Annotated in this window: 46 protein-coding genes, 3 tRNA genes and 4 pseudogenes (2 of these 53 only partly in view); 32 read left to right on the forward strand and 21 right to left on the reverse strand. The window is 66.5% G+C overall.

The annotated features are described in order from the left end of the window. Nucleotides 1–273, reverse strand: partial view of a DEAD/DEAH box helicase gene (locus ACRQ5J_RS12380; protein WP_432377229.1) — the 5' portion only. Its footprint begins 4119 nt before the window's first position; the window shows 273 of its 4392 coding nt (coding positions 1–273); the start codon lies at nt 271–273; its stop codon lies beyond the left edge, outside the window. Between the two features lie 1114 nt (nt 274–1387). Between ACRQ5J_RS12380 and ACRQ5J_RS12385 the strand changes: the two are divergent. The 10 genes and pseudogenes from ACRQ5J_RS12385 to ACRQ5J_RS12430 all read left to right on the forward strand — a co-directional run. Further along, nucleotides 1388–3664 (forward strand): annotated as a pseudogene (locus tag ACRQ5J_RS12385) (ATP-binding protein); the annotation flags it as partial. Further along, nucleotides 3606–4127 carry a response regulator gene (locus tag ACRQ5J_RS12390; protein WP_432383640.1) on the forward strand — a complete coding sequence of 174 codons (522 nt, stop codon included), beginning with the start codon at nt 3606–3608 and terminating at the stop codon, nt 4125–4127. The pseudogene ACRQ5J_RS12385 and the gene ACRQ5J_RS12390, both read left to right, overlap by 59 nt. A gap of 89 nt (nt 4128–4216) precedes the next feature. After that, nucleotides 4217–6970: a bifunctional diguanylate cyclase/phosphodiesterase gene (locus ACRQ5J_RS12395; protein ID WP_432377230.1), complete on the forward strand. Its 2754-nt coding sequence runs from the start codon at nt 4217–4219 to the stop codon at nt 6968–6970. Continuing rightward, the gene (locus tag ACRQ5J_RS12400; protein ID WP_432377231.1) at nt 6967–7887 is read left to right on the forward strand and encodes a bestrophin family protein; all 921 of its coding nucleotides are present in this window, start codon (nt 6967–6969) and stop codon (nt 7885–7887) included. Before ACRQ5J_RS12395 ends, ACRQ5J_RS12400 begins: the two co-directional genes overlap by 4 nt. A gap of 236 nt (nt 7888–8123) precedes the next feature. Continuing rightward, nucleotides 8124–8534: a hypothetical protein gene (locus ACRQ5J_RS12405; protein ID WP_432377233.1), complete on the forward strand. Its 411-nt coding sequence runs from the start codon at nt 8124–8126 to the stop codon at nt 8532–8534. Then, complete coding sequence (locus ACRQ5J_RS12410) at nt 8489–9583, forward strand: sensor histidine kinase (protein WP_432377234.1); 1095 nt, start codon at nt 8489–8491, stop codon at nt 9581–9583. The genes ACRQ5J_RS12405 and ACRQ5J_RS12410 overlap by 46 nt, the downstream gene beginning before the upstream one ends. Next, complete coding sequence (locus ACRQ5J_RS12415) at nt 9570–10199, forward strand: response regulator transcription factor (protein WP_432377235.1); 630 nt, start codon at nt 9570–9572, stop codon at nt 10197–10199. Before ACRQ5J_RS12410 ends, ACRQ5J_RS12415 begins: the two co-directional genes overlap by 14 nt. A 103-nt stretch (nt 10200–10302) precedes the next feature. Then, on the forward strand, nt 10303–10704 hold the full coding sequence (locus tag ACRQ5J_RS12420; RefSeq protein WP_432377236.1) for a response regulator transcription factor: 402 nt from the start codon (nt 10303–10305) through the stop codon (nt 10702–10704). 3 nt (nt 10705–10707) lie between these two features. Further along, nucleotides 10708–12636: a putative bifunctional diguanylate cyclase/phosphodiesterase gene (locus ACRQ5J_RS12425; protein ID WP_432377237.1), complete on the forward strand. Its 1929-nt coding sequence runs from the start codon at nt 10708–10710 to the stop codon at nt 12634–12636. A gap of 16 nt (nt 12637–12652) precedes the next feature. Beyond that, entirely contained in the window at nt 12653–14152 is a 1500-nt protein-coding gene (locus ACRQ5J_RS12430; RefSeq protein ID WP_432377238.1) for a methyl-accepting chemotaxis protein, read from the forward strand. Nucleotides 14153–14179: 27 nt separating this feature from the next. On the opposite strand, the gene fur is transcribed toward ACRQ5J_RS12430, so the two are convergent. Continuing rightward, nucleotides 14180–14632, reverse strand: coding sequence for a ferric iron uptake transcriptional regulator (gene fur, locus ACRQ5J_RS12435; protein ID WP_432377239.1), 453 nt, complete (start codon nt 14630–14632; stop codon nt 14180–14182). Nucleotides 14633–14773: 141 nt separating this feature from the next. On the opposite strand from fur, the gene ACRQ5J_RS12440 reads away from it, so the two are divergent. From ACRQ5J_RS12440 to ACRQ5J_RS12455, 4 genes are all read left to right on the forward strand, one after another. Continuing rightward, nucleotides 14774–17581: a PAS domain-containing protein gene (locus tag ACRQ5J_RS12440; protein ID WP_432377240.1), complete on the forward strand. Its 2808-nt coding sequence runs from the start codon at nt 14774–14776 to the stop codon at nt 17579–17581. A 220-nt stretch (nt 17582–17801) separates the two neighbouring features. Further along, nucleotides 17802–19046, forward strand: coding sequence for a hypothetical protein (locus tag ACRQ5J_RS12445; RefSeq protein WP_432377241.1), 1245 nt, complete (start codon nt 17802–17804; stop codon nt 19044–19046). A gap of 10 nt (nt 19047–19056) precedes the next feature. Further along, on the forward strand, nt 19057–19485 hold the full coding sequence (locus ACRQ5J_RS12450) for a phosphate ABC transporter substrate-binding protein (RefSeq protein WP_432377242.1): 429 nt from the start codon (nt 19057–19059) through the stop codon (nt 19483–19485). After that, on the forward strand, nt 19482–22103 hold the full coding sequence (locus ACRQ5J_RS12455; RefSeq protein WP_432377244.1) for a bifunctional diguanylate cyclase/phosphodiesterase: 2622 nt from the start codon (nt 19482–19484) through the stop codon (nt 22101–22103). Before ACRQ5J_RS12450 ends, ACRQ5J_RS12455 begins: the two co-directional genes overlap by 4 nt. On the opposite strand, the gene ACRQ5J_RS12460 is transcribed toward ACRQ5J_RS12455, so the two are convergent. Further along, entirely contained in the window at nt 22100–24211 is a 2112-nt protein-coding gene (locus ACRQ5J_RS12460; RefSeq protein WP_432377246.1) for a TonB-dependent siderophore receptor, read from the reverse strand. The genes ACRQ5J_RS12455 and ACRQ5J_RS12460 overlap by 4 nt on opposite strands. A 51-nt stretch (nt 24212–24262) precedes the next feature. Then, the gene (locus ACRQ5J_RS12465; RefSeq protein WP_432383641.1) at nt 24263–24886 is read right to left on the reverse strand and encodes a helix-turn-helix transcriptional regulator; all 624 of its coding nucleotides are present in this window, start codon (nt 24884–24886) and stop codon (nt 24263–24265) included. 26 nt (nt 24887–24912) lie between these two features. Between ACRQ5J_RS12465 and ACRQ5J_RS12470 the strand changes: the two genes are divergently transcribed. Beyond that, nucleotides 24913–25113, forward strand: a complete 201-nt coding sequence (locus ACRQ5J_RS12470; protein ID WP_432383724.1) for a hypothetical protein — start codon at nt 24913–24915, stop codon at nt 25111–25113. On the opposite strand, the pseudogene ACRQ5J_RS12475 reads toward ACRQ5J_RS12470, so the two are convergent. Together ACRQ5J_RS12475 and ACRQ5J_RS12480 are read right to left on the reverse strand one after the other, a co-directional pair. Then, nucleotides 25086–26098 (reverse strand): annotated as a pseudogene (locus ACRQ5J_RS12475) (MFS transporter); the annotation flags it as partial. The gene ACRQ5J_RS12470 and the pseudogene ACRQ5J_RS12475 sit on opposite strands and share 28 nt — an antisense overlap. Before the next feature lie 75 nt (nt 26099–26173). After that, nucleotides 26174–26362, reverse strand: coding sequence for a YqaE/Pmp3 family membrane protein (locus ACRQ5J_RS12480; RefSeq protein ID WP_432377247.1), 189 nt, complete (start codon nt 26360–26362; stop codon nt 26174–26176). Nucleotides 26363–26494: 132 nt separating this feature from the next. Between ACRQ5J_RS12480 and ACRQ5J_RS12485 the strand changes: the two genes are divergently transcribed. Continuing rightward, nucleotides 26495–26965, forward strand: coding sequence for a hypothetical protein (locus ACRQ5J_RS12485; protein ID WP_432377248.1), 471 nt, complete (start codon nt 26495–26497; stop codon nt 26963–26965). On the opposite strand, the gene ACRQ5J_RS12490 is transcribed toward ACRQ5J_RS12485, so the two are convergent. From ACRQ5J_RS12490 to ACRQ5J_RS12500, 3 genes and pseudogenes are all read right to left on the reverse strand, one after another. Continuing rightward, nucleotides 26907–27938, reverse strand: a complete 1032-nt coding sequence (locus tag ACRQ5J_RS12490; RefSeq protein WP_432377249.1) for a transporter — start codon at nt 27936–27938, stop codon at nt 26907–26909. The two genes, ACRQ5J_RS12485 and ACRQ5J_RS12490, sit on opposite strands and share 59 nt — an antisense overlap. 6 nt (nt 27939–27944) lie before the next feature. Further along, nucleotides 27945–28784: an HDOD domain-containing protein gene (locus tag ACRQ5J_RS12495; protein ID WP_432377250.1), complete on the reverse strand. Its 840-nt coding sequence runs from the start codon at nt 28782–28784 to the stop codon at nt 27945–27947. A gap of 196 nt (nt 28785–28980) precedes the next feature. Continuing rightward, nucleotides 28981–30239 (reverse strand): annotated as a pseudogene (locus tag ACRQ5J_RS12500) (D-amino acid dehydrogenase); the annotation flags it as partial. 97 nt (nt 30240–30336) lie between these two features. On the opposite strand from ACRQ5J_RS12500, the gene ACRQ5J_RS12505 reads away from it, so the two are divergent. The 3 genes from ACRQ5J_RS12505 to ACRQ5J_RS12515 are packed head-to-tail and all read left to right on the forward strand — an operon-like array spanning nt 30337 to nt 32769. Beyond that, a complete protein-coding gene (locus ACRQ5J_RS12505; protein ID WP_432377251.1) occupies nt 30337–30834 on the forward strand; it encodes an Lrp/AsnC ligand binding domain-containing protein in 498 nt (165 codons plus the stop codon). Between the two features lie 54 nt (nt 30835–30888). Next, a complete protein-coding gene (locus tag ACRQ5J_RS12510) occupies nt 30889–31173 on the forward strand; it encodes a hypothetical protein (RefSeq protein ID WP_432377252.1) in 285 nt (94 codons plus the stop codon). 51 nt (nt 31174–31224) lie between these two features. Further along, the gene (locus tag ACRQ5J_RS12515) at nt 31225–32769 is read left to right on the forward strand and encodes a hypothetical protein (protein WP_432377253.1); all 1545 of its coding nucleotides are present in this window, start codon (nt 31225–31227) and stop codon (nt 32767–32769) included. Nucleotides 32770–32772: 3 nt separating this feature from the next. On the opposite strand, the gene ACRQ5J_RS12520 is transcribed toward ACRQ5J_RS12515, so the two are convergent. From ACRQ5J_RS12520 to ACRQ5J_RS12535, 4 genes are read right to left on the reverse strand one after another with little or no spacing between them, the layout of a single operon-like run. Beyond that, nucleotides 32773–33921, reverse strand: a complete 1149-nt coding sequence (locus tag ACRQ5J_RS12520; protein WP_432377254.1) for an efflux RND transporter periplasmic adaptor subunit — start codon at nt 33919–33921, stop codon at nt 32773–32775. A 9-nt stretch (nt 33922–33930) separates the two neighbouring features. Further along, a complete protein-coding gene (locus ACRQ5J_RS12525) occupies nt 33931–35364 on the reverse strand; it encodes an efflux transporter outer membrane subunit (protein ID WP_432377255.1) in 1434 nt (477 codons plus the stop codon). Between the two features lie 10 nt (nt 35365–35374). Continuing rightward, on the reverse strand, nt 35375–36907 hold the full coding sequence (locus ACRQ5J_RS12530) for a DHA2 family efflux MFS transporter permease subunit (protein WP_432377256.1): 1533 nt from the start codon (nt 36905–36907) through the stop codon (nt 35375–35377). Next, nucleotides 36904–37338, reverse strand: coding sequence for a MarR family winged helix-turn-helix transcriptional regulator (locus ACRQ5J_RS12535; RefSeq protein WP_432377257.1), 435 nt, complete (start codon nt 37336–37338; stop codon nt 36904–36906). The genes ACRQ5J_RS12530 and ACRQ5J_RS12535 overlap by 4 nt, the downstream gene beginning before the upstream one ends. 142 nt (nt 37339–37480) lie before the next feature. Here ACRQ5J_RS12535 and ACRQ5J_RS12540 point away from each other — a divergent pair, with 142 nt between their 5' ends. Together ACRQ5J_RS12540 and ACRQ5J_RS12545 are read left to right on the forward strand one after the other, a co-directional pair. Beyond that, the gene (locus ACRQ5J_RS12540) at nt 37481–37990 is read left to right on the forward strand and encodes a hypothetical protein (protein WP_432377258.1); all 510 of its coding nucleotides are present in this window, start codon (nt 37481–37483) and stop codon (nt 37988–37990) included. Nucleotides 37991–38022: 32 nt separating this feature from the next. Beyond that, a complete protein-coding gene (locus ACRQ5J_RS12545; protein ID WP_432377259.1) occupies nt 38023–39324 on the forward strand; it encodes an NAD(P)/FAD-dependent oxidoreductase in 1302 nt (433 codons plus the stop codon). Here ACRQ5J_RS12545 and ACRQ5J_RS12550 read toward each other — a convergent pair. Together ACRQ5J_RS12550 and ACRQ5J_RS12555 are read right to left on the reverse strand one after the other, a co-directional pair. Then, nucleotides 39311–40039 (reverse strand): sensor histidine kinase, encoded by a 729-nt coding sequence (locus tag ACRQ5J_RS12550; protein WP_432377260.1) that lies wholly within the window; start codon nt 40037–40039, stop codon nt 39311–39313. The two genes, ACRQ5J_RS12545 and ACRQ5J_RS12550, sit on opposite strands and share 14 nt — an antisense overlap. Before the next feature lie 87 nt (nt 40040–40126). Then, on the reverse strand, nt 40127–41746 hold the full coding sequence (locus ACRQ5J_RS12555; protein ID WP_432377262.1) for a response regulator: 1620 nt from the start codon (nt 41744–41746) through the stop codon (nt 40127–40129). A 176-nt stretch (nt 41747–41922) separates the two neighbouring features. Here ACRQ5J_RS12555 and ACRQ5J_RS12560 point away from each other — a divergent pair, with 176 nt between their 5' ends. Further along, complete coding sequence (locus tag ACRQ5J_RS12560) at nt 41923–42342, forward strand: hypothetical protein (RefSeq protein ID WP_432377263.1); 420 nt, start codon at nt 41923–41925, stop codon at nt 42340–42342. A gap of 46 nt (nt 42343–42388) precedes the next feature. Here the strand turns inward: ACRQ5J_RS12560 and ACRQ5J_RS12565 are convergent, their stop codons facing one another. The 4 genes and pseudogenes from ACRQ5J_RS12565 to ACRQ5J_RS12580 form a co-directional block, all read right to left on the reverse strand. Then, the gene (locus tag ACRQ5J_RS12565; RefSeq protein WP_432377265.1) at nt 42389–43366 is read right to left on the reverse strand and encodes a diguanylate cyclase domain-containing protein; all 978 of its coding nucleotides are present in this window, start codon (nt 43364–43366) and stop codon (nt 42389–42391) included. A gap of 240 nt (nt 43367–43606) precedes the next feature. Further along, the gene (locus ACRQ5J_RS12570) at nt 43607–45253 is read right to left on the reverse strand and encodes an ATP-binding protein (RefSeq protein WP_432377266.1); all 1647 of its coding nucleotides are present in this window, start codon (nt 45251–45253) and stop codon (nt 43607–43609) included. Nucleotides 45254–45401: 148 nt separating this feature from the next. After that, a pseudogene (locus tag ACRQ5J_RS12575) lies at nt 45402–45803 on the reverse strand (PAS domain-containing protein); the annotation flags it as partial. Nucleotides 45804–45869: 66 nt separating this feature from the next. Continuing rightward, nucleotides 45870–46691: a response regulator gene (locus ACRQ5J_RS12580; RefSeq protein ID WP_432377268.1), complete on the reverse strand. Its 822-nt coding sequence runs from the start codon at nt 46689–46691 to the stop codon at nt 45870–45872. Between the two features lie 212 nt (nt 46692–46903). Here ACRQ5J_RS12580 and ACRQ5J_RS12585 point away from each other — a divergent pair, with 212 nt between their 5' ends. The 6 genes from ACRQ5J_RS12585 to ACRQ5J_RS12610 all read left to right on the forward strand — a co-directional run bounded on the left by ACRQ5J_RS12585 (nt 46904) and on the right by ACRQ5J_RS12610 (nt 48661). Next, entirely contained in the window at nt 46904–47131 is a 228-nt protein-coding gene (locus ACRQ5J_RS12585; RefSeq protein WP_432377269.1) for a hypothetical protein, read from the forward strand. Nucleotides 47132–47324: 193 nt separating this feature from the next. Next, nucleotides 47325–47401, forward strand: a tRNA-Arg gene (locus ACRQ5J_RS12590). A gap of 68 nt (nt 47402–47469) precedes the next feature. Beyond that, nucleotides 47470–47546: transfer RNA gene (locus ACRQ5J_RS12595), tRNA-Arg, on the forward strand. Nucleotides 47547–47616: 70 nt separating this feature from the next. Beyond that, a tRNA-Arg gene (locus ACRQ5J_RS12600) sits at nt 47617–47693 on the forward strand. 119 nt (nt 47694–47812) lie between these two features. Then, a complete protein-coding gene (locus ACRQ5J_RS12605; protein WP_432377270.1) occupies nt 47813–48073 on the forward strand; it encodes a hypothetical protein in 261 nt (86 codons plus the stop codon). Nucleotides 48074–48196: 123 nt separating this feature from the next. Continuing rightward, a complete protein-coding gene (locus ACRQ5J_RS12610) occupies nt 48197–48661 on the forward strand; it encodes an FKBP-type peptidyl-prolyl cis-trans isomerase (protein WP_432377271.1) in 465 nt (154 codons plus the stop codon). A 1-nt stretch (nt 48662) separates the two neighbouring features. Here ACRQ5J_RS12610 and ACRQ5J_RS12615 read toward each other — a convergent pair whose 3' ends face one another. Further along, nucleotides 48663–49634: a D-2-hydroxyacid dehydrogenase gene (locus tag ACRQ5J_RS12615; RefSeq protein WP_432377272.1), complete on the reverse strand. Its 972-nt coding sequence runs from the start codon at nt 49632–49634 to the stop codon at nt 48663–48665. Next, a complete protein-coding gene (locus ACRQ5J_RS12620; RefSeq protein ID WP_432377274.1) occupies nt 49603–50580 on the reverse strand; it encodes a LysR substrate-binding domain-containing protein in 978 nt (325 codons plus the stop codon). Before ACRQ5J_RS12620 ends, ACRQ5J_RS12615 begins: the two co-directional genes overlap by 32 nt. A 123-nt stretch (nt 50581–50703) precedes the next feature. Between ACRQ5J_RS12620 and ACRQ5J_RS12625 the strand changes: the two genes are divergently transcribed. From ACRQ5J_RS12625 to ACRQ5J_RS12640, 4 genes are all read left to right on the forward strand, one after another. Further along, nucleotides 50704–50913 carry a hypothetical protein gene (locus ACRQ5J_RS12625; RefSeq protein ID WP_432377275.1) on the forward strand — a complete coding sequence of 70 codons (210 nt, stop codon included), beginning with the start codon at nt 50704–50706 and terminating at the stop codon, nt 50911–50913. Beyond that, nucleotides 50910–51776: an alpha/beta hydrolase gene (locus tag ACRQ5J_RS12630; protein ID WP_432377276.1), complete on the forward strand. Its 867-nt coding sequence runs from the start codon at nt 50910–50912 to the stop codon at nt 51774–51776. The genes ACRQ5J_RS12625 and ACRQ5J_RS12630 overlap by 4 nt, the downstream gene beginning before the upstream one ends. Before the next feature lie 152 nt (nt 51777–51928). Beyond that, complete coding sequence (locus tag ACRQ5J_RS12635) at nt 51929–53158, forward strand: efflux RND transporter periplasmic adaptor subunit (protein ID WP_432377277.1); 1230 nt, start codon at nt 51929–51931, stop codon at nt 53156–53158. Between the two features lie 6 nt (nt 53159–53164). Then, a protein-coding gene (locus ACRQ5J_RS12640) for an efflux RND transporter permease subunit (RefSeq protein WP_432377278.1) crosses the window boundary here: on the forward strand, nt 53165–56283 show its 5' portion. It continues 70 nt past the right edge of the window; only the first 3119 of its 3189 coding nucleotides appear in the window; its start codon is at nt 53165–53167; the stop codon falls past the right edge of the window.

Raw genomic sequence — 56283 nt, forward strand, 5'->3', positions numbered from 1 at the left:
GCGGATGTCGTTGGACAGCGCCTTCAGCGGCGACACGTACAGCACCCGCGTGGCGTCGGGCAGGGGCGCCACGCGGCTCTCGCGCACCAGGGCGTCGATGGCGGCGAGGAAGGCGGTCAGCGTCTTGCCGGAGCCAGTGGGGGCGGCCACCAGCGTCGCCTGGCCGGACTGGATCAGCGGCCAGGCCTGGCGCTGCGCCGCCGTCGCGCCGGGAAAGGCAGCGTCGAACCACGCCGAAACGGCGGGATGGAAATGGTACGGGGCGTCGGTCATGGGGCTTATGTTGGGGCGCGCGCAAGGATGTCAACCTACCGCTCAACCAAGCGCCGGTTCGGCGCATGGGCGTGGTAAGCTTAGAAACATTGTAAATCATGAATCGCCTGTAGCCATGCCCACGCCAGCGCCCGAAGATCTTCCGCTGTTTCTGAGCGCCCCCGGAGAGCTGGGCGCGCGCATCTGGGCGCATGACTGGGAGAACACGCCGCTCGGCCCCATCTCGGCCTGGCCGCACAGCCTGAAGACCGTGATCAACCTGATGCTCAATTCCCCGCAGCCGATGTGGATGGGATGGGGCGAACAGGTGACGTTTTTATACAACGACGCGTATATCGATGTCCTCAGCATGGCCAAGCACCCGTGGGCGCTGGGCCGGCCCACGGTCGAGGTATGGTCGGAGATATGGGACTATTGCGGCCCGCTGGTCGGGCGCGTGTTCGCCGGCGGCGAGTCCACCATGGCCGACGACGTGCGCCTGTTCATGCGGCGCGGCGATTTTCTCGAAGAGACGTTCTACGCCTTTTCCTATAGCCCGGTGCGCGATGAAAGCGGCGCCGTGGCGGGGCTGTTCTGCGCCAACCTCGATGTCACCGGCCGCCACCTGAACGCGCGCCGCCTGCACACGCTGTCGGACCTGAGCACCCGCACCTTGCAGGAGAAGACGGTGCACGGCGCCTGCGCCATCGCGCTGGCCACCATCGCCGACAATCCGGACGATGTGCCGTTCGCCCAGCTCTACCTGGCCGGCGACGGCGGCGGCGAGGCGGCGCGGCTGCTGCACGCCACCCATGCCGACATCGCCGATGCGCGCGCGCTGTTCGCCGTCGATGAGGTGATCGCCAGCGGCGTTGCGCGGCTGGTCGCGCTGGACCCGCAAGCGCCGCCGGCCGGCCTGCCACTCGGGCTGGCGCAGCAGCCGGTGCGTGAGGCGCTGGTGCTGCCGCTGCTCGGCGGCGGGCCCGGCGCCGCGACAGGCGCGCTGGTGTTGGGCGTGAGCGCCGCGCGCCGGCTGGACGCCGACTACCGCAGCTTCCTGGAACTGATCGCCACCCAGGCCGGCAACGCCATCCGCCAGGCGCGCGCGGCCGAGGACGAGCGCCTGCGCGCCGACATGCTGGCCGAAGTCGACCAGGCCAAGACGCAGTTCTTCAGCAATGTGAGCCACGAATTCCGCACGCCGTTGACCTTGCTGCTGGGGCCAGCCAACGACGCGCTGGAAGACATGGCGGCGCCGCTGCCGCCGGCGCAGCGCGACCGCGTGCTGCTGATGCAGCGCAACGCGCTGCGGCTGCAAAAGCTGGTCAACACGCTGCTGGAGTTTTCGCGCGTGCAGGCGGGCCGCGCGCATGCCCGCTTTGCGGCGGTCGACCTGGCCGCGCTGACCGGCGACCTGGCCAGCAGCTTCCGCTCCGCCATCGAGGGCGCCGGCATGCGCCTCCAGGTGGAGTGCGCACCGCTGCCGATGCAGGTGTATGTCGATCCGGCGATGTGGGAAAAAATCGTGCTGAACCTGTTGTCCAACGCCTTCAAGTTCACCTTCGAGGGCGAAATCACGGTACGCCAGCGCATCGTCGGCGATCAACTGCGGCTGGTGGTGGCCGACACCGGCGCCGGCATCCCGCAGGACCAGTTGCCGCATCTGTTCGAGCGCTTCCACCGGGTCGAGGGCGCGCGCTCGCGCACGCACGAAGGCTCCGGCATCGGCCTGGCGCTGGTGCATGATCTGGTGCACATGCATGGCGGCCAGATCAGCGTCGACAGCGAACTGGGAAGCGGCACCGTGTTCACGGTCGCGATTCCGCTGGGCTGCGCGCACCTGCCGGCGTCCAAGATCGACGCGGCGCCGGCCGGCCCGTCGCCGCTGTCGCCGGCGGCCGAGGCGTATGTCACCGAAGCGGAGGGCTGGACGCAGCAGCAGGCGGCGCGCGAGCAAGCGGACGGCGCCCATGGCCGGCTGCTGGTGGTGGACGACAACGCCGACATGCGCGACTACCTGCAACGGCTGTTGCAGGGACAGTGGCAGGTAGAGGTGTGCAATAACGGCGTGGAGGCGCTGGCCGCCATCGAGCGCCATCCGCCGGACCTGGTGCTGTCGGACGTGATGATGCCGGAACTGGACGGCTTCGGCCTGCTGGCGGCGCTGCGCGCCCATCCCGCCACGCGCGACATTCCGTTCATGCTGCTGTCCGCGCGCGCCGGCGAGGAGGCGCGCCTCGAAGGCTTGCAGGCCGGCGCCGACGATTATCTGGTCAAGCCGTTTTCCGCGCGCGAGCTGGCCGCGCGCGTCGAGGTGCTGCGCCTGCGGCAGCGGATGCGCGTAGTAGAGGGGCAGGCGGCGCGGCGCATGCAAGCAGTGTTCAGCCAGGCGCCGGTCGGCATTTGCATTCTCGACGGCCCTGAGCATGTATTCGAACAGGCCAACGATTACTACCAGCGGCTGGTCGGCCCGCGTCCGCTGCTTGGGCTGACGGTGCGCGAGGCTTTTCCCGAGCTGGAGTCGCAAGGAATTTACGAGCTGCTGGACGGCGTGCTGGCGTCGGGCCAGCCCTATGTCGGCCGCTCGGTGCCATTGCGCATGCGGCGCGCGCCGGACCAGGCGCCGAGCGAATGCTGGTTCGACTTCGTCTACCAGCCCTTGCTCGACGATGCCGGCCGGCCGCGCGGCGTGGCGGTGGTGGCTTTCGAAGTGACGGAACTGGCCAGCGCCAAGAAGGCGGCGGAGGCGGCCAGCCGCGCCAAGGACGAGTTCCTCGCCATGCTGGGCCATGAGCTGCGCAATCCGCTGGCGCCTATCGTCACCGCGTTGCAGCTGATGCGCATGCGCGGCGGCGATTTCGCCGTCAAGGAGCGCGCGGTGATCGAGCGCCAGACGCACCACCTGGTGGCGCTGGTGGATGACCTGCTGGACGTGTCGCGCGTGGCGGAAGGGAAGATTCAATTGAGCCGGCAGGTGGTGGAGATGGCGGACGTGATTGCGCGCGCCATCGAAACGGCCAGCCCGCTGATCGAGCAAAAGCGCCACGCCCTGGCGGTCGACGTGCCGCCATCCGGGCTGCGGGTGCTGGCCGATCCGGGACGTTGCGCGCAGGTGGTGGCCAACCTGCTGACCAATGCCGCCAAGTACACGGAGCCGGGCGGGCGCCTGGCCCTGAGCGCGCGGCGGGACGGCGACCAGGTGCTGGTCGCGGTGCGCGACAACGGCATCGGCATCGCGCCGGACATGATGGACGCCGTGTTCGAGCGCTTCACGCAGGCGCGCCAGGCCCTGAGCCGTTCGCAGGGCGGGCTGGGACTGGGGCTGGCGATCGCACGCAGCATGATGGCGCTGCATGGCGGCAGCGTCGAGGCCGACAGCGCCGGCATCGGCTGCGGCAGCACCTTCACGGTGCGCATGCCGCTGTGGCAGGGGCAGGAAGAGCCGCCGCCGGCGGACGCGCCGGCGGCGGCCGTCGAGCCCCGGCCGGGCGGCCTGTCGATACTGGTGGTGGACGATAACGAGGACGCGGCGCGCGCGCTGGGGAGAAGGATTGACGCTGCTGGGGCATACCGTCAAGGTGGTGTTCAGCGCGCCGGCGGCGCTGGCGGTGGCGCCGATGTTCCAGCCGCAGGTCGGCCTGCTGGACATCGGCCTGCCCGGCATGGACGGCTACGAACTGGCGCAGCGCCTGCGCGAACAGCCCGGCGCCGCCGAACTGCGGCTGGTGGCCGTCACCGGCTACGGCCAGGACGCGGACCGCAAGCAGGCGCGCGCCGCCGGCTTTGAGCAGCACCTGACCAAGCCGGTCGATCTGGCGCGGCTGGAGAAGCTGCTGCAGCACCAGCGCACACCCGGCTTGCGCCGTGCAACTTAAACCTTGGTATGGGTTTGCATACGAAGGTGCAATTTCACTAAACCCTTCCCGATTTTATATTGACGCATGCCGTCAATCAGGGAGGGGTTATGTTGGTCCGACATTACAAGAAGCTGCCCGGTTTTCGCACCAAGGCGGCCGAGTGGCTGATGCTGGGATTTGTGCTGGTGCTCAGTGGCCTGCTGATCGCCTATTTCGTGTGGAACGAGCGCTCGCTGCTGCTGACGTCCAACATCGAGCGCATGCGCTTGCAGACGCTGATCATCGATGAGAACCTGAGCCACCAGCTGGAAGGCGTGCGCAGTGCGCTGGACAGCGTGCGCGAGACGCTGCGCGCCGGCGGCAGCTGCACCGCCGAGTGCCGCCGCACGCTGCTGCAATCGCTGAAGCGCGCCATGCCCGGCGTGCGCGCGCTGCTGGTCCTCGACCGCAAGGGCGCCATCGTCATGTCGGACGACGATCTGCGCGACAGCCGCCTCGACGACCACGACTACACCAGCCGCGTTGAACGCATGCGCGACCCGGACACGCTTTACCTGTCGCAGCCTTACGAAAACACGCCGGGCGTGTTCAATATCAAGCTGTCGATGGCAATCATCGGCGCCGATGGCGTCAACAACGGCGCCGTCAGCGCCATCCTCAATCCGGAATACTTCGACGCCGTGATGCGCTCCGCGCTGTATGCGCCGGACATGAACAGCGCCATCACCGAGAACAGCGGCCGCCGCATCCTGTTCGTGCCGGCCGATCCCGCCGCCATGCGCAACAGCGGCGCGGCGCCGGACCCGTTCTTCACCCGGCACCAGAACAGCCGGCGCGGGGAGACGGTGCTGGACGGAATCGCGCCGGGCGGCGAACAGCGGCTGGTGGTACAGCGCACCATGCAGCTGCGCGGGCTGGGACTGGACAAGACGCTGGTGGTGAGCCTGGGCCGCAACCAGGCGCTGATCGCCGCCGGCTGGCACAGCATGGCCTGGACCTGCGCCGCCGGCTGGCTGGCCTTCGGCCTCGCCTCCGGTGCGGCGCTGCTGCTGGTGCAGCGCCGGCGCCGGGTGCTGGAAGACCTGGCGGCCGCGCGCACGGAGGAGCAGGCCGCCGCGGCGGAAAAAATCGAACTGGCGCTGAACGGCGCCAATCTGGGCTTGTGGGAATGGCATATGCCCGATGATGTCTGCACCGTCGACGGCCGCGCCGCCGCCATGCTGGGCTACACGGAGGAAGAGCTGAACGCCGGCGCCATCGACTGGCGTAGCCTGATCCGGCCCGATGATGTCGCCGGCATCGAGGCCGCGCTGGCCGCACACCTGGCGGACGGCGCGCGTTCCTTCGAGGCGGAATTCCGCCTGCGCCACCGCGCCGGCCACTGGATCTGGGTGCAGAGCAGGGGCAGGGTGGTGGAGCGCGCTGCCGATGGCACGCCGCTGCGCATGCTCGGCACGCGCATGGACATCAGCGCGCGCAAGCTGGCGGAGGCGGAGATCGCGCACCTGGCCTTTTACGATGGCCTGACCAACCTGCCGAACCGCCGGCTGCTGCTGGACCGCCTGCACCACGCCATCGCCAAGGCCGCGCGCGGCGGTGCGCATGGCGCGGTGCTGTTTGTCGACCTCGACAACTTCAAGTCGCTGAACGACACCATGGGGCATGACATGGGCGACCGCCTGCTGGAGATGGTGGCTTTCCGCCTGACCGAAGTGACGCGCGAAACCGATACCGTGGCGCGCCTCGGCGGCGACGAATTCGTCATCCTGCTGGAGGACCTGGGCGGCGACCAGCAGCAGGCGATGGGCAACGCCGCCGCCGTCGCCGGCAAGGTGCTGGAATCGCTGAGCCGCAGCTACACGCTGGACGCGCATGCGCTGCGCAGTACGCCGAGCATCGGCGTGGTGCTGTTCGGCGCCGAGCATCACACCATCAACGACTTGCTGCGCCAGGCGGACATGGCGATGTACGAAGCCAAGGCCGCCGGCCGCGCCACGTTCCGCTTCTTCGATCCGCACATGCAGGTGGCGCTGGACGCCTCGGCCACGCTGGAAGCGGACCTGCGCTTTGCCTTGCAGCGCGAGGAACTGCGCCTGTACTACCAGCCGGTGGTCGATGGCGCCGGCCGCGTCACCGGCGTCGAGGCGCTGCTGCGCTGGCAGCATCCGCTGCGCGGCTTGATCGGGCCGGGCGAATTTATCCCGCAGGCCGAAAAGTCCGGCCTGATCGTCGATCTGGGCGAATGGGTGCTGGCGGCGGCCTGCCGGCAGTTGGTGTGCTGGAGCGCCTCGCCGGACAGCGCGCACCTGACCATGGCGGTCAACGTCAGCGCGCGCCAGTTCCGCCACACCGCTTTTGTCGAACAGGTGCTGGCGGTGCTGGACCGGACGGGCGCCGACCCGCGCCAGCTCAAGCTGGAACTCACCGAGAGCATGCTGCTGACCGACATGGATGACGTTATCGCAAAGATGACAACCTTGAAAGCCCACGGCGTCGGCTTTGCGCTGGACGATTTCGGCACCGGCTATTCTTCGCTCAGCTACCTGAAGCTGCTGCCGATCGACCAGCTGAAAATCGACCGCTCCTTCGTGCATGACATGCTGCACACGCGCCATGCGTCCAGCATTGTGCGCTCCATCATCACGCTGGCTTACAGCATGGATCTTTCCGTGGTGGCGGAGGGCGTGGAGACGCGCGAGCAGTGGTCGGCGCTGGAGGCCTTTGGCTGCAACGCATTCCAGGGCTATCTGTTCGGGCGCGCCGTGCCGCTGCCGGAACTGTCGGTGTTCGCCGCCGCCGATACCAGCTGTACTGCTTCTTCCGCGCGGCCCGACGCCATGCTCGGCATGGTGGCGCCATGATCATTCGCCCGCCGGAAAACTGGTTGCGGATGCTGTTCGTCTGGGACGGATCGGTACTGAAAACCATTGTGCCGCAATTGCTGCTTATCCTGGCGATCAGCGTGCTGGCGGTGGTCACGCATGGCCGCATTCTGGGCGCCAGGATGGCGCTCGATGCGGTGCCGTTCCCGTTGGTCGGCGTCAGCCTGGCGATCTTTCTGGCGTTCCGCAACAATGCTTCGTATGCCCGCTATGTCGAGGCGCGGCAGATATGGGGTCGCATCCTGATTGCCGCGCGGGCGCTGACCTCGCAGGTCATCAACTACCTGCCGGAAGATGGCGACGGCTTTGAGCGCAAGCTGTTCGTCCAGCGGCTGATCGCCTTTGTCTACGCGCTGAAGCACCAGTTGCGCCAGACCGATCCCTCCGCCGACCTGGCGCGCTATCTGCCGCCAGCAGAACAGAAGGAGCTGAGCGGCATGCAGTTTATTCCGGTGGCGCTGCTGGACCGGATTCGCCTGATGCTGGCGCGCGCCGGCCGCAAGCGCGGCGACGGCGAGCCTTTGCTGTGGATACTGGATGCCCAGGTCAGCGAGCTGGCGGCGGCCGTCGGCGGCTGCGAACGGATTTCGAGCACGCCGATCCCGTTCGCCTACGGCGTGCTGCTGCATCGTACCGTGTACCTGTACTGTTTTATGCTGCCATTCGGCCTGGTGGGCGACCTTGGCATGGCGACGCCGCTGGTCTGCGTGTTTGTCGCCTATACCTTGTTCGCGCTGGAGGCGATCGCGCAGGAGATCGCCGAGCCATTCGGCACCGATCCTAACTGCCTTGCGCTCAACGCCATGACGCGCAATATCGAACGCTCGTTGCGCGAACAATGCGGCGAGGCGCTGCCGGAGCAGATCCGGCCGTGCGACCGCTATCACGTCTCCTAAGGCAGCGTCGCCCACAGCCGTCACCCACAGCGCCGGTTTGCGGCGCACGAAGCAGCGCGATTGCGGCCGGCTGTCCAGCAGCAGGAGGGCGCGGCTGACGGTGGAGAAGTACGCGGCGCGGCGGACATACCTCGGTTTAGGGATACCGGCCCGACTCATACTGGAGTATAAGGTGCAGGCAACCTTATTCCCACTATAATCGCTAGGGGTTGCCAATATAACCAAAAAGGATAGGCATGTTCCGCGTAAGACGCACTCCCTGGATGTCCGCACTGCTGATTGCATTGATGTTCCTGATCTACGCGATCGACACCCTGTCGCCGCTGGACATGGCGATCGCCGTAATGTATGTGATCGTGGTGCTGCTGTCTGGCGGCATATGGGCGCGGCGCGGGGTGCTGCTGGTGACCGGCGCCTGCCTGCTGCTGACCTTCCTGTCCTACGCCCAGACGCACAGCGACGCGTTTTCCGAAGCGGCCTCCGGGCGGCTGCTGGTTGGCCTGCTGGCCATTGGCGTCACCTGCGCGCTGGTGCTGCGCGGCCAGCGCGCCACCAACGAATTGCTGGCGCGGGAAAATGCGCTGCGCCGCAGCGAAGCCTTTTGGCCGGCACGCAGCGCATCAGCAAAACCGGCAGCTTCAGCATGAAGGCGCCGGGCGGGGAAATGTACTGGTCAGATGAGGCGGCGCGCATCTACGGCTACGCGCTGGACGTGACGCCGACCATCGAGCGGCTGCTGGCGCACACCGCGCCGGAAGACCGGCACCTGGTGCAGGATGCGGTCGACCGCACCTTGCGCTGCGAGGGCGAGATCGACCTGCGCCACCGCCTGCGCATGCCCGACGGCGAAATCAAATACGTGCACGTGCTGTCCCGCCCCAGCCACACGCGCGACGGCGAATGCGAATACCTCGGCGCGCTCACCGACGTCACGGCGGCGGTGCTGGCCGAGCAGGCCCTGCACCGCTCGCAGGTGCAACTGGCGCACGCCACCCGCGTCACGATGCTGGGCGAGCTGGCGGCGTCGATCGCCCACGAGGTCAACCAGCCGCTGGCGGCTATTTCGACCAACGGCGAGGCGTGCCTGCGCTGGCTGAATCGCCCGCAGCCGGAGCTGGACGAGGCGCGCGACACCGTCACCCGCATGCTCGAAGCGAGCGCCCGCGCCACCGGCGTAATCAAGCGCATACGCGCGCTGGCGCGCCGCAGCGACCCGCAATACGTGGAACTGGACCTGAAGGCGGTGCTGGAGGAAAGCGTCGACATGGTGCGGCGCGAACTGAATAACCATCACGTGGCGCTGATGCTGGGCGTGGCGCCGGACCTGCCGATGGTGACCGGCGACCGCGTGCAGCTGCAACAGGTGTTCATCAACCTGCTGATGAACGCCGTGCAGGCGATGCATGCCTGTCCTGCCGGCCAGGCGGTGCTGACGGTGCAGGTGCAGCGCAACGAGGACGGCGCGGCGCAGGTCAGCGTCAGCGATTCCGGCCCCGGCATCGCGGCCGACGCCGTGCCACGGCTGTTCGAAGCCTTTTACAGCACCAAGGAAGACGGCATGGGCATGGGCCTGCCGATCTGCCGTTCGATCATCGAGAGCCACTGCGGCCGCATCTGGGCCGGGCAGCCTGCCCCCGACAGCCCGGCCGCCGGCGCCACCATCCTCTTTACCTTGCCCGCTCATGAACCAGATTGATTATTCCGACGCCCTGGTCTACATCGTCGACGACGAGGCGCCGCTGCGCGACGCCATTTCAAGCCTGCTGCGCTCGGTCGGCATGCGGGTGGCCGGCTTTCCGTCGGTGGCTGCCTTCCTGGCCGAGCCGCGCCACGAGTGCACCAGCTGCCTGCTGCTGGACGTGCGCCTGCAAGGGGTGAGCGGGCTCGATTTCCAGGCCGAGCTGAATCGCGACGGCGTCGCGCTGCCGATCATCTTCATGACCGGCCATGGCGATATTCCGATGTCGGTGCGGGCGATGAAGGCCGGCGCGGTTGATTTTCTGGCAAAGCCGTTCCGCGACCAGGACCTGCTGGACGCCATCCACACGGCGCTGGCGGCCGACGGCGAGCGGCGCCAGCGCGACCAGGCCACCAACGGCGTCAAGGAGCGCTACGCCACGCTGACGCCGCGCGAGCGCGAAATCATGGCGCTGGCGGCGCGTGGCCTGATGAACAAGCAGATCGCCGGCGAGGTGGGCACCAGCGAAATCACGGTCAAGATCCATCGCGGCAACGCCATGCGCAAGATGCAGGCCAGGACCTTCGCCGACCTGGTGCGCATGGCCGAAACGCTCGGCCTGACGCAGTCCTGACGCCACCTATACCCTTGTATAATTTTCCCAAGTAGCGCCGGACTGTATCTTTCTCCCATGCGCAGAACGGCCGCGAGGCGCCGTTCGTACAAGGGAGTTAGAAGTGTCATATCCGGATCCACAATTTTGCAATCTCGCCATCGTCGACGACGACGAAGCCGTGCGGGTGGGCTTGCGTAGCCTGCTGCGCTCCTACGGCTACGCCGCCAACGCCTACGACTCGGCCCTGGCCCTGCTGGCTTCCGGCTCGCTGGGCGACTACCACTGCATCATCACCGACCTGCAAATGCCGGGCATGAGCGGCGTCGAACTGCTGGAGCAGCTGCGCCGCGACGGCAACCAGCTGCCGCTGATCCTGATGACGGCGTTCCCGGAGCCGGCGCTGCGCAAGCGCGCCCTGAGCAGCGGCGCCTCCTGCTTCCTCAGCAAACCCTTTGAAGCGAACGAATTGCTGCGCTGCCTGAGCCAGGCCAGCGGCAGCTTCCCGACCAACGACAAGGAGTAGTCCATGCCACAGGCCACCAGCAGTTCGCGTCGTATCATTTACATGTTGCTGCTGCTGGTGATCGCCGCCAGCGTCACGCTGTCGGTCTTCATGGAGCGCACCGCGCGCAATATCCGCTACAACGAAACGCCGCTGCTGAACACCGCCATCCCGCAGATGCGCTATCTGGGCGATTTCGAGAGCGCCTTGCTGCGCTACCAGCTGGCGCTGGACAAACGGTTTACGGAATCGATTACGCCTGCCCGCTTCTCCTTCCTGGAGAACATGGGACGCGGCGAACTCGATGCCTCCCTGGCGCAACTGCGTCCCAGCCTGGGCGATGGCCCGGAGCTGGGTGCACTGCGCGACGGCTACCAGCGCATCGTCGCGCTGACGCCGCAATTCGAACGCCATGTCGACAGCGATCCGGCCGCCGCGCGCGCGGTGCTGATCGAGATGAACGAGCAGGTCAAGCTGCTGCGCGCGCACATCGACCGCCTGCAGCAGGGCGTCGAGGACGCGATCTACGACAACGGCGGCATGGCGCACCGCGCCATCGACTGGATCACCGGACTGGTACACATTTTCGACGTGCTGGCCCTGGTCACCTGCCTGTTCATGTTGTATCACGTGCGGGCCCGCGTGCGGGTGGAGGATGAGCTGAGCCACCAGGCGCGCCACGATCCGCTCACCGGGCTGGCGCACCGCCGCAGCTTCGAGGCGCGGCTGGCGACGCTGCCTGCCGCGCCGCATGTGGTGGTGCTGGGCACCATCGACCGTTTTTCGCGCATCATCGGCGGTTTCGGCCACGCCTTTGGCGACCGCGTGATGATCGGCCTGGCGGCGCGCATCCGCGCCGCGGCCGAGCGCAGCGGCGGCGAAGTATTCCGCCTGGACGGCGCCAACTTCGCCATCCTGTTCCGCATGCAGTGCAGCGATCCGGCCTTCGGCCAGGCGCTGGCCGGCCTGCGCGACGAGGTGCGCAATCCCTACGATTGCGAGGGCCACGAGATCTACACCACCCTGAGCCTGGGCGCGGTCAACTATCCGCAGCACGGCGCCGACCCGCACGTCCTGCTGCGCAACGCCGACGCGGCGCTGCAGGCGGCGCGCAAGGCCGGCGGCGACCGGCTGGAAATCTACTCGCAGCAGCTCAACGCGGCGGCCGGCGAGCGCCTGGACATGGAGGCGCTGCTGCGCCACGCCATCGAGCGCGAGGAACTGGAACTGCATTATCAGCCGCAGCAATCGCTGCACGACGGCGCGCTGATCGGCTTCGAGGCGCTGGTGCGCTGGCGCCGCCTCGGCCAGCTGATTTCGCCGGCCGAATTCATTCCGCTGGCCGAGGAGTCTGGCCTGATCGTGCCGATCGGCGGCTGGGTGCTGGAAGAAGCCTGCCGCCAGATCAGCGTGTGGCAGGCCGAAACCGGGCAGCGGGTGATGGTGGCGGTGAATATTTCGCCGCGCCAGTTCGCCGCGCCGGGCTTCCTCGCGCACCTGGAGGATTTGCTGGCCACCACCCATGTCGATCCTTCCTGCCTGGAGCTGGAAATCACCGAAAGCGTGATGGTGGAGGATGCGGAAGCGGCCATCGCGCTGTTGCAGCGCCTGCGCGCGCTGGGCGTCAAGCTGGCCATCGACGATTTCGGCACCGGCTATTCCAGCCTGGCCTACCTGTCGCGCTTCCCGATCCACAAGCTGAAGATCGACCAGTCGTTCGTCCGCAATATGCATGCGGTGAGCGAGCAGGGCGCCATTGTGCAGGCCACCATCGGCCTCGGACACAGCCTGGGGCTGACGGTGATCGCCGAGGGCGTCGAGTCCGAGACCCAGCGCGCCATGTTGAGCAGCTGGCGCTGCGACGAAATCCAGGGTTACTACTACAGCCGTCCTTTGCCGGCGGCGTCCGCGTTGAACTTCCTCGAAGGGAGCCTGCAACTGCAGGCCGCATAGAATTTAGGAGATGATGATGAAATGGTTTGTCGATTTGAAGATCGCGCGCAAGCTCAATGCGCTGGTGGCCGCCATGCTGGCGATGATGCTGGCGCTGGGCGCGTTCTCGGTGTTCCAGCTCTATGAGCTGAACCGGGTCACCAACGAGATCGACCGCCACTGGGCGCCGGCCATGCGCCGCGCGCTGGAGATCAGGTATGCGCTGGCGCATGGCGGCGCGCTGGAAGTGCGGCAGTCGCTGGACGCCTACGCGGCAATGCAGCCTGGCGGCGAGGAGCAGCAAATCCTGGCGCGCTTGCAGCCGATGGCGGCGGACGGCGCCGATGTGCGCACGGCCGCCCCGCAAGCGATGGCGCTGGTGGAGCGGCTGGTGGCCATCAGCGAGAGCGGCAGCGCGCAGGCGGCGCAGTCGGCGGACAGCACCTATCTGCATGCGCGGCACATGATTTTCGGTTTCATGGCTGGCGCCCTGGTACTGGGACTGCTGCTGGCGGCGCGGGTGGCGCGCATGATTTCCCTGCCGCTGGCGCGCGCCGTGGCGGTGGCGCGCCGCGTGGCCGATGGCGACCTGCGCGCGGACGCGGACGGCGGCAGCGGCGATGAAACCGGCGATCTGCTGCGCGCCATGAACCAGATGAGCGCCAACCTGCGGCGCATGGTGACGCAGGTGCGCGGCGGCACCGATACCATCGCCAGCGCTTCGGCGCAGATTTCCGCCGGCACCGGCGACCTGGCGCAGCGCACCGAGGGCCAGGCGGCCACGCTGGAGGAAACCGCCGCCACGGTGGAGGAGCTGGCCACCACGGTGGCCAACAATGCCGACAAGGCGCAGCAGGCCTACAAGCTGATGGACCAGACGGCGGCGGTGGCGCGCGAGGCTGAAGTGGCGGTATCGGCGGTGACGGCGACCATGGAGCGCATCAGCGCCTCGTCGCGCCGCATCGGCGATATCGTCGGCCTGATGGACGGCATCGCGTTCCAGACCAATTTGCTGGCGCTGAACGCGGCGGTCGAGGCGGCGCGCGCCGGTGAACATGGACGCGGCTTCGCGGTGGTGGCGAGCGAGGTGCGCGCGCTGGCGCAGCGCAGCACCGAGTCGGCGCGCGAGATCAAGGCCTTGATCGCACAGTCGCTGATGGAGGTGGACGGCGGCGGGCAGGCGGTCAGGGATGCCGGCGCCACCATCGACGATGTGGTCAGCGGCGTGCAGCGCGGCGCGGCGCTGATGGGGGAAATCAGCCATGTGACGCGTGAGCAGAGTATCGGCCTGCAACTGGTGAATGGCACGCTGGCGTCGATGGACGGCGTGACGCAGCAAAACGCCACGCTGGTGGAGGAGTCGCTGGGCGCCGTGATGGCGTTGCAGGATCAGGCGGCGCAACTGGCGCGCAGCGTCAGCGTGTTCCAGCTGGCCGATGCCGCAGCGGTGATGGCCGCCGCGCGGTCGACGCGACCGGAGCCGGTGGCGCGGCGCGCGGCCGGGCGCGCGCTGATGGTGCTGGGCGGCGCGGCCTGAAGCCGGCGGGCAGGGAAGCTTGAACGCTTAAGTGCGGCGCAGCTTTTTGGCGCCGGTGGATTTGATGCCGGCGGCGCAGTCGCCGCAGAAGCCGTACAGCGACAGCGAATGCTCATGCAGCACGAAGCCGCGTTCGGCCGCCACGGCCTCCTGGCGCTGCTCGATTTCGGTGTCGAGGAACTCTTCCATCTTGCCGCAGTTGGTGCAGATCAGGTGATCGTGGTGGCTGCCTTCGTTCAGCTCAAACACCGACGCCACCGACTCGAAATGGCGGCGGATCAGGATGCCGGCATCGGCGAACTGCATCAGCACGCGGTAGACGGTGGCCAGGCCCATGTCGATGTTCTCGTCGTGCAGCAGGCGATAGACGTCGTCTGCGCTCAGGTGTTTGCTTTTCGATTCCTGGAACAGTTGCAGGATGCGTAATCGGGGCAGGGTGGCTTTCAGGCCGAGTTTGCGCAGCTCTTGAGGGATGTCCATGTGTCTCTAGAATGATAATGATTCCTATTCTCACCATGGTAATCGAAATTTATTTCCATAGCAATGCACGATTGCGCTTGGGCGCGAATTTATGTGCTGGACAAAGCTATAATCCAGCAACCCGATTTATCTTCTTCGTCCGTGAACCATTCATTCCTGCAAGGCGGCGGCCAACTCGCCCACATCATCGCTGCCCATGACTGGAGCAAAACGCCGCTGGGACCCATCGACCGCTGGCCACCATCGCGGAAGACCACCATCGCGCTGATGCTGCGCTCGCCGGTGCCGATCGTCACGCTGTGGGGCGAGCAGGGCGTGATGATCTATAACGACGGCTACTCGCTGTTTGCCGCCAGCCGCCATCCGATGTCGCTCGGCGCCAATGTGCGCGAGGCCTGGCCGGAGGTGGCGGACTTCAACGACCATGTGATCAAGGTCGGCCTGGCCGGCGGCACGCTGGCCTACCAGGACCAGGAACTGACGCTGCACCGCTCCGGCAAGCCGGAACAGGTGTGGATGAATCTCGACTACTCGCCCATCGTCGATGAGGCGGGCCAGCCGGTGGGCGTGATGGTGATCGTGGTCGAGACCACGGCCAAGGTGGCGGCCGAACGCCGCCTGCGCGAGGAGCGCGAACAGGCCCGCGCCGCCGAGAGCAGTTTCCGCACGCTGGCGCAGTCGATGCCGAGCCAGGTGTGGACTTCGCATGCCGACGGCGTCGTCGACTGGTTCAACGACCAGGTGTACCGCTACACCGGCAGCGAAGTGCCGCTGGACCGCGAGCGCTGGCGGCAGATGGTGCACAGCGAGGACCGCGACGCCGCCACCGAGCAATGGTACGCCGCCATCGCCGCCGGCAAGACCTTCGAAGCCGAGTTCCGCATCCGCCGCGCCGACGGCGCCTGGCGCTGGCACCTGGTGCGCGCCTTGCCCATCGTCGATGAACATGGCGCGGTGCAGCGCTGGGTCGGCACCAACACCGACATCCAGGACCAGAAATCCACCGCCGCCATGCTGCGCCAGCAAGTGGCCGAACGCACGGCGGAACGCGACCGCATGTGGCGCTACGCCACCGACGTGATGCTGGTGGCCGAGCTGGAAGGCTGGATCACCGCCATCAATCCGGCCTTTACGCGCGTGCTGGGCTGGGAGCCGGCCGAGGTGGTGGGCACCTCGCTCTACACCCTGATCCACCCGGACGACCTGAAGGCGTCGGCGGCGGAGATGGACGCGCTGGCCGGCGGCGCGGTCACCTTCCGTTTCGAGAACCGCACGCTGCGCAAGGGCGGCGGCTACGCCATCATGTCGTGGACGGCCGCGCCGGACGCGCGCTACGTGCACGCGGTGGGGCGCGACATCACCGCCGAACGCGCGGCGGCCGAGGAAATGCGCCGCACCGCGCTGGCCTTGCAGCAGTCGCAGAAGATGGAGGCGATCGGCAAGCTGACGGGCGGCGTGGCGCACGACTTCAACAATCTGCTGCAAGTCATTTCCGGCAACCTGCAGCTGCTGGCGGGCGACGTGGCCGGCAACGCGCGCGCCGAACGGCGCCTCGACAGCGCGCTGGCCGGCGTCACCAAAGGCGCCAAGCTGGCCAGCTACCTGCTGGCCTTCGGCCGCCGCCAGGCGCTCGATCCGCGCGTGGTCAGGATCGGCCGCTTCATCGCCGGCATGGAGGACATGCTGCGCCGCAGCCTGGGCGAAGAAATCGAGGTCGAGATGGTGATCTCGGGCGGCCTGTGGAACACGCTGGTCGATATCACGCAGGTGGAAAACGCGGTGCTCAACCTGTGCATCAACGCGCGCGACGCCATGGACGGCGTCGGCAGGCTGACCATCGAGGTCGGCAACGCCCATCTGGACGACGACTACGCCGCCGCCCACCACGAGGTGCACGCCGGCCAGTACGTGGTGATCGCCGTCAGCGACACCGGCAGCGGCATGACGCCGGAAGTGCTGGAGCAAGCGTTCGATCCCTTCTTCTCGACCAAGCCGGAAGGCAAGGGCAGCGGCCTCGGACTGTCGATGGTGTACGGCTTTGCGCGCCAGTCGGGCGGCCACGTGAAAATCTACAGTGAAGTCGGCAGCGGCACCTCGGTCAAGCTATACCTGCCGCGCTCCATGGAGGCGGAAGACACGGCGCTGCCGCCGGAGGCGCGCGCCATCGTCGGCGGCTCCGAGACGATCCTGGTGGCGGAGGACGACGACGGCGTGCGCGCCACGGTGGTCGAGCTGCTGGGCGAGCTGGGTTATCAGGTGCTCAAGGCCAGCGACGCCGCCAGTGCGCTGAGCATCATCGACAGCGGCATCCACATCGACCTGCTGTTCACCGACGTGGTGATGCCCGGTCCCCTGCGCAGCCCGGACCTGGCGCGCAAGGCGCGCGAGCGCCAGCCCGGCATGGCGGTGCTGTTCACCTCCGGCTATACCGAGAACGCCATCGTGCACGGCGGCCGCCTCGACGCCGGCGTCGATTTGCTTGGCAAGCCGTACACGCGCGAGGCGCTGGCGCGCAAGGTGCGCCATGTGCTGGCCAACCGCCAGCATGCGGCGCAGCTGCGGGCCGCGCCACCGCCGCAGGCATCGCCTGCGGCGGTCTCGCAGGAGGGCGGCGCCACCCGCATCCTGCTGGTGGAGGACGAGCCGGAACTGCGCGACACCACCGCCGAGCTGCTGCAACTGCTGGGCCACACGGTCGCGCAAGCCGGCGACGCCGCCGCTGCGCTGACGCTGCTGGACGCCCAGCCGTTCGACGTTCTGCTGACCGATATCTCGCTGCCCGACCTGTCCGGCGAGGTGCTGGCGGCGCGGGCGCGCGCCGCGCAGCCGGCCATCCGCGTGATCTATGCCAGTGGCCAGCATCCGCGCGCGCCGCTGGAAGGCGCGCAATTGCTGCTGAAACCTTATAGCCTTGATAAGTTAATGCAAGCGCTGCAACTGCAACCATGACGCTCTTGCACCAGAATTCGCCATAAGTGTGATTTTTGGTGAGAATCTTTTGGTATATTTCCCAAAAGTATCGACAGTTTCTTTAATGCAGTATAAAGTTCATGGGCACCCAATCCTCGTGCCCCGACTTCATCCCCCCAGCCCAAAAATCCGCTGCCCTTGCGCAGCCGGCGGCCGTCCGTGCGCGCCGTGGCCTTTGGGGGCATTAACAGGAATTCTCATGACCGTAGTCCTTACGCCGGAGCGCGCCCTAGCGGCGAGCGTGATGATGCTGAGCTGCTGTGCCGCTCTGGCAGGCGAGGAGGCGGCCGCGCCGCGCTGGACGCTGGGCGGCTTCGGCACGCTGGCGCTGGCGCACAGCAATAACGAGCAGGCGGACTTCAGCGCCAACATGCTCAGTCCCGGCGCCGTCGGCTACAGCGGCGCGTGGAGCGCCAAAGTCGATAGCCGCGCCGGCGCGCAACTGGACCTGAACCTGGAGCGCGACTGGGCGGCGGTGCTGCAAGTGGTGTTCAAGCGCACGCCGCGCGGCTACGCGCCGACGGTGGAATGGGCCAACATCCAGTACCGCGTGACGCCGGACCTGAGCGTGCGCGCGGGCCGCACCACCATGCCGCTGTTCCTCAGCGGCGACTACGGCCAGGTCGGCTATGCCTTGCCCTGGGTGCGGCCGCCGGTGGAGGTGTACGGCGCCATTCCGCCATCGAGCAGCGATGGCGTCGACGCCAGCTACCGCTGGCAGATGGGCGATATCAACAACGTCACGCAACTGCTCTACGGCCGCACCGATATTCCGGCGTCGTCGCGCGCGCGGGTGCGGGCGCATGGCCTGGCGGGCGTGTCCAACACCAGCACCAGCGGCGCGCTGACGGTGCGCGCCAGCCTGCTGCATTCGCACCTCAGCGTCGATGTCGCCAATCCCTTGTTCGACGGCTTGCGCCAGTTCGGCGAGCAGGGCGCGGCGCTGGTGCGGCGCTACGAGGTGGCGCACAAGCACGTGCGCGTGATGACGGCCAGCCTGAGTTACGATCCCGGCAACTGGTTCATGATGGCCGAAATCGGCCGCATGCAGGCCGACTCCTACCTCGGCGATAAAACCGCCGGCTACCTGAGCGCCGGCTACCGTTACCGCGCGCTGACGCCATACCTGCTGTATTCCCGCTCGCGCCCGAACGGGGCCACCACCATGGCCGGGCTGGATCTGGACGCTGTGCCCGCGCAGCGGGCGCCGGCCGGCGCGGCGCTGAACGCCGGACTGAATCGCCTGCTGGCGGCGATTCCGCGCCAGCATACCGTCGGCGCCGGGCTGCGCTGGGACTTGCGTCCCGACTATGCGCTCAAGCTGCAATACGACCGCATCACGCCGGAGCCGGGATCGACCGGCACCTTCATCAACGTGCAGCCGGGTTTCCGCGCCGGCCAGCCGGTCACGGTGCTGACGGCGGCGCTGGATCTGGTGTTCTGAGGCCGGCGCCATGTTGAAGCTATTTGCCCGATGCGCGCTGGCGGCGCTGCTGTGGTTCGGCGGCCTGGCGCAGGCCGCCGACCTGGTCGTCATCGTCTCGGCCAGGAACCCGCTGGCCAGCCTGCGCGCCGACCAGGTGGCGGCGATTTTCCTGGCGCAGAGCGGCCGCTTTCCCGGCGGCGGCGAGGCGCAGGCGCTCGACCTGCCGCTCGGCAGCCCGTTGCGCGACGAGTTCTATCTCAGCGTGGCGGCGCGCTCGCCGGCGCTGATGAAAGCCTATTGGAGCAAGATGGTGTTCACCGGCCGCGGCCACCCGCCGCGCGAACTGCCGGGCAGCGTGGCCGCGCGCCGCCTGGTGGCCGAGAATCCGGCCATGATCGCCTACATCGACAAATCGGCGCTGGATGCCAGCGTCAAAGTGCTACAGGTGACGCCATGAACCACAAGGAAACCCTGCGCGCGCGCTGGCTGCGGCGCGGTCTCGACACCCACGTTTCGCTGCCGCTGTTTGCGCTGCTGTTGCTGGTGGCGATCTGGCTGGTGACGTTCCACCAGATCGACGCCGACCGCGATCTGGCGCGCGAAGCGGCCGACGATTCGCTGCACGAGATGCTTGGCACCTACGAGGCGCAGGTGGCGCGCAGCGTGGACGGCATCGACCAGACGCTGCGCATGCTGAAGTACGCGGTCGAGCGCAAGGGCGCGCTGGGCGCCTTGCCGGAGCTGGCGCGCGAGGGCCTGCTGCCGCCGGGCGTGGTGTTCGTGGTCAGCATCGTCGACCGCAACGGCGTGACGGTGGCCAGCAATCCGCGCGCGCTGCCGATCTCGGTGGCCGGCCAGGCATACTTCAAGTTCCACCAGGAGCACGACAGCGGCGCCACCTACGTCAGCCCGGTGCTGCGCGACTCCGCCAACAGCGAGTGGCACATCCACTTCACGCGCCGGCTGGACGACGGCGCCGGGCGCTTTGCCGGCATCGTGGTGGTGGAAACCGATCCGGCCTATTTCACCAGCAGCTACGAGCGCAGCCGCCTCGGCGAGCGCGGCATGCTGGGGCTGGTGGGCACGGACGGCGTGGTGCGCGCGCTGCGCACCGGCGACAAGATGAGCTTCGGCCAGCGGCTCGGCACTTCCGAGGGCGAGGTCGGCAACCAGATCGGCGGCCGCTACAGCGGCATGCGCGAACTGCACGGCGTGGCCCTCAGCGTGCTGGTGGGGCTGGACGAGCAGGAACTGATGGCGGCGTTCGAGACGCGCCGCCGCGACCAGCTGTGGCAGGGCGCGATTCTCAGCGGCGCGCTGGTGCTGGTCACCGGCCTGCTGTGGCTGTGGTCGTGGCAGGGCGCCCGCACGCGTGCGCGCATGCGGCGCGCGCAGGAAACCTATGCGGCGGCGTCGGCCGCCAGCCTGGACGCCTTTTTCGTGCTGCGCGAGATCCGCGACGCGGCCGGCATGATCGCCGACTTCAAGATCGTCGACGCCAACCAGCGCGCGGTGCAGATGACCGGCGCCAGCAAGCAGCAGCTGTGCGGCGCCACGCTGTGCGGGCTGATCCCGCAGGCGCGCGAGAACGGCATGCTGAAGCACCTGATCCAGGTCACCCGGCTGGGCGGCATGCACGAGCAGGAATGGCAGAACACCGTGCCGCAGCTGCGCGCGCGCTGGCTGCACCAGCAGGCGGTGGCGGTGCAGGGCGGCGTGGTGGCCATCGTGCGCGATATCTCCGAGCGCAAGCTGGCCGAGGAGCGCATGCTGCACCTGGCGCACCACGACATGCTGACCGGCCTGCCCAACCGCAGCCTGATCGCCGACCGCCTGGAACAGACCATCGCCCAGGCCCGCCGCAACAGCGGCACGGTGCTGGTGGCCTTCATCGACCTGGACGGCTTCAAGCTGGTCAACGACGGCCTGGGGCACAACGCCGGCGACGAGCTGCTGAAGGTGGTGGCCGACCGCATGGCGGGCTGCCTGCGCGCCAGCGATACGGTCGGCCGCTTCGGCGGCGACGAATTCGTGCTGCTGCTGAACGAGCCCGGCTCGCTGCTGGACGCGGCGCCGCTGCTGGAGCGGGTGCGCGAGGCGGTGCTGCGACCGGTCAGGGTCAGCGGCCAGGACGTGCAGGTCAGTTGCAGCATCGGCGTGGCGGTGTATCCGAACGACGGCGGCGACGCCGGCGCGCTGCTGATGAACGCCGACGCCGCCATGTACCGCGCCAAGGACCTGGGCAAGAACAATATCCAGTTCTACACGCGCGAGATGAACGCCAGCATCGAGGAAAAGCTGGTGCTGCTCGAAGGCTTGCGCGGGGCGCTGGAGGAAGGGCAGTTCCGCCTGGTCTACCAGCCCAAGGTGGACCTGCACAGCGGCCGCGTGTTCGGCGTCGAGGCGCTGGTGCGCTGGGAGCATCCGGAGCACGGCGTCATCGGGCCGGACCGCTTTATCCCGCTGGCCGAGGAAAGCGGCATGATCGTCGCGCTCGGCGAATGGGTGCTGCGCAGCGCCTGCGCGCAGAACCGCGCCTGGCAGGACGCCGGCCTGCCGCCGCTGCGCATCTCGGTCAATGTGTCGCCGCGCCAGTTCGAGGAGCAGCGGCTGGTCGAGCGCGTGCGGCGGGCGCTGGCCGACAGCGGCCTGGCGCCGCAATGGCTGGAACTGGAAGTGACCGAGGGCGTGATCATGCGCGACCTGCAGCAGGCCGTAGCCAAGATGACGCAGGTGAAGGCGATGGGCGTGTCGCTGTCGATCGACGATTTCGGCACCGGCTATTCCAGCCTGTCGGCGCTGAAGTCGTTCCCGATCTCGACGCTGAAGATCGACAAGTCGTTTGTGCGGGATCTAGGCCGCAGCAGCGGCGACGAGGCGATCGCCAGCTCCATCATCGGGCTGGCGCACCGCCTCAAGCTGCGGGTGATCGCCGAGGGCGTGGAAACCGAACAGCAGCGCAGCTTCCTGCGCGAGAACGGCTGCGACGAAATGCAGGGCTATCTGTTCAGCCGTCCGCTGCCGCCGGCGCAGCTGGCGCAGTTGTTGGCCGCGCCAGCCGTGCGCGCCGCTTAGTAGCTCCAGCTCAGGGTGGCGCTGCCGTTGCGCGGCGCGGCGTAGTAGGCCTGGGTCCAGTACAGGCTGGTCAGGTGCTTCTTGTCGTTGACGTTGTTGAGGTTGACCGACAGCGCCAGGTGCTTGTCGATCTGGTAGCGCGCCATCAGGCCCAGCGTCGCATACGACGATTGCACGGTGCGCACGCCCGGGACCTGGTCGATCGAGGTTTCGCTCTGCCACGCCAGCGTGCCGCCGACTTTCAGCGCCGGCAGGCCCGGCACCTGGTAAGTGGTGTTCAGGCGCGCGGTGGTGCGCGGCACGAAGGTGCGCACGGCCTGGCCATTGTCGCCTTCCAGCGAGGTCACGCGGGTGAAGCCGGCGCTGGCCTGCCAGCCCCTGGCCAGCTCGCCCGCCAGTTCGAGCTCGAAGCCTTCCGACTGCGCGTTGACGCCGCGGTAGTAGGCCTTGGCGCCGATCATGCCGGCCTGCTCGGCGGTGTTCTCCTGCTTGTTCTTGAAGATGGCGCCCGACGCGTTCAGCCGGTTGTCGAAGAAGGCCGCCTTGACGCCGGCCTCGGTGGTCTTGCCCTCGACCGGCGCCAATGGCGCGCCGCTGGCGTCGATCTCGCTTTGCGGGTTGAAGATCTCGGTGTGGCTGGCGTAGGCCGACCAGGTGCGGTCGATGTCGTAGACCACGCCGACGTAGGGCGTGCTCTTGCTGGCCGAGCGGTACTTGCTGGTGCCGTAGGAGTTGCCGCTGCTGCGCGCGCGGGTGTGGTTGACGCCGCCCAGCAGTTTCCAGGCGTCGGCCAGGTTGAAGCGCGCCGCCAGGAACACGGTGTTGCGCGTGTCTTCATAGCTGCTGCCGTCGACCGAGGCGTCGAAGGTCGGCTTCGGATAACTGCCGTCGAACGCGGTCTGGCCCGGCAGCTCGGTGCCGATGCCCTGGCCGTAGTTGGAGACGTCCTTCAGCGTGCTGTTGGAGTAGCTGTAGCCGAAGCTGATGTCGTGCGTGCGCCCGCCCAGGTTGAACTTGCCGTCGACCGAGAGGTCGGCCAGCTTCTGCTTCTGGTCGGCCAGGTATTGCGACGGATAGGAGTACAGGCCGCCGCCGGTGCCCTTGACCGGCGTGCCGTACACATATTCCAGGTTGGAGTCGGACTTGAAGGTGATGTAGGTCAGCGTGCCTTGCGCGGTCCAGCCCTGGCCGAGGTTGTGGCTCAGTTCGGCGAAGCTGCTGTTGGTGGTGGTGTTCCATTCCGACCAGTCGGCCGAGGTGCTGGTGCCGACCGGGTAGTTGGTCGGCGTGCCGTCCGTGTAGTACAGCGGCAGCGCGCCCCACATCGGGCCGTCGATGCGGTTGGCCTCGTAAGTGTGGCCGATGGTCAGCAGCGTGTCCTTGCTCAGGTGGGCGTCGATGACGGCGTAGGCGACGTTCTTGGTCGGCGCATAGCGGTCGATGTAGGAGTTGCTTTCGTCGTGCACCAGCACGGCGCGGCCGGCCACCGTGCCGCTCTCGTTGAGCTTGGTGCTGACATCGCCTTCGACGCGGCGCTTGTCCCACGAGCCGAGCGTGACGCTGGCGCTGGCCTGGGTGCTGGCGGTCGGGCGCTTGCGGATGAAGTTGATGGTGGCGGACGGGTTGCCGGTCGAGGTCATCAGGCCGTTGGCGCCGCGCACCACGTCGATGCGCTCGTACAGTGCGGTGTCGAGGTCGCCCTGGACGTTGCCGAACACCTGCGGCATGCCGACGCCGTCATACTGGAAGTTGATGATGTCGAAGCCGCGCGCGGTGTAGTAGGTGCGGCTGGTTTCCACCTGCTCGACGGTGACGCCGGTGGTGCTGGCCAGCACCTGGTTGATGTTGTCGAGCTTGAAGTCATCCATCATCGCGCGGGTCACCACCGACACCGACTGCGGCGTTTCGCGCAGCGACAGTTCCAGCTTGCCGGCCGACTTGGTGGCGCGCGTGGTGTAGGCGTCCTGGTCGGCCGTGCCGGTGACGGTCACGGTTTGCAGCTGGGTCTCGGGCGTGGGCGCGGTGTCGGCTTCACCGGCAAAGGCGTGGCCGGAATAAATCATCGACAGCGCCAGCAGCAGCGGGCGCAGGGGCAGGTGACGGGGCATGCAGAACTCCTTGTTGTTATTAGCGAATAAGAATCGGAATGAGAACTATTCTTATTGTATCTGCTTGATGACGTACACGCAACGGCGGGCGCCCGCCAGCATGTGTTCCATGCGCCCCACGGAACAGTCCGGCCCCAGCACGCGCTGGAACAGTTCCAGCTCCGAGCGGCAAAACTTCTGGCATTGCCTGGCGGCGGCGCAGATCGGACAGTGGTTTTCCACCAACAGCAGGCTGCCGTCGGTCTGCGCTTCCAGCTCGGCCATATAGCCCTCGGCGCTGCGCGCCCGCACCAGCGCCGCCACCCGTTCGGGCAGCGTGCGGCTGGCGGCCAGGTGCTGCCGGTACTCCAGTTCGCTGGCCTGCTCGCGCGAAGCGATCAGTTTTTCCAGGCCGGCGTCGCCGAACAGGCTGCGCACCTGGTCGATCAGCTGCACGGTCAGCTCGGCGTGGCGGTCGGGAAAGCGGGCGTGGCCGGCCTCGGTCAGCAGCCAGCGGCGCGCCGGCCGGCCCGGCTTGTCGGCCACGTCCTCGTAGGTGAGCATGCCTTTCTGCTGCCACGCTTCGAGCTGCTTGCGCGCGCCCATCGAGGTCAGGTTCAGCAGCGCGGCCAGTTGTTGCGCCGTCTGCGGGCCGCGCGTCTTGATCAGGAACAGCGTCTGTTCGGCGGTATTCATGGCAGCGCCCCTCGACCGGGGCATGCATGCTGCGGTGCCAGCCGCGCATGCGCCAGGCCGACCAGGCGGTCAGGCAGGCGCCCAGCAGCAGGATCAGGCGGGTGTCGATCAAGGTCAGCACCGCGCCGGCCAGCGCCATGATGATATTGGCCAGGCAGAAGGTGGTCGAAATCAGGCCCATCACCGCGCCCTGGCCGTGGGCGCCGCCGAAGCGCTCGGCGCAATAATTGGGCACGATGGCGTTGTAGAACGAGTGCGGAATCCCGTACAGCACAATGCACAGCAGGCCGAGGGTAGCGTTGCTGGCGGCCAGCGCGGCGATGATCGCGGCCACGGCAAACGCGTACAGCCGCGCCCGCAGCAGCGGCTCGCCGCGGAACGGCCGGCCGGCGACGATGGTGGTGGCGGTCATCACCGCGCACATGGCGGCGGTGGTCCAGGCGATGCCCTGGGCGTCGAAGCCGGGCACCTCCACCAGCCACAGCGGATAAAACTCGTAGAAACCGGTGACGCCGCAGGTGTACGCCAGCGTGATAACGAACAGGCCGCGCAGGTCCGGCTCGCGCAGCAGGTTAAGCGCGTGGCGCTCGCGCGCCACCTGCCACCACGAGCTCGTAGCGCCGGACGGCGCTTCCGGCGGCAGCACGGCGGCCACCAGCGCCGCCACCAGCAGCAGCGCGGCGACCGCCACCCAGAACGGCGTGGTCAGGCCGAACTGCAGCGTGGCGCCGGCCAGCAGCGGCCCGGCCAGCCAGCCCATGTAAAGGCGCCATTCAGCCACGACAGTGCCTTGCGGCGCAGGTCGCCGTCGAGGCGGTCGGCCAGCAGCGCGCGCGCCACCGAGCCGCTGCCTTCCAGCAAGCCGGTAGCGAAGCGAGCGACAATGAACAGCGGGTAGGACTCGATCAGCAGCGCGGCGGCGGTGACGGCGTGGCCGATGGCGGCGCCGACCGAGGCAAGCAGCAGCACCGGGCGGCGGCCGTAGCGGTCCGACATCGGCCCGAGCAGGGCGGAGCCGATCAGCAGTCCGACCGGGTTGATCGTCAGCGCCAGCCCGAACAGCAGCTTGGGCGGCAAGCCGAGGAAGGAGTTCAGGCCATTGGTGCTGCCGTCGGCAAACAGCGGCGGCAGGATCGGATAAGGCAGCGCCGCGCCGATGGTCGACAGCAGGGCCAGCAGGCAGGCGGAAAAAATAAGCAAAGGCGTCTTCATGCCCGCCACTGTAGCGCTGCCTCAACAATAAGTAAAACAAAAAGCTTTATAAAGTCCGCGCGGGCTGCCCCCGGCTTAGCGGCCGAGGGCGCGGGCGATTTTCTGGTCGGTTTTGTATTGGCTGAGCGCGTAGACGGCCCAGATCGCCGCTGGCAGCCAGCCGATCAGCGTGATTTGCAGGATCAGGCAGATGATGCCGGCGAACGGGCGGCCGATCGTGAAGAAGGTTAGCCATGGCAAGATGAGGGCGATGATCAGACGCATAACTGTGTATCCGGTGTAGTTGATGGTCCGTACACAATATCACGTATGATGGCGTTCATTTGCTTCGGATCGCGTCATCATGAAAGACTGGCTGGCCGGCGCCCAGGGCGCTTACTTTTTCTGTGGCTGGGCGTGGCCCTGATCGGCCTGTTCGGCGTGCTGGAGTACCGCTTTCCGCAGGCGGCCCAGCTCGAAACCGCGCGTGGCCGCGTGGTGTGGCAGCAGGAGACGCGCGGCGCGCTGTATTTTATTCTGTCCGACCAGCGGCAACTGGTGGTGCAGGCCAAGGGCGATGCCGATGGCCGCCAGCGCCAGACCGTCCGCGACGCCACCATGTATCCGCTGACGGTGCAGTTCCTGCCCTCGCAGCAGAGCGCCGTCGGCTTTGCGCCCGGGCCGTTTTATACGGCCTATGTGGTGGCGGTCGGCGGCAAGCCGGTGGCGCGCCTGGAACAGGTGCGCGCCGCCTACCGGCGCGATAACCTGGTGGCGCTGGGCATGGGCGTCGCCGCCGCGCTGGCCGGCGCCTGGCGCGTGCGCTCGCTCAGTCCGGCCCCACGTCGCGCTGGCGGCGGAAGGCCAGCCAGCCGGCGATCACGGTGAAGCTGGCGACGATCACCACCACCACCAGGAAGCCGTGCGGCGAGTCCGCAAGCGGGATGCCGCCCACGTTCATGCCCATCAGGCCGGCGATGATGTTGATCGGCAGCGCCAATACCGTCACCACGGTCAGCACGAACAGGCTGCGGTTGTTGGCTTCGCCGGCCAGCGCGGCGATTTCCTCCTGAATCAGCTTGATGCGTTCCTGCAGCGAGGCCATGTCGGCCAGCACCATCGAGAATTCCTCGGTCGACTGGCGCAATTCCTGGGTGTCGATGTCGGCCATCCACAGCGGCGGCTTTTGCAGCAGGCGGAACAGCGCGGCCGGCTCCGGCGCCAGCAGCCGCTGCAGGCGCACCAGCACCCGGCGCAAGGCGCCCAGGTTGGCGCGCTTGGTGGTCAGCTTGCCGGCCAGCAGCTTGTCCTCGATGTTGTCGACGGTGGTGATGGCGTCGCGCACGATCTTGATCAGCGCGTCGGCCTGGTCGCGCAGCAAGTGGATCAGCAATTCCACCGACGAACGGATCGGCTCGCCGTTGCGGACGGCGTTGCGCAGGCTGTCGACCGCGCGCAGCGGCTTGCGGCGGGCGCTGATGGCGATCTGCCGGTCGACGCTGAGCCAGAGCGTGGAGATGTCGGACGGCTCGTAGGTGAAGTCGTGGACCACGTCGTTGACCACGGCGATCAGCGTGTTGTCGGCCAGTTCGATGCGCGTCGAGCGCGGCCCTTCGTGCAGGCTGTCGTAGAATTCCTCCGGCAGCGCGGCGTGCTCGTGTAGCCATTTTTCGCTGGCGGTGTTGGCCAGGTTGAAGTGCAGCCAGACGAATTCCTGCGGATGCCGGTCGCGCTCGCCGAGCCACTGGCGGGCGCCGGCGGTGTCCAGCGGCACGCCCTTGCCGTCGGCCGCGCGGCCAAACAGATAGCCGCACACCAGGCCGGATTGATCGGAACCGTAGGAGAGCGACGGCGTCTGCATGCGCGCCTAGACCAGCAGCGTGGCGCTCATTTCCGCCGCGTCGCGTTTGGCCTGGTCCAGCATGGCTGCCAGCTTTTGCTCGTCGATGAACAGGTCGATGGCCGAGTCGGAGTGCGGCGGCAGCTCGCGCTGCGGCTCCTGCAGCGGCGACTTCACCGGCGTCAGGTGGTTGGCCAGCAGCAGCGTGTCGAGCAGCGTGTCGGGCGGGATCGACATGAAACTGTCGCGCAGGCCTTCGATGGCGTCCGCCACCGGCTCCGGTATGCACAGCTTGCGCATCACTTCGCGCGTGATGATTTCCTCGCTGGCCGAGTGCCAGTTCTCCGGGTCTTCTTCCAGCAGGCCGGGGAATTCGTCGGCGCGCGACAGCAGGTAGAAGCCGCCGACCTCGTGCACGATGCCGGCAAACAGCGCGGTGTCCTCGTTGACGCCGGTGACGTCGCGCGCGATCAGGCGGCCCAGCGCGGCCACGGCCAGCGTGTGGTCCCACAGCTTTTCCGCCTTGGCGCGCACCTCGGGGTTGGAGATTTTGCTGCCGAACTGGCGCACCACCATGGCGGCGGCCAGCGCGAACAGGTTCTGGTAGCCGATGCGCATGATGGCGCCGCGCACATTGGTCACCACCGGCGCGCCGGCGCGGTTGAACATGGCGGAATTGGAGATCGCGACCGTCTTCGCGGCCAGCAATGGTTCAGCCAGCACCAGGCTGATGGCGGTGTCGATCGGACAGTCCGGGTCGTCCAGCGCCAGTTGTACGCGCAGCGCCGCATTGACGCTGGTAGGGAAAACGAGTTCGCCTCGTATGGCCAGGGCCGCAATGTGGCCAAATGCTTCAAGTTTGTTCATGGTCAAAATTATACGCAGGCTTGGCCCCAATCTCAACGCTCCATGCAGCGTTGTTGAAGGTATTCGAGCGATAGCGGCGGCGATGCGACAGTGCTGTCACGCTAGTGTCATGCACGGCAGGGGAGGGGACGTGCGCGACGGCGGGGCGGCGTCGCGCACGGGTGAGCGGAAAATCAGGCGTTGACCAGTTGCGGCGCGCGCGCGCGCGCTCGGCGCCGTAGCGGCTGACCGCCAGGTCGTCGGCGCGGATGGCCGGGCGGCGCGCCGAGATCAGGTCCGACAGCAGTTGCGCCGAGCCGCAGGACATGGTCCAGCCCAGCGTGCCGTGGCCGGTGTTGATGTACAGGTTGCGCAGGCCGCTGCGGCCGACGATCGGCGTGCCGTCCGGCGTCATCGGGCGCAGGCCGGTCCAGAACGTGGCCTCGGCGGTGTTGCCGGCGCCGGGGAACAGGTCGTTGACCACCATTTCCAGCGTCTCGCGGCGGCGCGGGTTGAGGCGGGTGTCGAAGCCGGCGATCTCGGCCATGCCGCCGACGCGGATGCGGTCGTCAAAGCGGGTGACGGCGATCTTGTAGGTTTCGTCCAGAATGGTCGAGACCGGCGCGGCGTCGGCGTCGACGATCGGCACGGTGATCGAATAGCCCTTCAGCGGGTAGACCGGAATCTTGACCAGATTCTTTAGCAGCGCGGTCGAATACGACCCCATGGCCACCACATACGATTCGCCGGTGACCAGCTCGTCGCCGCACTGGACGCCCCGGATGGCGTCGCCTTCGGTGAGCAGGCCGTCGATCTCCATGCCGTAGCGGAACTTGACGCCCAGCTCCGTGGCCATCGCGGTCAGGCGGGTGGTAAACAACTGGCAGTCGCCGGTTTCATCGTTGGGCAGGCGCAGGCCGCCGACCAGCTTGTCGCGCGCCAGGCCGGGTTCGGCGCCGGCCAGTTGCTCGCGGCCCAGCAGCTCGTAGGGGACGCCGGTTTCTTCCAGCACCGCGATGTCCTTGGCGGCCGCGTCCAGCTGCTGCTGGGTGCGGAACAGCTGGGTGGTGCCTTGCTGGCGGCCTTCGTATTCGATGCCGGTGGCGGCGCGCAGCGCCTTGAAGCAGTCGCGGCTGTATTCGGCCAGGCGCACCATGCGTTCCTTGTTGATGGCGTAGCGTTCGGCATTGCAGTTTTGCAGCATTTGCCACATCCATTGCAGCTGGAACAGCGTGCCGTCCGGCGTGATGGACAGCGGGGCGTGGCGTTGCAACATCCATTTCATCGCTTTCAGCGGGATGCCGGGCGCGGCCCAGGGGAGGCGTAGCCGGGCGAGATCTGGCCGGCGTTGGCGAAGCTGGTTTCGAGGGCGGGGCCGGGCTGGCGATCAAGCACGGTAACGTCGTGGCCGGCCTTGGCCAGATAGTAGGCGCTGGTGACGCCAATGACTCCGCTACCCAGGATAACTACGCGCATATTGCCCCCGATTATTTAACTTCCTTAGATTCCGCTATGGTATTCTTGTTTTTCTAGTGGTTGTTACTGTATATCTCGAAAAAAATAGTGGATTATCATGCGAATACAGAAAGAATCGGTCCGCGGCCTGGACAAGCTGGACCGCAAGATACTGCAGATCCTGCAGCAGGACGGGCGGATTTCGATGAAAGACCTCGGCGAGCAGGTCGGCCTGTCGACCACGCCGACCATCGAGCGCGTCAAGCGCATGGAGCGCGACGGCGTCATCACCGGCTATCACGCGCGTATCGATCCGCCCGCGCTGGGCGCCAAATTGCTGGTGTTTGTCGAGATTACGCTGAACCAGAAATCGGGGCCGGCGTTCGAGCAGTTCCGGCGCGAGGTGCTGCGCATCCCCGAGGTGCAGGAGTGCCACCTGGTGTCGGGCGATTTCGACTACCTGATCAAGGCGCGCATCCATGAAATGGCCGAGTACCGCAAGCTGCTGGGCGAGATGTTGCTCAGTCTGCCTGGTGCGGCGCAGTCGAAGAGCTATGTGGTGATGGAGGAAATCAAGGAAACGCTGATCCTGTCGACCGAGATCGCCCAGGTCTGATCTGGATCAGAGTGTGCCGCTTGCATTCGGCGGCGCGCGGCGCATACTGATCACATGAACTCCGTCGAATCAGCCAAATATCGCAAGCACTTGGAAGAGGGTGGCGTGCCGCCCCAGCAGGCCGTGGCGCACGCCGATGCGCTGGGCGAGGTGCTGCACAATATTCAGGAATCCATGGCCACCAGGGACTGGGTGCGGGCCGAGATACGCACCCAGTTACAGGACCTGAAATTCGATATGGTCAAATGGATGATCACGCTGTTTGTCACGCTGTTCATCGCCCAGACCGGCGTGACCATCGGCGCCGTCATTGCCCTGATCCGCTATCTGCCTCGCTGAGCCGGCTTCAGTTACAATGCCATAATGGCATTACAACCAACTGGAGCAGGCGTGAATAGTCCGTCATCGCAGCTCGCCGTCCGCTCGCTGGACGAGCATTTATCCTCTGATCAGAGCTTCAGCTCCGCTTACGCGCGCGCCGTCGGCGCCATCGCCGGCAACGAGGGTAGCCTCACGCTGGCCCAGTTCGCCGCCGTCACCGACATCGCCGGCGACGGCCAATCGTCCGCCGTCTTCACCGCGCTGGTGCTGAACGCCATCGAATCCGGCGTCGAAGTCGACTGGGCGCTGAACGCACTCAGCCGCAGTTGCAGCGGCATCGACCAGGCCGCGCGCGAACAGGCGCTGCACATGGTGGTGCCGCTGCTGGCGCTGCACGGCGCTGACGCCCGCGCGCTGGCGCAGCGTTTCGCCAAGGCGCTGGCGGTGCGCCTTGCGCCGGACGACCTGAACCGTCTGCCGCAAGCCGAACAGCGCGGCATCCTCGCCAACCTCGGCGAGCAGGCGCGCCGCCTGGTGCGCGGCCGCTCGCTGGCCGACGCCGTGGCCGACTTCGGCCGCACCGCCGGCCAGCCGGCGCTGGTCGACCACGCGCGCAACTTCCAGTCCGGCGAGATCGGCCAGGCTGAATTGCGCGCGCTGGTCGGCAGCACCACGGCCGCCATCGCGCAGGACATCAACAGCTATCTGGAACAGGCGCGCCTGCTGGCGCTGGGCGAGGCGGCGGCCGCCTCGCTGGTGAGCGCCGCCAACGACCTGAAAAGCCAGGTGTCGCAACGGCTGGTGCTGGTCGAACAGCGCATCGCCTACGAGCGCCGGCTGATGAGCGAAGAGGTGGACGACGCCGTGCATGACGCCGGCAACGCCATCGAACTGGCGATGAGCGACCGCCTCAACAGCGACAAATGGAAGGACGAGGACGTGTGGTCCAGCATCGGCCGCAACCAGTTCGGACAGGAGATGGAGCGCCGCCTCGACCGCATCGTGCGGCGCAAGGAGCAGGCCTTGCAGCTGTTGCAGGAAGACTTGCGCCTGTTCCAGTCCGGCATGCGGCTGGGGCAGGCGACCGTGTTCCAGCGTCAGCATCACGCGGCGCTGGCCAGGCTGATGCCGCGCCTGCGCGTCGGCACGCGCCTGGTCAACACGCTGGACACGGCCGCCAGCGTCACGCTGGTCAGCGGCGCGGCGGTGGCGGCCAGCACCGGCACCGCCGCCTACCTGATCGGCGCGGCGGTGGTCTTGCCGGTGGTGGCGCCGGTGGCGCCGTTCGTCGGCGGCGCGGTGCTGCTGGCCGGCGCGTTCAAATGGTTTGCCGACGGCGGCAAGCGCAAGCGCATGGAAATCCGCGACAAGCGCGTCGTCTTCGAGGAGGAACTGCGCAAGCAGCTGCTGGCGGCCGAACAGTCCTTCAACGCCCAGCTCGACCAGGTGGCTGAAGGCTTCCGCGATTCGGCCTTGCAGATCCTGACGCCGATCGTGCTGGAAGCCGAAGCCGCCGGCCGCGTGCCGGGCATGCGCCAGCGCATCGCCGACCGCGTCATCGCGCAGGCGCAGACGGCGATGCGGCAGCTCGACCAGGAGCTGCTGAAGCCTTAGTGCCTACAGGTTGTGCGAGATGATGGTGTCGGCCGCGCTGGCGGCCTGCTGCAGGGGCTGGTTCAGCGCTTGCGTGGTGTAGACCGGCGTTGGCGGCATGGCCGCGCCCAGCACCGGGCCATCGGTGTGGCTGATGTCCACCGATACCGTGGTGGACAGGCCGATGCGCAGCGGATGCGCTTTCAGCTCTTGCGGGTCGAGCGCGATGCGCACCGGCAGCCGCTGCACCACCTTGATCCAGTTGCCGCTGGCGTTTTGCGCCGGCAGCAGCGCGAAGGCGCTGCCGGTGCCGGCCGACAGGCCGACCACGCGGCCGTGGAACGTCACCTTGCCGCCATACATATCCGCTTCCACTTTGGCGGGCTGGCCGACGCGGATGTTGTTCAGCTCCGATTCCTTGAAGTTGGCGTCCACCCACAACTGGTCCAGCGGCACGATCGCCATCAGCGCGGTGCCCGGCGTGGCGCGCGCGCCGATCTGCACGCTGCGCTTGGCCACATAGCCCGATACCGGCGCCAGGATCGTGTTGCGGCGCGCCGCCAGCCAGGCCTGCACGTAGTCGGCCCTGGCCGCCTGCACCGCCGGGTGCAGCGCGACGCTGACGCCGCTGACGCCGGCCTTGGCCGCTTCCTCCTGCTTCACCGCGACCGCCAGCGCGGCGCGCGCGTCGTCCACCGCCTGGCGCGCGTGGTCGACTTCCTCGCCCGAGACGGTATGGTCGGCGGCCAGCGGCGCGCGGCGCGCCAGGTCGCTTTCGGCGTGCTTCAGTTGCAGCTGGCGCAGCGCGATGGTGGCGTCGTACTGCGCGACGTCGGCGTAGCGCTGGCGTTGCTGGCGCACGGCGGCGCCCAGCCTGGCGTCGGCTTGCTGCAGGGCGATGTCGGCGTCCGCCGCGTCGAGCTGGATCAGCGGCGCGCCGGCCTGCACCATTTGCGTTTCGTCGGCGCGGATTTCGGTGACGTTGCCGGTCACCTGCGACGACAGGCTGACCAGGTTGCCGCCGACATAGGCGTTGTCGGTCTGCTGCACCTTGGACAGCACGGCCTGGTAATAGGCGGCGTAGGCGACGCCGGCGGCGATGAAGGCCAGCGTGATCGCGGCCAGCAGGGTTTTGCGTTTTTTCTCGTTCGGTTGCGTGGTTGCAGTGCTCATGATGTGGTCCTATTTGGATGCGGTCGCCAGCGGCGCTTGTTCGTGATAGCCGCCGCCCAGCGCCCTGGTCAGCGCGACTTCGGCCAGCAGTTGTACTTGTTGCAGATAGAGATCGGCGTCCTGCTGCCGGAGCAGCGCCAGGCGGGCGTTCAGCAGCTGGCTGTGGTTGGCCAGGCCGTGCTCGAGCCGGGCCTGCGCCGCCGCCAGTTGCGCCCGCGCCGCCGCCGTGGCGGCCGCCTGCTGCGCGATCTGCTGTTCGATGCCTTGCAGCTGCGCGCCGCCTTGCGCCACCTCGCGCACCGCTTCGACAATGGTCTGGTTGTATTCGGCGACGCGTTCGTTGCGGTTGGTGCGGGCGCCGTCCAGTTGCGCGTCCAGCCGGCGGCTGTCGAACAGCGGCAGCGTCAGCGTCGGGCCGACGTAGGCGGTGCGGCTGGCCGCTTGCAGCAGTTTGTCAAGCTTGATGGTGTCGAGGCCGATCGAGCCGGTCAGGTTGAGGTCAGGGTAGAAGGCTGCCTCGGCTGCTTGGATCTTGCCCAGCGACGCTTCCAGCTTCCAGCGCGCCGCTTGCAGGTCCGGGCGGCGCGCCAGCAGTTCGATGCCGAGGCGGGCCGGCAGCCGGTGCGGGGCTGGCGCCAGCGCCGCCGGTTGCAGCTCGGCCAGCGCGCGGTTGTCGGCGCCCGCCAGCGCGCGTAGCGCTTCGCGTTCGTGCTCGATGTCGGCCTTCAGTTGCGCCTGCTGCTTGCGGATCAGGCTCAGTTCCGCCTGCACCGCGCGCTGCGCGTCGGCATCGTCCAGCCCGTGCGCGATGCGCCTGGCCTGGTCCTGCGCCAGCGCGCTCTGCGTGGCCGCCAGCTGCTCGCTGTTGGCCAGCCGCGCCCACGCGCCTTGCAGGCGGAAGTAGCTTTGCGCAATCGACGCGGCCAGCGCCTGTTCGGCTTCGGCGTAGGCGGCGCGGCCGGCATTGAGCTCGCCGACGGCGGCCGCCACCTGCGCGCGGTTCTTGCCCCACCAGTCGAAGTTGTAGCGCAGGTCCAGCCGCAGCGTTTCGGTGGTGAACCAGGCGCCGCCGATCGGTTCGGGGAACAGGCCGGTGCCGGAATAGCGCTGGCGGTTGGCGTTGGCGTACAGCGAGCTTTCCAGCCCCAGGTCGGCCAGGCTGCGCGACAGCGAGGCGCGCGCCGTGCCGATGTGCGCCGCCGCCACCTCCAGCGATGGCCCGCCTGCCAGCGCCTGCTCGATCAGGGCGTCCAGCTGGGCGTCGTGGTAGCTGGTCCACCACCGCGCTTCCGGCCAGCCTTCGTGCGCGAGCTTGATGCCGGCCGACAGTTCGGCGCCGGCGAGGTCGCGCTGGTGCAGCGGCTGCGTGTCCGGCGCGATGGCGGCACAGCCGGCCAGGGCCAGCGCTGCCAGCAGGGCGACCGGTTTGAATCTGGTTTTCATTGATAAGTCCTTAATCGATTGCCGCGTGGGCGGTGTCCGGCGGCGCGTTGTTCGCCGGCGGCCTGACCAGCACCAGCAGCGGTATCACGCACAGCGTCAACATAAACATCAGCCAGAAATCGTCGACGTAGGCGATCATCGAGGCCTGCCGCGTGATCTCGTTGTTCAGCGCGGCCGCCGCTTGCGGCGTGGCCAGGTTGTCGAGCAGCGCCGGATTGCTGCTGGTGATGTGTTCGGTCAGCGACGCATGGGCGGTCTGCGTGTTGCGCACCAGCAGCGTTTGCACCAGCGCGATGCCGATCGAACTGCCGATGTTGCGGATCAGGCTATAGATCGCCGTGCCTTCGGCGCGCAGCTCGGGCGACAGCGTGGCGAAAGTGGCCGCGCTGAGCGGAACGAACACCAGTCCCAGGCCCAGGCCCTGGATCACGCCCGGCCAGACGATGTCGCTCTGCGACAGCACCAGCGTGTAGCGCGACATCTGCCACAGCGAGAAGGCGGTGATCAGGAAGCCGCCGCCCAGCAGCAAGCGCAGATCGACCTTGCCGACCAGCCGGCCGACGAACATCATGGCAAGCATGGTGCCGATGCCGCTGGGCGCGGTCACCAGGCCGGCGATCTTGGCCGGATAGCCCATCAGGCCTTGCAGCATGGTCGGCGTCAGCGCGCGCGTGGCGAACAGCACCACGCCGACCACGAAGATGAACAACAGGCCGCTGACGTAGTTGGCGTTGCGCAGCAGCCGGTAATCGAAGAAGGACTTGCCGGCCGGCCGCGTGGCGGTGTGGGCGATGAAGTAGGCAAAGCTCAGCGCCAGGATGACGGCCTCCACCCACGTCTCGGTGGAATTGAACCAGTCGTTCTGCTCGCCGCGGTCGAGCAGCATCTGCAGCGCGCCGATGGCCAGGCTGAGCGTGGCGAAGCCGAAGGCGTCGAACTGCATCTTGCGCGGCGCATCGGCTTGTTTGATGTAGCGCCAGATGCCGTAGAAAGCGATGGCGCCGATCGGTACGTTGATGAAGAACACCCAGCGCCAGTTGTAGCTGTCGGTCAGCCAGCCGCCCAGCGTGGGCCCGAGGATCGGCCCGATCATCACGCCCATGCCCCACACCGCCATGGCCGAGCCGTGTTTCTCGCGCGGGTTGATGTCAAGCAGCGTGGCCTGCGACAGCGGCACCAGCGCCGCGCCGAACAGGCCTTGCAGCAGGCGGGCGACGACGATCTCGGTCAGCGATCCGGCCAGGCCGCACAGCACCGAGGCGATGGTGAAGCCGGCCACCGAGGTGAGGAAAATATTTTTCTGGCCGAAGCGGTCGCACAGCCAGCCGGTCAGCGGCGTGGCGATGGCGGCGGCAACGATGAAGGAGGTCAGCACCCACGTGATCTGGTCCTGCGAGGCCGACAGGCTGCCCTGCATATGCGGCAGCGCGACGTTGGCGATGGTGCCGTCGAGCGCCTGGATCACCGTGGCCAGCATGATCGACACGGTGATCATGCGGCGGTTCAGGCCGTCGTCCGCGGCGGCGGGGACGGTGGCGCTCATGGCAGCGACTCGATGTGGGCCTGGATCGCTTCGAGGAAGGTGGTCACCGTGTCGAGCGTGCCAGGATCGACATTGCCGAGCAGTTCGCGGCGGAAGGCGTCGGCTTCCTTCCATACCGATTGGTAGACTTCCTGTCCGGCCGGCGTCAGGCTCAGCAGCTTGACGCGGCGGTCGGTCGCGGAAGGCGTGCGCAGCATGTAGCCGGCTTTGACCAGCCGGTCGATGGTGGCCACCATGGTCGGGTCTTCAACGCCGGCGCGCGCCGCCAGCCGCGTCTGCGACGGCGGCTCGGTTTCCTTGGCGGTCAGGGCGATGGCCATCCAGCTGGCCTGGCTCAGGCCCAGGTGCTTGAGGCGGCGGTCGATCGCCAGCCGCCAGGCGCGCGCCGAGCCATGCAGGGCGGCCGAGAATCGTTCTTCTATAGAAGGCATATAATTTTATAGCTAATGATTAGGTATCGAACGATTAGTTTAGCACGAGTAAGATATGTTCGTCACCGCACAGAAAAATCCCGGAGCATTTATTATGCTAAGTGGTGAGCAAGTTCGCTCGTGTAAAGAATCGAGACTCATCATGAAAGCCACGTTACTCGCCGCCAGCCTGCTGGCGCTGTCCGCCTCTGCCTTTGCAGCCAACACCGCGGTGTCCATCAGTGTCGGCCAGCCCGGTTTTTACGGCCGCATCGACATCGGCGACTATCCGCCGCCGCAGGTCATCTACCGCCAGCCGGTGCTGATCGAGCGCCCGGTGCATTACGTCGAGGCCGCGCCGATTTATCTGCGCGTGCCGCCAGGCCATGCGAAGAACTGGCGCAAGCATTGCCGCGCTTACCACGCATGCAATCAGAGGGTGTATTTCGTGCAGGACGGCTGGTATAACAAGCAGTACGTGCCGCGCTACCGTGAGCGACATGGCCATGGCGGACCGCGCCATGAGCAGCACCATAATGACCATCGCGACCACCGTCCCGACCACCGTCCCGACCATGGCAAGGGCCATGGCCGCGGACCGGAGCATGGCCGCGGCCCCGATCACGGCCGGGGCCCGGACCACGGCCGCGGACACGATCGCCACGACCGATAACCGGCGGCATGTGCCGCCACAGGAGAATAGTTTTGCAAAGTAAATTCGTCATTGTTGGCGGCGGCGCAGGCGGGCTGGAGCTCGCCTGCAAGCTGGGCCGCAAGCTCGGCCCGCAGGCAGTCATGCTGGTGGACAGCCGCCTGTTCCACATCTGGAAGCCGTCGCTGCACGAGGTTGCGGCCGGCACGCTGGATGTGCACCAGGAAGGCTTGTCGTACCAGATGCTGGCGCATGACAACCATTTCACCTTCGTCTACGGCCCGATGCTGGCGCTGGATGCCGGCCAGCGCGTGCTGACCGTCGGCGCCATCGCGAGCGGCGAGGGGCACAAGGAGGAAATCCTGCCGCAGCGCCAGATCCATTTTGAGAAACTGGTCATGGCGGTCGGCAGCACCTCCAATTATTTCGGCGTGCCCGGCGCGGCCGAGCACACCATTTCGCTGAACGCCACCGAGGACGCGGAGCGCTTCCGCCTGACGCTGCTCAAGCTGCTGACCTTGGCCGAGCTGAAGAAAAGCGTGCAGCCGGAGGCTGGCGTGGATGTGGTCATCATCGGCGGCGGCGCCACCGGCGTCGAGCTGGCGGCCGAATTGCGCGAGGCCAGCGATGTGTACGCCACCTATGGCTTCCGCCAGTTACAGGCCGAGCGCGACGTGCGCATCACCTTGCTCGAGGGGGCGCCGCGCATCCTGGCGCCACTGCCTGAGAAAGTGTCGAGCGCCGCACTGGAACTGCTGCGCGAGCGCGCCGTGACGGTGGTGACCGGCACGCGCGTGACCGCCATCGACGGCGCCAGCGTCACCGCCGGCGACACCGTCTATCCGGCGCAGATCGTGGTGTGGGCAGCCGGCATCAAGGCGCCGGACTTCCTCAGGACGCTGGGCCTGCCGACCACCAGGTCGGGCCAGCTCGATGTCGACGGCACGCTGGCGGTCAAGGGCTTCGATTATATCTACGCGCTGGGCGACTGCGCCGCCTGCGAGGGGCCGGACGGCAAGCTGGTGCCGCCGCGCGCGCAAGCGGCGCACCAGATGGCCGACTACCTGGTCGAGACTTTCCTGCGCCAGCACAAGGGCCAGCCGCCGCAGGGCAAGCCGTATGTGTACCGCGATTACGGTTCGCTGGTGTCGTTCGGCCAGACCACCTCGGTCGGCAGCCTGATGGGCTCGTTGAAGGGCCTGAGCTGGTTTGTCGACGGCTTCGTCGCGCGCATGATGTATGTCAGCCTGCACCTGATGCACCACAAGGCCGTGCTGGGCACGGTGCGCACCGGCGTGCTGGCGGTGGCGCGCTTCCTGATCAAGCGCACCACGCCGCTGGTCAAACTACACTAGCGTCCTTGGGCGGCTTCGGCAGGATCATCGTCAGCGTGACGCCGCGCTCGGCGCCTGCCGACAAGGTCAGCGTGCCGCCGAGATAGGCGGCGCGCTCGCGCGCCATGCGCAGGCCAAACTTGCCGACCGGCTGGCCGGCCGCCACCGGGCCGCTGAGGCCGACGCCGTTGTCCTTCACCGTCAACATCGTTTCATCCTCGTTGTCGTCGACGATGACGTCGATCTCGCTGGCCTGCGCGTGCTGCGCGATGTTGCGCAGCGCCTCTTCCAGCGTGTGCAGCAGCACGATGCCGTGGCTGCGCGGGCAGTCCAGTTCTTCTTCCGGCAGGCTGCAGCGGGCGGTGATGCCGCGCTGTTCGCCGAACTGCGTCACCAGCTCGTCGAGCGCGACGCGCACGCCGAGGAATTCCAGTTTGTCGTTCCACAGCTTGAGCTGCATCTGGCGGTTGGTTTCGACGATCTGGCCCAGCAGCTTTTTCATGTGGCCGGCGCGGTCCTGCAAGGCCTGGTCGGGCGGCAGTTTCTGCATCAGCAGGCCCAGGTGCATGGTCAGCGCGGTCAGCGATGAGCCGAGGCTGTCGTGCAGCTGGCGCGACAGCGAGCGGCGCTCGTTGTCCCAACAGGTGTGGACGTGGCCGAGCAGTTCGCTCAGGTCGGCGCTACGCAGGGCGTCCTGCTGCGGAGTGTGTGGTTCTTGCGATGCCGGTACGGACATGGATTTTCTCTTATTAATCGGACGGACGACGACCGGACGAACAACGGTCTGACCCGATCATACCCGAGCTTTGCCGCGGCTGGCGCACTACTGCTTCACCGGCACCCTGGCGCAGGTGTCGATCGCCGCCATCAGCTGATCGATATCGACCGGCTTGACCAGGTGGCGGTCGAAGCCGGCCTCCATCACGCGCCGCAGGTCCTCGGCCAGGCCGTAGCCGGTGAGGGCGATCAGCCTGATGTCGCGCGTGGCCGGGTCGGCGCGCAGGCGGCGCGCCACCTCGTAGCCGTCGATGCCGGGCAGGCCGATGTCGACCAGCGCCAGGTCGGGCTGGTAATCCTGCGCCGCGCTCAGGCCGAGCAGGCCGTCGGCGGCGGCGGTGACGTCGTAGCCGTAGCCGCCCAACATCATGGTCATCATCTCGCGGCCGTCGTCGTTGTCCTCGATCAGCAGCACGCGCGGCTTGCCGTGCTCGGCGATGGGGGCCGGCGCCGGCGCCGCCGCCACCGGATGCTCGATGCGCGGCAGGCGCAGCGTGAAGGTGCTGCCGCGATCGGGGCCGGCGCTTTCGGCGGCGACGCTGCCGCCATGCAGCTCGGCCAGCCGGCGCACCAGCGACAGGCCGATGCCGAGTCCGCCCTGCGAGCGGTCCAGCGTGCTGCTGCCCTGCACGAACACGTCGAACACATGCGGCAGCAGCTCGGCCGGAATGCCGACGCCGTTGTCGCGCACGCTCAGCACCACGTCATCGTTCTCGGTCCAGGTGCGCACTTCGACGCGGCCGCCGGTGGGCGTGTACTTGAGGGCGTTGTCGAGGAGGTTGCTGCTGATTTGTTCGAGCCGCGTGCTGTCGCCGTCGATCCAGCCGGCGTCGAGGTCGAGCACCAGGTCGTAATCGGCGCTGCGGCCGGTGGCGCGGTAGGTTTCCAGCGTCTGGCCGACCAGCGCGGCCAGGTCGAGCGGCGCGCGGTTGAGCAGGATCTTGCCGGACATGGCGCGCGACAGGTCGAGCAGGTCGTCGACGATGCGGCCCAGGTGCTGGCTCTGGCGCTGGATGATTTTCTTGGCGCGCTGCACGCCGTCGGCCGACACGCCGGGCAGGCCGATCAGCGAGGCGGCGCTGCTGATCGCGCTGAGCGGATTGCGCAGTTCGTGGCCCAGCATGGCCAGGAACTCGTCCTTGGCGTGGTTTTGCCGCTCCATCGACTTGCGCTCCTCGATCTCGCGGGTCAGGCGCTGGTTGGTGGCGGTCAGTTCGGTGGTGCGCTGGCTCAGCTGGCGCGCCTGTTTTTTCAGTTCCTCGTTCTTCATCGCCAGCGCCACGAACACCGAGATCTTGGCGTACAGCACCTGCGGGATCACCGGCGTGAACAGGAAGTCGACGGCGCCGTGCTGGTAGGCCTTCAGCCGGTCCAGTTCGTCCGCGAGAAAGGCGGTGACGAAGATGATGGGGATGTCGGCCGAGCGCGCGCGGGCGTGGATGGCCTCGGCGGTTTCAAAGCCGTCCATGCCGGGCATGTTGACGTCCAGCAGGATCACCGCCAGGTCGTGCATCAGCACCTGGCGCAGCGCGTCCTGGCCCGAGCGCGCCGCCAGCACTTCATAGGACGCCTGCTCGGCCCATTGGGCGAGCAGACTGGTCAGCGCGAACAGGCTGTTGGCGTCGTCATTGACGACCAGGATCTTGGGTTTGTCTGGTGTGGGCACGGGAGGTCCGCCGTAGAAGCTTCAATCGATCATAGCAAGGGGCAATATGAATGTCAAAAAGTCACATTCAACCGGGCGCGGCGGCAGCGGCGCGGGGCCTGCGTTCGCTTTCGCACAGACCGCCGGCAGCGCAGCTGGCACAGTCAAAGCGGACGATCAACTGAAAGGATGTCATCATGAATATCGATACTGTCGTGGACAAAGAATATGTGGGCCACAGCTTCCGCGCGCTGGCCGAGGCGCCGACCAGCGCCTTGCGCGGCCTCAGCGCCAAGGACGCCAAGGCGCTGGCGCAGGCCTTCAATGTGCACACCGTGCGCGACCTGGCCAACCTGGCGTTCGTCAAATGGGCGGTAGCGATCAGCACGCTGGCGGAGCTGGAGCAGGAAACGCCGCAGGAGCAGGCCAAGGAAACGCTGCTCGACAATGCGGTCGAGATGACCTTCCCGGCCAGCGACCCGGTCTCGGTGGATGCCGGTATTACCCGCATTGAAGTGCCTCCGGAGGTTGTGAATGCGCACGACGATCACCAGCACGCCGCCAAGGTTGACGAGTGCACCCAGCGCGGCCTGAAGGAAGAAGCGGCCGCGCACTAAGCGCTGTCGCCGCAGCCGCGCGCGGGCCTGTGGGCCCGCTTTTTTATCAGGCCAGCGTGGCCGACATGGTGTGTGGCTGGGCGGGTTTGTTGCGCATCGCCTGCGCGGTGCAGCAGCGGTTTTTGCCGGAGCGCTTGGCTTCGTACAGCGCGCCGTCGGCGGCCGCGATCAGCGCTGCCACCTCGGTGGCGTCGTCGGGGAAGATGCCGACGCCGATGCTGGTCGACAGCTTCAGCGTCAGGCCGTTGACCTGGTAGGCTTGCGAGACGGCGTCGATCAGCTTGTTGGCAGGTTCCTGGGTGTCGGCCACGGTGGCGATATCGCCCATGACGATGACGAATTCGTCGCCGCCGACGCGCGCCACCGTGTCCTCCTTGCGCGAACAGCCGACCAGCCGCTGCGCCACCTGCTTGAGGATTTCGTCGCCGTAGGCGTGGCCGTGGGTGTCGTTGATGGCCTTGAAGCCGTCGAGGTCGAGATACATGATGGCCGCCTTGTTCTGCTGGCGCATCGCGTGTTGCAGCACGGTGGCGATGCGGTCTTCCAGCAGCCGGCGGTTGGGCAGGCTGGTCAGCGGATCGTGCAGCGCCAGTTCCTGCTGCTGGCGGCTGTACTGCGCCAGCTCCTTGTACAGCAGGCGCACTTCCAGCATGTTGTGGATGCGCTTGTGCACTTCCAGCAGGTCGAACGGTTTGCTGATGAAGTCGCGCGCGCCGGCTTCCAGCGCGGCGATCTTGAAGCTGGGCTGCGCGGTCAGCGCCAGCACCGGCAGGTAGCCGCCCTGTTCGATCTCCTTCAGGCCTTTCATCACCTGGAAGCCGTTCAGGCCCGGCATCTGCAGGTCCAGCAGGATCAGGTCGTAGCAGTGCTGGCGGTGCAGCGGGCAAACCTGCTCGGGCAGCATGGTCGAAGAGACATCGGTATAGCCGGCCTCGCGCAAGATCTCCAACATCAGTTCGACGTTGTCGGCGCTGTCATCCACCACCAGGATCTTGGCGTTCAGGATTTCTTCTCGGCTCGGCATAATAGGTCTCGGTCTCTCAACTCTTAATGGTATTTAGATAATAGCGCATGGCGCGTTGACGCGCCGCACACAAGCATATTTAATTTCCGTGCGGAAATTATTCTACGCTAATTCCAGCAGTTTTGTAGTGTATCAAGAGTTTTTTAGATTGCTTGTAGGACATTGCCGCGTCGTGAAGTAGGAGTTGGAAAGTTTCCACATGGAAAGTTAATAAGCATCGTGATGATTCTGACAGCGTTTTCAAGCGTGCCGCTGGGCGGCGCCCATGGCCGCCACTTTGGCGATCAGCTCGGTGGCTTCGACCGGCTTGGCGACATGCGCCAGAAAGCCGCTGGACAGCGCCTTGATGCGGTCTTCCGAACGGGCGAAGGCGGTCAGGGCGATGGCTGGCAGGTCGCCGCCGCGCGCCGGCCCGAGTGCGCGGATGCGATCCAGCAGGCCGTAGCCGTCGATCTCCGGCATGCCGAGGTCGCTGACCATCAGGTCGGGGCGCTCGTGTTGCAGTAAATGCAAGGCCTCGGCGGCGGTGGCGGCTGTCAGCACATTGGCGTTGCAGTCGGCCAGGATGCGCTTGATCAGTTCGCGCGCGTCGTCCTCGTCATCCACCACCAGCACTTGCAGGCCGCTCAGATCGTGCGCCGCAGCATGGCTGGCCGGCGGCTGCGGCGCCGGCGCCACGCCCGGCGGCAGGCTGTGCTGGCGCGGCAGGCGCAGCGTGAAGCAGGCGCCTTTGCCTTCGCCCTCGCTGGCGACGCTGATGGTGCCGCCGTGCTGTTCCACCAGGTGCTTGACGATGGCCAGCCCCAGGCCGAGGCCGCCATGCTGGCGGGTGGTGGTGGCGTCGGCCTGGCGGAAGCGCTCGAACACATGCCCCAGAAAGCCGGGCTCGATGCCGATGCCGCTGTCGCGCACGCTGATGGCGATGTCGTCGCCGTCGCGCCGCACGCTGACGGTCACCGTGCCGCCGTGCGGCGTGAACTTGAGCGCATTGCTGAGCAGGTTCCACAGGATTTGCTGCAGGCGGTTGGCGTCGCCCGCCACCATGCCGGGCGCGGCGGCGAAGTCTTTCTCGATGCGGATCTGCTTGGCCTCGGCGGCGGCGCGCACCGCTTCGACGGCGGCGGCGGCGATCGCGGCCGGCGCCAGCGGCTGCATCTCCAGCCGCACCTTGCCGGAAGTGATGCTGCTCATGTCCAGCAAGTCTTCGATCAGCTGCGATTGGGCGCGGGCGTTGCGCTCGATGGTTTGCAGGCCGCGGTGCAGGTCGGCCTCGCCGCGGCTGCCACGGCGCAGCACCTGCGCCCAGCCGAGGATGGCCGTCAGCGGCGTGCGCAGTTCGTGCGACAGCGTGGCCAGGAACTCGTCTTTCAGCTGACTGGTGCGTTCGGCTTCGGCGCGCGCCTGGCGCTCGGAATCGAGCAGCACCTTGCGTTCCTCGGCGGCACGCTGCGACGCCTCGTACAGCCGCGCGTTGTCGATGGCCACTGCGGCCTGGGCGGCAATGCCGCCGATGATGCGTTCGGTGCGTTCGCTGAACATGCCCGGCTGCGGGTGGCCAAACATCAGGCAGCCGATCACCACGCCGTTGCGCAGCGCTACCGGCACGGCCAGATAGCTGCGCACCAGCGGCGTGGCGGCGGCGCCTGGCGGGAGGGTCGCGGCGCCGGGCTGCGCCGGCGGCAGGTCGGCGCAGCGCATGGCGCCGCCGAGGCCGCCGCCGGCGGTGCCGAACAGCGCGGTCGCGCGCGGCTCGCCGAAGCGGACGAAGGCGTCGGTGGCGTCGCCGGACAGCGTGTGCAGCACGGCGGCCTCGCCGGTGTCGTCGGTGGTGTGGTAGAAGAAGGCGCCGAAGCGGGCGCCGCTGATGCTGGTGGCGGCGTCGGTCACCTCCTGCAGCAGCGGGCCGATGGTCGCGCTGCGAGGCCAGCATGATGCCGGTATGGTTGAGCAATTCCAGCACGGCGGTTTCATCGCGCAGCGCTTCCTGCACGCGCTTGACCTGGTCGACGTCGGTGCTGGTGCCGAACCAGCGCAGCACGCTGCCATCGGCGCCGTGCACCGGGTTGGCGCGCATCAGAAACCAGCGGAATTCGCCGCTGGCGCTGCGGATCGGCACTTCCAGCTCAAACGGCGTGCCGTGGTGGCGCGACTGCGCCCAGTGCGCTTCCAGCGCGTCGATGCAGTCGGGCGAATAAGCGCGCTTCCAGCCGTCGCCACTCATCTGCTCGGGCGTGCTGCCGGTGTAGTCGTACCAGCGCTGGTTGTACCAGGTCATGGCGCCGTCCTGCTCGGCGATCCAGGCTAGTTGCGGTATGGAATTAGCCAGCGCGCGCAACTCCAGCTGGCTCTGACGCAAGGCTTCCTTCGCGCGCAGCAACTCGTCTTGCGCGTCAGCCGCAAGCGGCGTGGTAGCGGTGGCATCGTTCTGAACTATCATGCAATGATTTTAGCGCCAACCACGGCGCCGGCTCCGCACGTTTGCCAGCGGAGGCAGGGCGCTGTGTTAGCCGCCGCGCACTGCGGCTGCTATTTGTTCCAGAACCGCCTGCAACTGTTCGATGTCGTAGGGTTTTTGCAACGATTGCGATGGGAATTCAAGGTGTTTGGTCAGCTCGTCGCCATAGCCGGAGGCGAACAGCAGAGCTAGTTGCGGCGCCTGGCGGCGCGCCTGCCGGGCCAGCTCGACGCCAGAAATGCCGGGCAGGCTGACGTCGGTGAACAACACATCGAACTGCTGCTGCGCCAGCAGCGGCAGCGCTTCCTCGCCGCTGGCGACCGATTCCACCGCATGGCCCAGCGCGCGCAGCGTTTCGCACACCAGGTAGCGGGCGTCGGCATTGTCTTCCACCACCAGCAGCCGCAGCGGCGCGCTGCTGTCGTCCAGCGCGGCAGGGCGGGCGGTGGCCAGCGCGCACAGGATGCCGCCGACGCCCCCATGGTGGTCGGGCACCGGCGTGTAGTACAAGTCCAGGCATTGCTGCTCGATATGGCCGTCGCGCCACAGCGGCAGGCTGACGCCGCGGTAGCTGACGCTGCGGCCCTCGCGCGCCGGCGCCAGCGCGGCGCTGTTCCAGGCGAAGGCGGCCGGCTGCATGGCCGGCACGTTGCCGCCCGGCGCGCGCAGGCTGGGCAGGCCGGCCAGATCGGCGTAGGCTTGGTTGTACACCATGATTTGCTCGGGGCCCCACATCAGCAGCATGGCCTGGGGCGAGTTGAGCAGGATATCGACGGTCAGGCGCAGGCTGGCGGGCCAGCCTGCGCTGTCGCCCAGCGCGGTGGCGGGCCAATCGGGAACGGGCGGGGTGACGGCGGCGGGTGCATTCATTCGTTGCGCGTGATCTCTATTTTAACTGTCTTATGAAAAGGCAAAGCTGAGTGCATCCTACACGGTAAAAAAAGCCCGCTACAGGAGCGGGCTAAATCTATTTCCTTGGAGGAGAATAGAGGAGACAACTGAATGATGCTGCAATGCGCAAACGAATGCAAATTCAGATTTGTAATGTGCGCGATCACTGGCATGAATGAAGCGAGGAAAAGATGGCAAATAGAATCAAACATCGCAAGGTGAATATTATTGTTTTGGAGCAGGGCGAGGATATTGCAGCGCATTGCGGCGAGGGCGACATCGCCATCCTGTCCAATGACGCAGGCTGGTGGATCAAGTTTGTCGGCGCCGGCGGCCATGTGGACTGTTACGGCGAACCCTATCCTTCATATAACGAAGCGTTGTGGTCGGCCAAGGCGGCGGCCGAGTTTGGGACGTGACGAGAGAGTGCTGGACAAGCCAGGGGAGTATCCCTATAATGCTGCTTCTTTCGAACGGCACGCTGTTTGAAAGGCAGGCGGTAAAGCAGTTTGCAGAGTAATTGATTCGGTATTTCGTGTGCCGGACCGATTAAAAGATAGAAAATATCAAGCTTTGCAAAATGAAATTGATGCTTTATAATGCTTGCACGTTGCGGCTGTAGCTCAGCTGGATAGAGTACTTGGCTACGAACCAAGGGGTCGTGGGTTCGATTCCTGCCAGCCGCACCAGAATTAGTTGTGCCAGCACCGCAAGGTGCTGGTGCTAAAAAGTAACTGATGTTATGATGTTGTTTTTTGCGGCTGTAGCTCAGCTGGATAGAGTACTTGGCTACGAACCAAGGGGTCGTGGGTTCGATTCCTGCCAGCCGCACCAGTTTCATTGCGTCAGGCGCCGGGAGGCGCTTGGGCAAAAGCAGTAAAGTTTAGTTGTATCAGCGTTTTGCGCGGCTGTAGCTCAGCTGGATAGAGTACTTGGCTACGAACCAAGGGGTCGTGGGTTCGATTCCTGCCAGCCGCACCATCTGTAGGTAGAAGGGCCTGAAGAGAAATCTTCAGGCCCTTTTGCTTTTTGCCTTGCGTTTCCTCATGCCGGGCCTCAGCCACGCACGCTAGGCTGATTGCCTTGACCCGGAGGCTATCATGGCGAATGATAAGAGCATGGAACTGCGTGTGGCGTTGCTGGAGCACGAGATGGAAACTGTTGTCGATATCGTAGGGGAAATCCGCGCGAATTACGTGACCAGGGATTATCTTGAGGAGCGCTTGTCCCATTTCGCCACCAGAGAAGACCTTGAGCGCGTCAATCAGGGCTTGCGCAACTGGGTGCTCACGGTCGTGCTTTCATGCACGGCGCTGCAATTCGCGGTCCAGTATGCGATGTTTCAGTTATACGTGCGCTGAGGAGCGTGGATGCCGGGCGTCGACGATGTGGCGCGCTATGGCTCTTTGACAAACGCCATCATTTGCGCGTGGATGAGGTCAATATCGTGTAAGCTGCGCACCTCATCAACACGAAAGAATTCCATGAAACAACTGCTTTCCACTTGCGCCATTGGCCTGACGCTGGCGCTGTCCATCGCCGGCTGCGAACGCGCCAAGACGCCTGAAGCGGCGCCCGCCGCAGCGCCGGCCGCCAGCGCCGCCGCCGTCACTTCGCTGCAAAAAATCGATAGCGTGGTCGGCGCCGGCAAGGAAGCCACCGCCGGCGTCACTGCCGTGGTCAACTACACCGGCTGGCTGTACGTGCCGGATGCGCCGCAGCAGCACGGCGCGCAGTTCGATTCGTCGATCGGCCGCGAGCCGTTCAGCTTCCGCCTCGGCGCCGGCCAGGTCATCCCAGGCTGGGACGAAGGCGTACAGGGCATGAAAGTGGGCGGCAAGCGCACGCTGATCGTGCCGCCCAACATGGGCTACGGCGCGAACGGCGCCGGTCCGATTCCGCCCAACGCCACGCTGATCTTCGACGTCGAACTGCTGGACGTTAAATAATTCAGCTCACCACGTTGCGTGGCGCGCCCGCCGCCCACGCTTCGATATTGTCGATCAGCTGGTCGGCCAGCGTCTGCATCGCCTGCGCGCTGGCCCACGCCGAGTGCGGCGTCAGGATGAAGTTCGGCAGGCGCAGCTTGAGCAGCACGTTGTCCGCCGGCGGCGGCTCCGTCACCAGCACATCGAAGCCGGCGCCGGCGATCAGGCCGCTGCGCAGCGCGTCGGCCAGCGCCACCTCGTCGACCAGGCCGCCGCGCGCGGTGTTGATCAGCAGCGCGTTGCGCTTCATGCGGATCAGCTCCTTCGCGCTGATCATGTCGCGGGTCTGATCGGTCAGCGGCAGGTGCAGGCTGATTACGTCCGACGTCTCCAGCACCTCGTCGAAGCTGGCCTCGCGCACGCCGTCGGCAGCCGCGTCCGGCAGCGCAGAGCGGTTGTGCACGATCACCTCCATGCCGAACGCGCGGGCGATCTGAGCGGTCGCCTTGCCCAGCGCGCCGTAGCCGAACAGCCCGAGGCGGCTGCCGGCCAGGTCCGAAACCGGATGGCCGAACAGGCAGAAGCGCTCCGACTTTTCCCACAGGCCCGCCTCGATATCCGCGCGGTAGGCGATCAACTGCCGGCGCAGCGCCAGGATCAATGCGAAAGTGTGCTCCGGCAGCGTGTGCACCGCATAATTGCGGATGTTGGTGACCACAATGCCGCGCTGCGCGGCCGCCGCCAGGTCGATGATGTTGGTGCCGGTGGCCGCCACCGCGATCAGCCGCAGGTCCGGCAGCTGCGCCAGGTCGTCGACCGACAGCGGCACCTTGTTGCTGATGGCGATGGTCGCGCGCGCGTCGCGCAAGCGCTGCACGGCTTCGCCGGCGCGCGTGGCCTCGTATTCGGTCCACGCGTGCGCGAACGACGGCTTGCGGACATTGGCGATCACGCTGTCGCGGTCAAGGAAAACGATGCGGTGTGCTGCGGTCATATGGCAACCTCAAAGAAGGGGCACGCGGCGCCGCTTTCGGCAGGCGCATGCCCGGATGGTTGGAAAACAGTTCGGCGACCCATTCGACAAACACGCGCACCTTGGCCGACAGGTGGCGGTTCTGCGGGTACACCACATGGACCGGCAACGGATCGCTGGTCCAATCGTCCAGGATGGACTCAAACAGGCCGTCGGCGATCATCGGCTCCATCATGAAGTTCACCACCTGCACGATGCCGAGTCCGGCCACGCCGGCCTGCAGATAGGCGTTGCTGTCGTTGAGCGCGATGTGGCCCGGCAGAACCACCTGCACCCGTTCGCCGTCGCGGGTAAAGTCCCAGTCGAAGATTTTACCGGTGCGCGACGAAAAATAGTTCACGCAGCGGTGCTTCAGCAGCTCGTTGGGATGGCTTGGGCGGCCGTAGCGGGCCAGGTAGGCCGGCGCGGCGCCGGTGACGAAGTGCAGGATGCCGACGCGGCGCGCGATCAGGCTGGAATCGCCGAGCGCGCCGCCGCGGATGGCGCAGTCCACGCCTTCCTCGACCAGGTCGACCGGGCGGTCGCTGCAGCCGAGTTCCAGCTGGATGTCCGGATACAGCTCGAAAAACCGCGGCAGCGCGGGCACGATGATCTCGCTGGCGAGGCCGGTCGGGGCGTCCACGCGCAGCCGCCCGGACGGGCTGAGCCGCGTGCGCGACAGCGATTCCTCGGCCTCGCGGACGTCCGACAGGATGCGCAGGCAGCGCTCATAGTAGGCCGCGCCGTCGGCCGTGACGCTGACGTGACGGGTGGTCCGGTGCAGCAGCTTGACCGCCAGCGAGGTTTCCAGCGACTGGATCAGCGTGGAGACGGTGGCTTTAGGCAGTTTCATGTTTTCGGCGGCGCGGGTGAAGCCACCGGCGTCCACCACCTGTACAAATACTTCCATCGCTTGAAGTTTATTCATCTTTGGTCCCATTGTTCAAGATTCTGAACAATCAATTCGACTTTGCCTTATTTATCAGATTGTAGATCAAGTTTAAGATTGCTGTACTGCACAAAGTAAATGAAGAAGAAAGGAGGACTTATCATGAAATATCGGGATGCAATTTTCGCAACGATGGCACTGGCGCTGACGTCGGTCGCACTGGCAGGCGTGGTCTATACGGATGCCTATGCGCATGCGGCCAAGGCGGAAATCAGCGGCGTGCGCGCGCTGACGCTGGTCGCGAGCGGCGATACCGTCTGCGATCCTGCTAACATGTTGTCCTCCAACGAATCGGGAACGGTGCAACAATGAACAATCCAGTAGAGGCCCTGCCAGTTTTATCGGACCAGCTTAAAATCCGCACCCTGGAAGTCAAGGGCGCCGAGGGTCCGTTGACGGCGCGCCTCTATACCAGCGGCGATGCCGGCGCCAAGCGCGACATGCTGCTGGTCTTCTTCCACGCCGGCGGCTTTGTCGGCGGAGACCTGGAAGATGCGGACCTGTTCCTGCGTCACCTGGCGGACGACAGCCGGCACGTCGCGGTGCTGGCCTCGGCGTACACGCTGGCGACCGAAAAGCCGTTCCCGGCAGCGGTGGAAGATGCACACGCGGTACTGGTGTGGGCCAAGAAGAACAAGGCCAAGCTGGGCTGGACCGGCAAACAGCTGCTGGTGGCCGGCATCGAGGCAGGCGCCAACCTGGCCGCCGTCTGCGCGCTGATGTCGCGCGATCGCGGCGGTCCGGGCCTGGCCGGCCAGATCCTGGTCATGCCGATGCTGGACCCGGGGCTGAGCACCTGCTCGATGCGCGAGATCCAGGCCGAGCCCGAGCTGCTGGAAGTGGCCGACCAATGCGCCCAGGCGTATCGCGGCTACCTGCCGAACGCCGCCGACCGTGCCCATCCGTATGCATCGCCGCTGCAGTCGAGCCGTCTGAAAAACCTGCCGCCCGCCTTGATCCTGTCGACCGAAGACGATCCGCTGCGCGACGAAGCGGAACAATACGGCGCCAAGTTGCAGTCTTGCGGCGTTACCACCACTGTCCGGCGCATGCAGCCGGCGCCCCTGAACGACGTGGGAGCACGCAACGAATGCGCTTGCCGATGTCAAGCGCTGGGAGAAATCGCCAGCTTCATCGCTGGACTGGAACGGTCCGAGACGCCGCCAGCCGCATAGGATTTCCCCGATCCCCTAGCAGTTTAAGCAGTAACAGTCACGTCCCCACTGGCTTGCCGGCGGGGCGCTAGTACCGTGTTTTCTCGATTTTTCGCTGAGACCGCCCGGTGCCGCCTTTTCTATTAATTATTTTCATACAAAAAGGATTTAAAATGAAAACCATTAAATCAATGACTGCTGTAGCGCGGCCGCTGGCCGCCGCCATGGCACTGGCGGGCCTGGCCGCAATCTCCCTTTCCGGCTGCGGCGATGCGAATAGCAAAGCCGCCGAGGCGCCTGCCGCCGCCGGCGGTCCGCCGGTGTCGGCGGCGGCGGTGGTCGAGAAAACCCTGGTCGAGACGCAGGAGTTTTCGGGCCGCCTGGAAGCCATCGACCAGGTGCAGATCCGTCCGCGCGTCAGCGGCTACATCACCGCCATCAACTTCAAGCCGGGTTCGCAGGTGAAGAAGGGCGACGTGCTGTTCGTGATCGACCAGCGCCCGTTCCAGGCCGAAGCCAGCCGCGCTGAAGCGGCCGCCCACTCGGCGCGCGCCAAGGCCGACCTGGCAAAAGTGGAACTGGTGCGCGCCGAGAAGCTGCTGGCCGACAAAGCCATCGCCCAGCGCGAATACGACGCCTCGGCATCGAGCTACAAGCAGCTGGACGCCGACGCCCGCGCCTCGCAGGCGCAGTACGAAACCGCAAAGCTCAACCTCAACTACACACAGGTGACTTCGCCGATCAACGGCCGCGTATCGAAAGCGGAAATCACGCTGGGCAACCTGGTCGACCAGAGCGCCGTGCTGACCTCGGTGGTATCGCTGGACAAGATCTACGCCTCGTTCGACGGTGACGAAGACACCTACCTGCGCGTCGGCGCCGCCGCCCACCAGGGCAAGCCGGCCACCGTGAAGATCGGCCTGGCCAACGAAACCGGCTTCCCGCACGAGGGCAAGCTGGAATTCGTCGACAACCAGCTCGACCCGCGCAGCGGCTCGGTGCGCATGCGCGCCATCCTGCCGAACACCGACGGCGCGCTGGTGCCGGGCCTGTTCGCGCGCGTGCAACTGGAAGGCAGCACCGGCGCCAAGCCGACGCTGCTGATCAACGAGCGCGCCGTCAGCACCGACCAGAACCGCAAATTCGTGTTCGTGGTCGGCAAGGACAACAAGGCCGAGTACCGCCCGGTCACGCTGGGCCAGCAAGTCGACGGCCTGCGCATCGTGCGCGACGGCCTGAAACCGGGCGAGAAGATCGTCGTCAACGGCCTGCAGCGCGTCAAGCCGGGCGCGCCGATCACGCCGAACATCATCGCCATGGACGCCGATCCGCTGGCCGCCGAACTGGCCGCCAAAAAAGATCAGAAAGTCGCCGCTGCAAACAACGGCACCAGCAAGGAATAATTAAAAATGAATATCTCTCGATTTTTCGTCGACAAGCCGATTTTCGCGGCGGTGCTGTCGATCGTTATTTTTGTCGCCGGCTTGATATCGATCTTCAAGCTGCCGATCTCCGAGTACCCGGACGTGGTGCCGCCATCGGTGGTGGTGCGCGCGCAGTATCCGGGCGCCAATCCGAAGATCATCGCTGAAACCGTGGCCGCGCCGCTGGAGGAGCAGATCAACGGCGTCGAGAACATGCTCTACATGTCCTCGCAAAACACCTCGGACGGCGCGCTGGCGCTGACCGTCACCTTCAAGATCGGCACCAACGTCGAGCAGGCCGAAACGCAGGTGCAGAACCGCGTTCAGCGCGCGCTGCCACGCCTGCCGGAAGAGGTGCGCCAGATCGGCGTGACGACCGTGAAGTCGTCGCCCAACCTGACCATGGTGGTCCACCTGAATTCGCCGAACGGCCGTTACGACGACCTGTATCTGCGCAATTACGCGGTGCTGAACATCAAGGACCAACTGGCGCGCCTGCCCGGCATGGGCGAGGTGCAGCTGTTCGGTTCCGGCGACTACGCCATGCGTGTCTGGCTCGATCCGCAGAAGGTGGCGCAGCGAGGCCTGACCGCCGGCGACGTCGTCGACGCGATCCGCGAACAGAACGTGCAGGTGGCGGCCGGCGTGATAGGCCAGGGCCCGGCCAAGAATGCCGACTTCCAGCTGACCGTGAATACGCAAGGCCGCCTGCAGTCGGAAGAGGAATTCGGCAACATCATCCTGAAGACCAACGCCGACGGTGCGGTCACGCTGCTGAAGGACGTGGCGCGCATGGAGATGGGCGGCAATTCCTACGCGCTGCGTTCGCTGCTGAACAACAAGTCGGCAGTCGCGATTCCGATTTTCGAAGCGCCTAACGCCAACGCGCTGCAACTGTCGTCCGACGTGCGCGCCACCATGGCCCGCCTGTCGAAAGATTTCCCGGAAGGCGTCGAATACAGTGTTGTATACGACCCGACCCAATTCGTGCGGGAGTCGATTAACGCCGTGATCCACACCCTGGTTGAGGCTATCATCCTGGTGGCGCTGGTGGTAATCATCTTCCTGCAAACCTGGCGCGCATCGGTGATCCCGCTGCTGGCCGTGCCTGTCTCGGTGGTGGGTACCTTCGCCGTGATGCTGGCCTTCGGCTTCTCGATCAACACGCTGTCGCTGTTCGGCCTGGTGCTGGCCATCGGTATCGTGGTCGATGACGCGATCGTGGTGGTGGAGAACGTCGAGCGGAATATTCACGACGGCCTCAATCCGCGTGACGCGACCATCCAGGCGATGAAAGAGGTGAGTGGTCCTATCATCGCAATCGCGCTGGTGCTGTGCGCCGTGTTCGTGCCGATCGCCTTCGTCTCGGGCCTGTCCGGCCAGTTCTACAAGCAGTTCGCGCTGACCATCGCCATTTCGACCGTGATCTCGGCATTCAGCTCGCTGACGCTGGCCCCGGCGCTGTCGGCAGCCCTGCTGAAACCGCACGATGCGCCGAAAGACGCGCTGACCCGCGGCATGGACAAGGTGTTTGGCCGTTTCTTCGCCTGGTTCAACCGCTTCTTCAACCGCGCGTCGCACAGCTATGAAACCGGCGTCACCACGGTACTGAAGCGCAAAGGCGCATCGCTGGTGGTGTACGCGATCCTGGGCGTGGCCGCCGCCTTCATGTTCAAGGTGGTGCCGCCGGGCTTCGTGCCGGCGCAGGACAAGCAGTACCTGATCGGCTTCGCCCAGCTGCCGGACGCCGCCTCGCTGGACCGTACCGACGCCGTGATCCGCAAAATGTCGGACATCGCCAAGGACATCCCGGGCGTGGACAACTCGATCTCGTTCCCTGGCCTGTCGATCAACGGCTTCACCAACGCTCCGAATGCCGGTATCGTGTTCGTCGGCCTGGCGCCGTTCGACAAGCGCAACACCAAGGAAACCTCGGCCGAGGCGATTGCCGCCGAAATCAACAAGCGCATGGGCGCCATCGAAGGTGCGTTCGTGATGGTGCTGCCGCCGCCGCCAGTCAATGGCCTGGGCACCACCGGCGGCTTCAAGCTGATGATCGAAGACCGCGACAACCGTGGCTACGATGAGCTGTACAAGGCCGTGCAAGCGGTGCAGATGAAGGCCTGGCAGAATCCGAAGCTGGCCGGCGTGTTCTCCAGCTACCAGATCAACGTGCCGCAGCTGTACGCGGACATCGATCGCCAGAAGGCCAAGCAGCTGGGCGTGCCGCTGAATACGATCTACCAGACCTTGCAGATCAATCTGGGTTCGCTGTATGTGAACGACTTCAATCAGTTCGGCCGCACCTACCAGGTGCGCGTGCAGGCTGACCAGCAGTTCCGTTCGCACGCAGAAGACATCGCCCAGTTGAAGGTCCGCAACGACAAGGGCGAAATGATTCCGCTGTCGTCGCTGATGCGCGTGAAGGATAGCTATGGCCCGGACCGCGTGCAGCGCTACAACGCCTACGTGGCCGCCGAGATCAACGGCGCGCCGGCTCCGGGCGTGTCGTCGGGCGAAGCGCAGGCTGAAATGACCAAGATCGTCAACGAGGTGCTGCCGAAGGGTATCGGCTACGAATGGACGGAACTGGTGTACCAGGACATCCTGTCCGGTAACACGATGATCTACGTGTTCCCGCTGTGCGTGCTGCTGGTGTTCCTGGTGCTGGCCGCGCAGTATGAAAGCTGGACCCTGCCGCTGGCGGTGATCCTGATCGTGCCGATGTCGATCCTGTGCGCGCTGATTGGCGTGAAACTGACCCACGGCGACAACAACGTCTTCACCCAGATCGCGCTGTTCGTGCTGGTGGGGCTGGCGTCGAAGAATGCGATTCTGATCGTGGAGTTTGCGCGGGAGCTGGAACACCATGGCCGCTCGATCGTCGAAGCCGCGCTGGAAGCCTGCCGCCTGCGTCTGCGTCCGATCCTGATGACGTCGATCGCCTTCATCATGGGCGTGGTGCCGCTGGTGTTCTCGCACGGCGCCGGTTCGGAAATGCGTCATGCGATGGGTGTGGCGGTGTTTGCCGGCATGCTGGGCGTGACCTTCTTCGGCCTGTTCCTGACGCCGGTGTTCTACGTGCTGCTGCGTAGCCTGGCGGT

It is taken from the genome of Duganella sp. P38, from assembly GCF_050859475.1.
Taxonomy (GTDB): Bacteria; Pseudomonadota; Gammaproteobacteria; order Burkholderiales; family Burkholderiaceae_D; genus Rugamonas.

Bases quoted from the DNA above. Each gene is read 5' to 3' on its own strand.
- ACRQ5J_RS12530 (WP_432377256.1), bottom strand. From the start codon at position 36,907: ATGAGCGCCACCGTCCCCGCCGCCGCGGACGACGGCCTGAACCGCCGC.
- ACRQ5J_RS12480 (WP_432377247.1), bottom strand. From the start codon at position 26,362: ATGCGTCTGATCATCGCCCTCATCTTGCCATGGCTAACCTTCTTCACG.
- ACRQ5J_RS12425 (WP_432377237.1), top strand. From the start codon at position 10,708: ATGCCACAGGCCACCAGCAGTTCGCGTCGTATCATTTACATGTTGCTG.
- fur (WP_432377239.1), bottom strand. From the start codon at position 14,632: ATGGACATCCCTCAAGAGCTGCGCAAACTCGGCCTGAAAGCCACCCTG.
- ACRQ5J_RS12610 (WP_432377271.1), top strand. From the start codon at position 48,197: ATGAAACAACTGCTTTCCACTTGCGCCATTGGCCTGACGCTGGCGCTG.
- ACRQ5J_RS12495 (WP_432377250.1), bottom strand. From the start codon at position 28,784: ATGAACAAACTTGAAGCATTTGGCCACATTGCGGCCCTGGCCATACGA.
- ACRQ5J_RS12605 (WP_432377270.1), top strand. From the start codon at position 47,813: ATGGCGAATGATAAGAGCATGGAACTGCGTGTGGCGTTGCTGGAGCAC.
- ACRQ5J_RS12405 (WP_432377233.1), top strand. From the start codon at position 8,124: ATGTTCCGCGTAAGACGCACTCCCTGGATGTCCGCACTGCTGATTGCA.
- ACRQ5J_RS12465 (WP_432383641.1), bottom strand. From the start codon at position 24,886: ATGAATACCGCCGAACAGACGCTGTTCCTGATCAAGACGCGCGGCCCG.
- ACRQ5J_RS12510 (WP_432377252.1), top strand. From the start codon at position 30,889: ATGAACTCCGTCGAATCAGCCAAATATCGCAAGCACTTGGAAGAGGGT.
- ACRQ5J_RS12390 (WP_432383640.1), top strand. From the start codon at position 3,606: ATGGCGGCAGCGTCGAGGCCGACAGCGCCGGCATCGGCTGCGGCAGCA.
- ACRQ5J_RS12535 (WP_432377257.1), bottom strand. From the start codon at position 37,338: ATGCCTTCTATAGAAGAACGATTCTCGGCCGCCCTGCATGGCTCGGCG.
- ACRQ5J_RS12490 (WP_432377249.1), bottom strand. From the start codon at position 27,938: ATGCAGACGCCGTCGCTCTCCTACGGTTCCGATCAATCCGGCCTGGTG.
- ACRQ5J_RS12400 (WP_432377231.1), top strand. From the start codon at position 6,967: ATGATCATTCGCCCGCCGGAAAACTGGTTGCGGATGCTGTTCGTCTGG.
- ACRQ5J_RS12630 (WP_432377276.1), top strand. From the start codon at position 50,910: ATGAACAATCCAGTAGAGGCCCTGCCAGTTTTATCGGACCAGCTTAAA.
- ACRQ5J_RS12445 (WP_432377241.1), top strand. From the start codon at position 17,802: ATGACCGTAGTCCTTACGCCGGAGCGCGCCCTAGCGGCGAGCGTGATG.
- ACRQ5J_RS12470 (WP_432383724.1), top strand. From the start codon at position 24,913: ATGCTGCGGTGCCAGCCGCGCATGCGCCAGGCCGACCAGGCGGTCAGG.
- ACRQ5J_RS12560 (WP_432377263.1), top strand. From the start codon at position 41,923: ATGAATATCGATACTGTCGTGGACAAAGAATATGTGGGCCACAGCTTC.
- ACRQ5J_RS12415 (WP_432377235.1), top strand. From the start codon at position 9,570: ATGAACCAGATTGATTATTCCGACGCCCTGGTCTACATCGTCGACGAC.
- ACRQ5J_RS12580 (WP_432377268.1), bottom strand. From the start codon at position 46,691: ATGAATGCACCCGCCGCCGTCACCCCGCCCGTTCCCGATTGGCCCGCC.
- ACRQ5J_RS12625 (WP_432377275.1), top strand. From the start codon at position 50,704: ATGAAATATCGGGATGCAATTTTCGCAACGATGGCACTGGCGCTGACG.
- ACRQ5J_RS12585 (WP_432377269.1), top strand. From the start codon at position 46,904: ATGGCAAATAGAATCAAACATCGCAAGGTGAATATTATTGTTTTGGAG.
- ACRQ5J_RS12455 (WP_432377244.1), top strand. From the start codon at position 19,482: ATGAACCACAAGGAAACCCTGCGCGCGCGCTGGCTGCGGCGCGGTCTC.
- ACRQ5J_RS12550 (WP_432377260.1), bottom strand. From the start codon at position 40,039: ATGTCCGTACCGGCATCGCAAGAACCACACACTCCGCAGCAGGACGCC.
- ACRQ5J_RS12450 (WP_432377242.1), top strand. From the start codon at position 19,057: ATGTTGAAGCTATTTGCCCGATGCGCGCTGGCGGCGCTGCTGTGGTTC.
- ACRQ5J_RS12460 (WP_432377246.1), bottom strand. From the start codon at position 24,211: ATGCCCCGTCACCTGCCCCTGCGCCCGCTGCTGCTGGCGCTGTCGATG.
- ACRQ5J_RS12525 (WP_432377255.1), bottom strand. From the start codon at position 35,364: ATGAAAACCAGATTCAAACCGGTCGCCCTGCTGGCAGCGCTGGCCCTG.
- ACRQ5J_RS12505 (WP_432377251.1), top strand. From the start codon at position 30,337: ATGCGAATACAGAAAGAATCGGTCCGCGGCCTGGACAAGCTGGACCGC.
- ACRQ5J_RS12520 (WP_432377254.1), bottom strand. From the start codon at position 33,921: ATGAGCACTGCAACCACGCAACCGAACGAGAAAAAACGCAAAACCCTG.
- ACRQ5J_RS12615 (WP_432377272.1), bottom strand. From the start codon at position 49,634: ATGACCGCAGCACACCGCATCGTTTTCCTTGACCGCGACAGCGTGATC.
- ACRQ5J_RS12565 (WP_432377265.1), bottom strand. From the start codon at position 43,366: ATGCCGAGCCGAGAAGAAATCCTGAACGCCAAGATCCTGGTGGTGGAT.
- ACRQ5J_RS12635 (WP_432377277.1), top strand. From the start codon at position 51,929: ATGAAAACCATTAAATCAATGACTGCTGTAGCGCGGCCGCTGGCCGCC.
- ACRQ5J_RS12395 (WP_432377230.1), top strand. From the start codon at position 4,217: ATGTTGGTCCGACATTACAAGAAGCTGCCCGGTTTTCGCACCAAGGCG.
- ACRQ5J_RS12620 (WP_432377274.1), bottom strand. From the start codon at position 50,580: ATGAATAAACTTCAAGCGATGGAAGTATTTGTACAGGTGGTGGACGCC.
- ACRQ5J_RS12540 (WP_432377258.1), top strand. From the start codon at position 37,481: ATGAAAGCCACGTTACTCGCCGCCAGCCTGCTGGCGCTGTCCGCCTCT.
- ACRQ5J_RS12430 (WP_432377238.1), top strand. From the start codon at position 12,653: ATGAAATGGTTTGTCGATTTGAAGATCGCGCGCAAGCTCAATGCGCTG.